The 57,671-nt window shown below is 40.6% G+C and carries 57 protein-coding genes and 1 pseudogene (2 of these 58 only partly in view); 27 read left to right on the plus strand and 31 right to left on the minus strand.

The window, feature by feature from the left end:
- From AA0X95_RS25315 to AA0X95_RS25345, 7 genes are all read right to left on the minus strand, one after another.
- Positions 1-401: the 5' end (the start) of a CaiB/BaiF CoA transferase family protein gene (locus AA0X95_RS25315; RefSeq protein ID WP_413303048.1), read on the minus strand. 694 nt of this gene lie to the left of the window's left edge; 401 of the gene's 1,095 nt are visible here — the first part of the coding sequence; the start codon lies at positions 399-401; its stop codon lies off the left edge, out of view.
- Positions 402-419: 18 nt separating this feature from the next.
- Positions 420-1,994, minus strand: a complete 1,575-nt coding sequence (locus AA0X95_RS25320; protein WP_413303051.1) for a fatty acid--CoA ligase — start codon at positions 1,992-1,994, stop codon at positions 420-422.
- Positions 1,995-2,388: 394 nt separating this feature from the next.
- Positions 2,389-3,546, minus strand: coding sequence for a thiolase family protein (locus tag AA0X95_RS25325; RefSeq protein ID WP_413303054.1), 1,158 nt, complete (start codon positions 3,544-3,546; stop codon positions 2,389-2,391).
- A gap of 20 nt (positions 3,547-3,566) precedes the next feature.
- On the minus strand, positions 3,567-4,712 hold the full coding sequence (locus tag AA0X95_RS25330) for an acyl-CoA dehydrogenase family protein (protein ID WP_413303057.1): 1,146 nt from the start codon (positions 4,710-4,712) through the stop codon (positions 3,567-3,569).
- A 199-nt stretch (positions 4,713-4,911) separates the two neighbouring features.
- Positions 4,912-6,441: an acyl-CoA synthetase gene (locus tag AA0X95_RS25335; RefSeq protein ID WP_413303060.1), complete on the minus strand. Its 1,530-nt coding sequence runs from the start codon at positions 6,439-6,441 to the stop codon at positions 4,912-4,914.
- A gap of 183 nt (positions 6,442-6,624) precedes the next feature.
- Positions 6,625-8,370, minus strand: coding sequence for a sigma 54-interacting transcriptional regulator (locus AA0X95_RS25340; RefSeq protein WP_413303062.1), 1,746 nt, complete (start codon positions 8,368-8,370; stop codon positions 6,625-6,627).
- Positions 8,371-8,476: 106 nt separating this feature from the next.
- Positions 8,477-9,244 (minus strand): 3-hydroxyacyl-CoA dehydrogenase, encoded by a 768-nt coding sequence (locus AA0X95_RS25345; protein ID WP_413303064.1) that lies wholly within the window; start codon positions 9,242-9,244, stop codon positions 8,477-8,479.
- Positions 9,245-9,530: 286 nt separating this feature from the next.
- On the opposite strand from AA0X95_RS25345, the gene AA0X95_RS25350 reads away from it, so the two are divergent.
- Positions 9,531-10,802: a GDSL-type esterase/lipase family protein gene (locus tag AA0X95_RS25350; RefSeq protein WP_413303067.1), complete on the plus strand. Its 1,272-nt coding sequence runs from the start codon at positions 9,531-9,533 to the stop codon at positions 10,800-10,802.
- A 23-nt stretch (positions 10,803-10,825) separates the two neighbouring features.
- Here the strand turns inward: AA0X95_RS25350 and AA0X95_RS25355 are convergent, their stop codons facing one another.
- Positions 10,826-12,037 carry an MFS transporter gene (locus tag AA0X95_RS25355; protein WP_413303069.1) on the minus strand — a complete coding sequence of 404 codons (1,212 nt, stop codon included), beginning with the start codon at positions 12,035-12,037 and terminating at the stop codon, positions 10,826-10,828.
- A 200-nt stretch (positions 12,038-12,237) separates the two neighbouring features.
- Between AA0X95_RS25355 and AA0X95_RS25360 the strand changes: the two genes are divergently transcribed.
- The 3 genes and pseudogenes from AA0X95_RS25360 to AA0X95_RS25370 all read left to right on the plus strand — a co-directional run.
- Entirely contained in the window at positions 12,238-13,200 is a 963-nt protein-coding gene (locus AA0X95_RS25360) for a D-2-hydroxyacid dehydrogenase (RefSeq protein WP_413303072.1), read from the plus strand.
- Between the two features lie 15 nt (positions 13,201-13,215).
- Positions 13,216-14,151 carry a glycerophosphodiester phosphodiesterase gene (locus tag AA0X95_RS25365; protein WP_413303074.1) on the plus strand — a complete coding sequence of 312 codons (936 nt, stop codon included), beginning with the start codon at positions 13,216-13,218 and terminating at the stop codon, positions 14,149-14,151.
- An 8-nt stretch (positions 14,152-14,159) separates the two neighbouring features.
- A pseudogene (locus AA0X95_RS25370) lies at positions 14,160-14,399 on the plus strand (hypothetical protein); the annotation flags it as partial.
- Between the two features lie 703 nt (positions 14,400-15,102).
- Here the strand turns inward: AA0X95_RS25370 and AA0X95_RS25375 are convergent.
- The 9 genes from AA0X95_RS25375 to AA0X95_RS25415 form a co-directional block, all read right to left on the minus strand.
- Entirely contained in the window at positions 15,103-15,795 is a 693-nt protein-coding gene (locus AA0X95_RS25375; protein WP_413303077.1) for an ABC transporter permease, read from the minus strand.
- A complete protein-coding gene (locus AA0X95_RS25380) occupies positions 15,788-16,711 on the minus strand; it encodes an ABC transporter ATP-binding protein (RefSeq protein ID WP_413303079.1) in 924 nt (307 codons plus the stop codon). Before AA0X95_RS25380 ends, AA0X95_RS25375 begins: the two co-directional genes overlap by 8 nt.
- Positions 16,712-16,839: 128 nt before the next feature.
- On the minus strand, positions 16,840-17,775 hold the full coding sequence (locus AA0X95_RS25385; protein ID WP_413303081.1) for a sensor histidine kinase: 936 nt from the start codon (positions 17,773-17,775) through the stop codon (positions 16,840-16,842).
- 2 nt (positions 17,776-17,777) lie between these two features.
- A complete protein-coding gene (locus AA0X95_RS25390; RefSeq protein ID WP_413303084.1) occupies positions 17,778-18,476 on the minus strand; it encodes a response regulator transcription factor in 699 nt (232 codons plus the stop codon).
- Positions 18,477-18,594: 118 nt separating this feature from the next.
- Complete coding sequence (locus AA0X95_RS25395; protein ID WP_413303086.1) at positions 18,595-19,821, minus strand: RtcB family protein; 1,227 nt, start codon at positions 19,819-19,821, stop codon at positions 18,595-18,597.
- Positions 19,822-19,923: 102 nt separating this feature from the next.
- Positions 19,924-20,151, minus strand: a complete 228-nt coding sequence (locus tag AA0X95_RS25400; protein WP_413303088.1) for a hypothetical protein — start codon at positions 20,149-20,151, stop codon at positions 19,924-19,926.
- A 56-nt stretch (positions 20,152-20,207) separates the two neighbouring features.
- Positions 20,208-20,924, minus strand: a complete 717-nt coding sequence (locus AA0X95_RS25405; protein WP_413303090.1) for an MBL fold metallo-hydrolase — start codon at positions 20,922-20,924, stop codon at positions 20,208-20,210.
- Positions 20,925-20,994: 70 nt separating this feature from the next.
- Positions 20,995-21,480, minus strand: coding sequence for a DUF3231 family protein (locus tag AA0X95_RS25410; protein ID WP_413303092.1), 486 nt, complete (start codon positions 21,478-21,480; stop codon positions 20,995-20,997).
- A gap of 78 nt (positions 21,481-21,558) precedes the next feature.
- Positions 21,559-24,315, minus strand: a complete 2,757-nt coding sequence (locus AA0X95_RS25415; RefSeq protein ID WP_413303095.1) for a GTPase domain-containing protein — start codon at positions 24,313-24,315, stop codon at positions 21,559-21,561.
- 279 nt (positions 24,316-24,594) lie between these two features.
- On the opposite strand from AA0X95_RS25415, the gene AA0X95_RS25420 reads away from it, so the two are divergent.
- On the plus strand, positions 24,595-25,104 hold the full coding sequence (locus AA0X95_RS25420; RefSeq protein ID WP_413303097.1) for a hypothetical protein: 510 nt from the start codon (positions 24,595-24,597) through the stop codon (positions 25,102-25,104).
- Between the two features lie 17 nt (positions 25,105-25,121).
- Complete coding sequence (locus AA0X95_RS25425; RefSeq protein ID WP_413303100.1) at positions 25,122-25,388, plus strand: zinc ribbon domain-containing protein; 267 nt, start codon at positions 25,122-25,124, stop codon at positions 25,386-25,388.
- Positions 25,389-25,428: 40 nt separating this feature from the next.
- On the opposite strand, the gene AA0X95_RS25430 is transcribed toward AA0X95_RS25425, so the two are convergent.
- The 3 genes from AA0X95_RS25430 to AA0X95_RS25440 all read right to left on the minus strand — a co-directional run bounded on the left by AA0X95_RS25430 (position 25,429) and on the right by AA0X95_RS25440 (position 27,736).
- A complete protein-coding gene (locus AA0X95_RS25430; RefSeq protein WP_413303102.1) occupies positions 25,429-26,151 on the minus strand; it encodes an amino acid ABC transporter ATP-binding protein in 723 nt (240 codons plus the stop codon).
- Positions 26,148-26,804 carry an amino acid ABC transporter permease gene (locus tag AA0X95_RS25435; RefSeq protein ID WP_413310256.1) on the minus strand — a complete coding sequence of 219 codons (657 nt, stop codon included), beginning with the start codon at positions 26,802-26,804 and terminating at the stop codon, positions 26,148-26,150. Before AA0X95_RS25435 ends, AA0X95_RS25430 begins: the two co-directional genes overlap by 4 nt.
- 128 nt (positions 26,805-26,932) lie before the next feature.
- Complete coding sequence (locus tag AA0X95_RS25440) at positions 26,933-27,736, minus strand: basic amino acid ABC transporter substrate-binding protein (protein WP_413303105.1); 804 nt, start codon at positions 27,734-27,736, stop codon at positions 26,933-26,935.
- A gap of 236 nt (positions 27,737-27,972) precedes the next feature.
- Between AA0X95_RS25440 and AA0X95_RS25445 the strand changes: the two genes are divergently transcribed.
- From AA0X95_RS25445 to leuD, 16 genes are all read left to right on the plus strand, one after another.
- Positions 27,973-28,329 carry a hypothetical protein gene (locus AA0X95_RS25445; protein ID WP_413303107.1) on the plus strand — a complete coding sequence of 119 codons (357 nt, stop codon included), beginning with the start codon at positions 27,973-27,975 and terminating at the stop codon, positions 28,327-28,329.
- A 191-nt stretch (positions 28,330-28,520) separates the two neighbouring features.
- On the plus strand, positions 28,521-28,658 hold the full coding sequence (locus tag AA0X95_RS25450; protein WP_308080990.1) for a hypothetical protein: 138 nt from the start codon (positions 28,521-28,523) through the stop codon (positions 28,656-28,658).
- Between the two features lie 20 nt (positions 28,659-28,678).
- A complete protein-coding gene (locus AA0X95_RS25455) occupies positions 28,679-28,846 on the plus strand; it encodes a hypothetical protein (protein ID WP_413303110.1) in 168 nt (55 codons plus the stop codon).
- Between the two features lie 145 nt (positions 28,847-28,991).
- Positions 28,992-29,318 carry a MerR family transcriptional regulator gene (locus AA0X95_RS25460; RefSeq protein WP_309866895.1) on the plus strand — a complete coding sequence of 109 codons (327 nt, stop codon included), beginning with the start codon at positions 28,992-28,994 and terminating at the stop codon, positions 29,316-29,318.
- 200 nt (positions 29,319-29,518) lie between these two features.
- Positions 29,519-30,781: an ammonium transporter gene (locus tag AA0X95_RS25465; protein ID WP_413303112.1), complete on the plus strand. Its 1,263-nt coding sequence runs from the start codon at positions 29,519-29,521 to the stop codon at positions 30,779-30,781.
- Positions 30,782-30,858: 77 nt separating this feature from the next.
- On the plus strand, positions 30,859-31,845 hold the full coding sequence (locus tag AA0X95_RS25470; protein ID WP_413303114.1) for a DUF294 nucleotidyltransferase-like domain-containing protein: 987 nt from the start codon (positions 30,859-30,861) through the stop codon (positions 31,843-31,845).
- Between the two features lies 1 nt (position 31,846).
- The gene (locus AA0X95_RS25475; RefSeq protein WP_413303116.1) at positions 31,847-32,566 is read left to right on the plus strand and encodes an exonuclease domain-containing protein; all 720 of its coding nucleotides are present in this window, start codon (positions 31,847-31,849) and stop codon (positions 32,564-32,566) included.
- A 501-nt stretch (positions 32,567-33,067) separates the two neighbouring features.
- Positions 33,068-33,976, plus strand: a complete 909-nt coding sequence (gene ilvE, locus AA0X95_RS25480) for a branched-chain-amino-acid transaminase (protein WP_413303119.1) — start codon at positions 33,068-33,070, stop codon at positions 33,974-33,976.
- Between the two features lie 11 nt (positions 33,977-33,987).
- Positions 33,988-35,658: a dihydroxy-acid dehydratase gene (gene ilvD / locus AA0X95_RS25485; RefSeq protein WP_413303122.1), complete on the plus strand. Its 1,671-nt coding sequence runs from the start codon at positions 33,988-33,990 to the stop codon at positions 35,656-35,658.
- Between the two features lie 520 nt (positions 35,659-36,178).
- Positions 36,179-37,906, plus strand: coding sequence for an acetolactate synthase large subunit (ilvB, locus tag AA0X95_RS25490; RefSeq protein ID WP_413303124.1), 1,728 nt, complete (start codon positions 36,179-36,181; stop codon positions 37,904-37,906).
- Positions 37,903-38,424: an acetolactate synthase small subunit gene (gene ilvN / locus AA0X95_RS25495; RefSeq protein WP_309866912.1), complete on the plus strand. Its 522-nt coding sequence runs from the start codon at positions 37,903-37,905 to the stop codon at positions 38,422-38,424. Before ilvB ends, ilvN begins: the two co-directional genes overlap by 4 nt.
- 27 nt (positions 38,425-38,451) lie before the next feature.
- Entirely contained in the window at positions 38,452-39,483 is a 1,032-nt protein-coding gene (ilvC, locus tag AA0X95_RS25500) for a ketol-acid reductoisomerase (protein ID WP_413303126.1), read from the plus strand.
- Complete coding sequence (locus AA0X95_RS25505; protein ID WP_413303129.1) at positions 39,470-41,014, plus strand: 2-isopropylmalate synthase; 1,545 nt, start codon at positions 39,470-39,472, stop codon at positions 41,012-41,014. The genes ilvC and AA0X95_RS25505 overlap by 14 nt, the downstream gene beginning before the upstream one ends.
- A gap of 55 nt (positions 41,015-41,069) precedes the next feature.
- Complete coding sequence (gene leuB / locus AA0X95_RS25510) at positions 41,070-42,176, plus strand: 3-isopropylmalate dehydrogenase (RefSeq protein ID WP_413303131.1); 1,107 nt, start codon at positions 41,070-41,072, stop codon at positions 42,174-42,176.
- Positions 42,177-42,278: 102 nt separating this feature from the next.
- Complete coding sequence (gene leuC, locus AA0X95_RS25515) at positions 42,279-43,697, plus strand: 3-isopropylmalate dehydratase large subunit (protein WP_413303134.1); 1,419 nt, start codon at positions 42,279-42,281, stop codon at positions 43,695-43,697.
- A gap of 3 nt (positions 43,698-43,700) precedes the next feature.
- Positions 43,701-44,282: a 3-isopropylmalate dehydratase small subunit gene (leuD, locus tag AA0X95_RS25520; protein WP_413303137.1), complete on the plus strand. Its 582-nt coding sequence runs from the start codon at positions 43,701-43,703 to the stop codon at positions 44,280-44,282.
- Between the two features lie 31 nt (positions 44,283-44,313).
- Here the strand turns inward: leuD and AA0X95_RS25525 are convergent, their stop codons facing one another.
- Positions 44,314-44,889 (minus strand): GNAT family N-acetyltransferase, encoded by a 576-nt coding sequence (locus tag AA0X95_RS25525; RefSeq protein ID WP_413303140.1) that lies wholly within the window; start codon positions 44,887-44,889, stop codon positions 44,314-44,316.
- A 29-nt stretch (positions 44,890-44,918) separates the two neighbouring features.
- Positions 44,919-45,233, minus strand: a complete 315-nt coding sequence (locus AA0X95_RS25530) for a DUF3892 domain-containing protein (protein WP_413303142.1) — start codon at positions 45,231-45,233, stop codon at positions 44,919-44,921.
- A 154-nt stretch (positions 45,234-45,387) separates the two neighbouring features.
- On the opposite strand from AA0X95_RS25530, the gene AA0X95_RS25535 reads away from it, so the two are divergent.
- From AA0X95_RS25535 to AA0X95_RS25545, 3 genes are all read left to right on the plus strand, one after another.
- The gene (locus AA0X95_RS25535; RefSeq protein WP_413303145.1) at positions 45,388-46,137 is read left to right on the plus strand and encodes an RDD family protein; all 750 of its coding nucleotides are present in this window, start codon (positions 45,388-45,390) and stop codon (positions 46,135-46,137) included.
- 206 nt (positions 46,138-46,343) lie between these two features.
- The gene (locus AA0X95_RS25540) at positions 46,344-47,846 is read left to right on the plus strand and encodes a glycosyl hydrolase family 28-related protein (protein WP_413303148.1); all 1,503 of its coding nucleotides are present in this window, start codon (positions 46,344-46,346) and stop codon (positions 47,844-47,846) included.
- A gap of 43 nt (positions 47,847-47,889) precedes the next feature.
- Positions 47,890-48,048: a hypothetical protein gene (locus AA0X95_RS25545; protein ID WP_413303151.1), complete on the plus strand. Its 159-nt coding sequence runs from the start codon at positions 47,890-47,892 to the stop codon at positions 48,046-48,048.
- 54 nt (positions 48,049-48,102) lie between these two features.
- Here the strand turns inward: AA0X95_RS25545 and AA0X95_RS25550 are convergent, their stop codons facing one another.
- On the minus strand, positions 48,103-48,687 hold the full coding sequence (locus AA0X95_RS25550) for a DUF1836 domain-containing protein (protein WP_413303153.1): 585 nt from the start codon (positions 48,685-48,687) through the stop codon (positions 48,103-48,105).
- Between the two features lie 132 nt (positions 48,688-48,819).
- On the opposite strand from AA0X95_RS25550, the gene trhA reads away from it, so the two are divergent.
- A complete protein-coding gene (gene trhA, locus AA0X95_RS25555) occupies positions 48,820-49,467 on the plus strand; it encodes a PAQR family membrane homeostasis protein TrhA (RefSeq protein ID WP_413303156.1) in 648 nt (215 codons plus the stop codon).
- A 73-nt stretch (positions 49,468-49,540) separates the two neighbouring features.
- On the opposite strand, the gene AA0X95_RS25560 is transcribed toward trhA, so the two are convergent.
- The 5 genes from AA0X95_RS25560 to AA0X95_RS25580 all read right to left on the minus strand — a co-directional run bounded on the left by AA0X95_RS25560 (position 49,541) and on the right by AA0X95_RS25580 (position 52,749).
- A complete protein-coding gene (locus AA0X95_RS25560) occupies positions 49,541-49,909 on the minus strand; it encodes a DUF488 domain-containing protein (protein ID WP_413303158.1) in 369 nt (122 codons plus the stop codon).
- Between the two features lie 105 nt (positions 49,910-50,014).
- Positions 50,015-50,245, minus strand: a complete 231-nt coding sequence (locus tag AA0X95_RS25565; protein ID WP_413303161.1) for an excisionase family DNA-binding protein — start codon at positions 50,243-50,245, stop codon at positions 50,015-50,017.
- Between the two features lie 5 nt (positions 50,246-50,250).
- A complete protein-coding gene (locus AA0X95_RS25570; RefSeq protein WP_413303163.1) occupies positions 50,251-51,279 on the minus strand; it encodes a P1 family peptidase in 1,029 nt (342 codons plus the stop codon).
- Positions 51,276-52,211, minus strand: a complete 936-nt coding sequence (locus tag AA0X95_RS25575) for a dipeptidase (protein ID WP_413303166.1) — start codon at positions 52,209-52,211, stop codon at positions 51,276-51,278. The genes AA0X95_RS25570 and AA0X95_RS25575 overlap by 4 nt, the downstream gene beginning before the upstream one ends.
- 79 nt (positions 52,212-52,290) lie before the next feature.
- A complete protein-coding gene (locus AA0X95_RS25580) occupies positions 52,291-52,749 on the minus strand; it encodes an SRPBCC family protein (protein WP_413303168.1) in 459 nt (152 codons plus the stop codon).
- A 225-nt stretch (positions 52,750-52,974) separates the two neighbouring features.
- Here AA0X95_RS25580 and ade point away from each other — a divergent pair, with 225 nt between their 5' ends.
- Complete coding sequence (gene ade / locus AA0X95_RS25585) at positions 52,975-54,720, plus strand: adenine deaminase (protein ID WP_413310259.1); 1,746 nt, start codon at positions 52,975-52,977, stop codon at positions 54,718-54,720.
- A gap of 127 nt (positions 54,721-54,847) precedes the next feature.
- On the opposite strand, the gene AA0X95_RS25590 is transcribed toward ade, so the two are convergent.
- The 3 genes from AA0X95_RS25590 to AA0X95_RS25600 all read right to left on the minus strand — a co-directional run.
- On the minus strand, positions 54,848-55,849 hold the full coding sequence (locus AA0X95_RS25590; protein WP_413303171.1) for an alpha/beta fold hydrolase: 1,002 nt from the start codon (positions 55,847-55,849) through the stop codon (positions 54,848-54,850).
- Between the two features lie 119 nt (positions 55,850-55,968).
- Entirely contained in the window at positions 55,969-56,493 is a 525-nt protein-coding gene (locus AA0X95_RS25595; RefSeq protein WP_413303173.1) for a PadR family transcriptional regulator, read from the minus strand.
- A 174-nt stretch (positions 56,494-56,667) separates the two neighbouring features.
- Positions 56,668-57,671 carry the 3' portion of a purine/pyrimidine permease gene (locus AA0X95_RS25600; protein ID WP_413303176.1) on the minus strand. 310 nt of this gene lie beyond the right edge of the window, so only the last 1,004 of its 1,314 coding nucleotides appear in the window; the start codon falls outside the window, past its right edge; it ends in the stop codon at positions 56,668-56,670.

A 57,671-nucleotide genomic window follows, 5' to 3' on the forward strand; every position in this document is an offset into this window, starting at 1 on the left:
TGGTTTCCGAGCTTACTCAGCAGACCGTTTTGCCCATAACCCGAAATGGAGCAATACACAATATCAGGCTTCACCTTTTGAACTGCCTCATAACCGAGGCCAAGTTTCTCCATCACACCCGGTCTAAAGCTTTCGAGAAGGACATCTGCATGGGCAATTAAATTTAGTGCCGTCTCTAAGTCGTCCTTCTCCTTCAAATTCAAAGTGATGCTTTTCTTTTGCCGGTTATTCGCAAGAAAAACAAGCCCTGTCCCCTGTTTGGATAGTCCAGTATTTCGCGCTGGATCTCCTTCCGGCGGCTCCACTTTGATGATTTCAGCACCTAGTTCGGCTAGCCGTAAAGTGGCATATGGCCCTGGTAGATAGTTAGTAAAATCAATGACTTTGATTCCTTCTAGCATAATTTGGACCCTTTCTTCTTACGAATTTTTCGAGCCTGGGGCAAATAGCTCCTCCAACTGCTTACGTAGCACAAATTTTTGAATTTTTCCGCTGGCATTACGTGGGAGTGCGTCACAAAATACGTATTTTCGTGGGCGCTTATAATTTGCAAGTTTATCACTGTTTTTACAATAGTCATCGAGTTCTTGGTCCGTTATGGCTGGGTCTTTTTTTACAACAAATGCTGTAACTGTTTCCCCCCAACGATCATCAGGCTGGCCAACAATTGCCACATCAAGAACACCGGCATGGGCATGCAGAAGATCTTCTACCTCCCGTGGATAGATATTCTCCCCTCCGCTGATGATCATATCGTCTACACGATCGTTCACCCAAAGATAGCCATCCTCATCTAAATAGCCGATATCCCCGGAATGGTACCAACCTTTAAACATAGCCTTTTCAGTTGCTTCCTCCCGATTGAAATAACCGGACATCATACACGGTCCTTGAACAATGATTTCCCCTGTTTCTCCTGCTGGGACTACATCATCCGGATCGGAAGGACCGTCTTCTCTAGTACGGACAATACGGATATCATGATTGAGACAAGCCTGTCCGGCAGAACCAGCTTTAGTCAGTTGGTCTGTTTCTGAAAGGAACGTAATGGCTGGACCCATTTCTGTCATCCCATAGGCTTGGACAAGGGCAATCCCCAAGCGGTCATGGCAAGCATGAACAAGGGACGGAGCCATTGGGGCGGCGCCATACAGACCTAGTTTTAGACTAGAAATATCATATTGAGTTAAGTCCTCCTGTAAAAGCATGTTCCACATGGTCGGTGCCGCGAAGAACTTTGTAATCTTTTCCTGTTCAATTAGCTCTAATACTTTCTTTGGATTGAATTGGTGCAAGACCACATTTCGGGATCCTACATGAATCCTTGGCAGGATGGCACAATGGAGCTCTGCGCAATGAAACATGGGTGCGGTCACAAGTCCCACATCTGTCGCTTCGTATTTTGTTGCACCGATGACTAGTAAGCTTTGTTCGACCATATTCCTGTGGCGGTGGAGGACACCCTTAGGCCGACCGGTTGTCCCACTTGTATACATAATGGCGTACAGGTCATTTTCATTTACTTCTCTGCGGATCTCTTGTGTTGAGCTATTGGTGAGTTTTTCTTGGTAGCTGGCTGCATAGGCAGGTGTGTCTTCATCAATAAACCAGAAGGCACTTTGTGGGAAGCGGTTTTCGATAGCGGCTATAACAGGTTCTAATGCTTTTTCAAAAAGAACAACTTTTGGGGTGGCATCTGATAAAATATACGCCACTTCTTCAGGCATTAACCGGAAGTTAATTGGATTGAACACTGCACCAATTTTTGCACAAGCGATAAACGTGGTTGCAAGTTCTTCGGTATTAAAAAGGAATGTGGAAACACGATCTCCCTTTTGCACTCCTTCGTTTATGAGTGCATTAGCTAGTCGGTTGACCTGTTCATTCCAGTCTTTGTAAGTGTAGCGAGTATTTTTCCTGACATCATAGATTGCTTCCTTATTTGGGAACTTTTTTACCGTCAAATCAAAGATTTTTCCGATTGTCGTACTCATTTAACCGCCTCCATTAATAGATTGGCAGGCAATCAGTGTGGACCGATTGCCTTTTTTATGTTTTTTGCAGGAATTTATATTTTCCAATGCTTCTTATTCGCGGATTTTTGGCTTTTATTCGCGAATCTTGAGATTTTATTCGCGAATTTTCGTATTTTATTCGCGAATGTAGCCACTTTATTCGCGAATCTATTTCATTTTGCATTCTATCGGCGAATCCTACCTGTCTATCAGCGAATTTCACACATCTATCGGCGAATCCTTTCATCGCGAAGGATTCAATGAGCGAATTTTATGAGAGTATGAGCGATTTTTTAGATTTATGAGCGAATCCTAATGTTATATGAGCGAATTTAACTAGTTTATGAGCGAATCCCAGATTCCTGCCAAATTTTTAATCCAATCTCTCAATAATCGTAGCGTTAGCCATGCCATGGCCTTCGCACATCGTTTGCAAGCCGTAACGGCCGCCGCTTCGCTCCAATTCGTGCATCATCGTAACCATCAAACGGGCACCGCTGCCGCCTAGTGGATGGCCGAGAGCAATCGCACCTCCATTTGGATTGAGCTTAGCAGGATCCGCACCCGTATCTCTCAACCATGCTAGTGGTACTGGAGCGAAGGCCTCATTAACCTCAAAAACATCAATATCATCAATTGATAAGCCCGATTTCTCAAGTGCTTTCTGTGTAGCCGGAATCGGTCCTGTCAGCATTAATGTTGGATCAGAGCCCACCACCACACGAGTGTGAACACGGAAGCGCGGCTTTAATCCCAACTCTTCCGCTTTTTCACGAGACATCAACAACAAAGCGGCTGCTCCATCACTAATTTGGCTTGAGTTCCCCGCATGGATGACGCCATCTTCTTTAAAAGAAGTCCGCAATCCTGCTAATGCATCCATTGAGGTCCCTTTTCGAGGACCAGAATCATCCTTGACCACTGTCGTCGTTCCATCCGGAAGAGTCACTTCAAGCGGAAAAATCTCTCTTGCAAAATATCCTTCCTCCTGTGCTTTTAATGCCTTTTGGTGGCTCTCAAGCGAGAATCGGTCGAGCTCCTCACGAGTAAATCCATATTGTTCAGCAATCCTCTCTGCCGATAACCCCTGATGGATCATTTCGTATTTAGAGCGTAACGTAGGACTAAACGGTTCCTCCGCCCCTTTATAGTTGGAGCCCATCGGAACCCGGGACATGCTTTCTACACCACCAGCAACCACCACATCCATATCACCGGCCAGGATAGCTTGAGCGGCAAAGTGGACAGCTTGCTGACTCGAACCACATTGACGGTCAATCGTTGTCCCTGGTACCTCGATTGGAAAGCCGGCAATCAACGCGGCAACTCTTGCAATATCTCCTGCCTGTTCCCCCGCCTGAGTCACACAGCCTAAAATGACATCATCAATTATCGCAGGGTCAATTCCTGCCCTGTTCACAAGCTCCTTCAATGTTAACCCCGCTAGGTCATCCGGACGAATATCCTTCAGTAGTCCATTTCTTCTTCCTACTGGCGTACGCACACCTTCTACAATCACAACTTCTCTCATATCTTTTTCTGCCTCGCTTTCTATAATCCTAGATTTTTTGCAATAATGGTTTTCATAATCTCATTCGTGCCGGCATAAATGCTGGACACTTGAATATCCCGGAACCTTCTTGCAATCTCGTATTCTTCCATATATCCATAGCCGCCATGCAGCTGCATACATTCCGAGGCAATCCGTTTCGCGATATCGGTAAGCTTCCATTTTGCCATCGACACCTTAGTCACGACGTTTTTTCCTTCAATATGCTCCGAAATTAATTGATCCAGGAAAGCTCTGCCCATCTCAATCTCTGTAGCCATTTCAACCATTTTAAACTGGGTATTTTGGAACTGGCTGACAGGTCTTCCGAAAGCTTCGCGGCTTTTTACATAGTCCATGGTCGTCTTTAGCATAACTTCCGATGCGGTTTGCGCTCCAATCGCAACAAGAAGACGTTCCTGTTGAAGTTTTTCCATAAGATAGAGGAATCCTTTGCCTTCCTCACCGATAAGGTTTTCCTTCGGTACACGGCAATCCTCAAAGATTAATTCCGCTGTATCCTGACAATGGAGGCCGACTTTATTTAACTTTCTTCCTCTTGTGAACCCCGGTGCATCCCGTTCAATCACAAGGAGGCTGACTCCTTTATGCTTTGGAACGGCCTGTGTATCCGTCTTCACAGCAACAACAACAAGGTCTGATTGGATCCCATTTGTAATGAACGTCTTTTGTCCATTGACAATATAGTGGTCCCCATCAAGCTTGGCAGTTGTTTTTATATTGGCTAGGTCTGACCCTGTTCCTGGCTCTGTCATCGCAATAGCGGTAATAATTTCGCCGGTGACACATTTAGGGAGCCAGCGCTGCTTTTGCTCCTCTGTACCATATGCCGTAATGTACGGAACCACGATATCGTTGTGGAGACCAATTCCAATTAACCCGGAGCCTACCCGTTCCAAATCTTCATTAATGACTACCGCAAAGCCCCAATCTACCTCACTGCCGCCATATTTCTCGTCAATATCTGGACAAAGAAACCCCTGCTCTCCCATCTTCTTCCAAAAGGAACGAGGAATCATCCGGTCTTCTTCCCATTGCTCATAAAAGGGATATGCTTCTTTTTCTAAAAACTTTCTTAATGATTGACGAAATATTTCATGATCATCGGTTAAATATGGATGTTTCATTTTAAAAACCTCACTTTCATTATGAGAACGCTTACCTTCATTTACACCATTCTTCGCTTTTCATTTATTTCTACACGTTTTTTGATTATATCTACACGTTTTTGAAGTTTATCTACACACTTTTATCATTTATCTACACAAAATCACTACTTATCTACACAAAATCACTACTTATCTACAAATTCCATCCCGCCTTACATTACTTCACATTACTCTCTGTCCGCATCTTTTGCCGAAGCTGGTATTTCAATACCTTTCCAGAGGCGTTTCTCGGCAACTGCTCTTCGATAAAAATCCGTCTAGGCACCTTATAGCCAGCGAGTTTTTGCCGGCAGAAGCTTCGTAATTCCTGCTCATCAACCACAGCCCCTTCTTTAGGGACAATAATTGCACATACCGCCTCACCCCAAACTTCATCCGGCAACCCGATTATCGCGGCATCAAGGATATCCGGATGTTCAAAGAGAACACTTTCCACTTCCACTGAATACACGTTCTCCCCGCCGGAGATTATCATGTCTTTCTTCCGGTCTACAAGTGTAATATAGCCTTCTTCGTCCATCGTTGCTAAATCCCCTGTATAAAGCCAGCCATCCTTCAGCGTGCTCTTCGTTTCCTCCGGCTTTTTATAATACTCCTTCATCACCATTGGACTCTTAACAATAAATTCCCCAATAACGCCAGGCAGTACATCGATCCCCTCTTCATTCACTACCCGTGTTTCCGTTAAGAAGATCGGCTTGCCACCCTTTCCAAGATGATTCTTGTGTCCCTCGGGATCAAGAAGAATGCCTCCAGGTCCAGCTTCCGTTAAACCGCACAAGTTGTAAAACTGATCTGTTTTAAATAGTTGCATACTTTTCTTAACCAACTCTGGTGCCATCGGTGCAGCACCATACCCGACTCTCTTAATTGAAGAAAGATCATAATCAACTGCGTTCGGCACTTGAAGAAGAAAGTTATACATAGCTGGTACGGCGAATAGATGGGTAATTTTATGCTCTTGAATGGCTTGTAGTGTTTTGACTGGATGGAAATCACGATGGATAATATGGGTTGCACCAAGTGCCACACCGGAAATAAGGAATAGGTTCAGCTGTGCTGAGTGAAACAGTGGTGCTAAATGTAGAATATGCTCATGCGGCCTGATCCCCATATTGATGACTACTGCAATGCCCACTTTAAAAATTTGGCTGTGATTAAACAATGCTCCCTTTGGACGGCCTGTTGTTCCTGAAGTATACAGAATTTCTAAATCGTCTTTTTCAGATACCTCAACCTTAGGTTCCTCTTTGTTAGCAGATCGAATTTTTTCATATGAGTAATAACCTGTTGTTTCTGGTTCACCAACGGTCACCACTAAGCGGACTGCCGAACCCTGCTTCGCCTCCGCAATGATGGATTCAAATTCCTTGTCACAAACAACAACTGCAGCATCCGATTGGTGCAAAATATATTGAACCTCGGTAGCCGTCAGTCGGAAGTTAACTGGAACGGCAACCGCACCAATTTTAGCAGCCGCGAAAAAAGTAAACACAAAGTGATCCGAATTCTTCATCATTAATGCAAGCTTGTCACCTTTTTTAACTCCCTCAGCCATTAAACCGTGTGCCAGTTGATTGACTTCCTCATTAAATTGACGGTACGTATAGCTTCTGCCTTCACATTCGATGGCTAACAATTCAGGATATTTGTTCGCATTTTGTGTTAATAGGCTGCCAATATTCATAATTGGGATCCTCCTTTTATAAAAAAGACTCACCGTTATACATGCAATTTTTATGCCAATATTTAGAAAACAAAAGATAGCTTATTGGGCAGTATTCTTCAATCCACCCATGTTTTACATACATACACAGACGACAAGTATCTGTCCAAAAATTGGACACAAAGGGCTGCCCCCCCTTATTGCCTACGTGGACAATTGATATTTTTTTATTTTTTCATATAAACCAGACCGGCTAATCCCTAGTAATCTCGCTGCCTTTACTTTATTTCCTTGAACTTGGACAAGTGCCTTTTTTATCGCTTCTAGCTCTGCATTTTCAACTAAGGAAACATTCCCTAATGGTTCGTAAATGGACACCTTCTTAGTCACATAATCAGGCAAGTCCTCATATTTAATTTTGCCGCTTTCAGCAAAGGTCATGGCCCGTTCCATTACGTTCCTTAATTCGCGTACATTCCCAGGCCAATCGTACCCTAACAGTGTCTCTCTTGCCTGGTCCTCCATCCCAGTTATACTGGTGCCCAAAATTTGATTGAATTCAATCATGAACTGTCCAATCAAATGATCGACATCATAGAGGCGGTCCCTTAATGGCGGGACAATCAATGAAATGACATTAAGTCGGTAATATAAATCCTCTCTAAACGTCCCTTCTTTAACCATTTCCTCGAGATTTCGGTTGGTTGCGGCAATAATTCTGACATCCACCTGAATTCTAGCTGTTCCGCCAACCCTATAAAACTCTCTCTCTTGAAGGACCCTTAATAGTTTTGCCTGGAGAGCTAATGACATATCGCCAATCTCATCGAGGAAAAGGGTGCCACCATTGGCCAAGTCGAACTTACCGAGCTTTCCTTTTTGCCTCGCTCCTGTAAAAGCCCCTTCTTCATATCCAAAAAACTCTGATTCTAGCAAATCCTCCGGAATAGCTGCACAATTCACGACAATGAACTTCTCTGAGCTTCTTGCACTGCTTTTGTGAATGGCATGAGCAAACAATTCTTTCCCTGTGCCACTTTCTCCGCGGATCAGAATCGTCGACCGTCCCTTGGCGGCTTTGGTAGCACTCTTTTTCAATTTATCCATATAAGGATCTACGGACAATAGATGGTCCCATGTGAACCTGGCTGATTCCGACTTTTGAAACTGCTGATGATAAAAACTCGCCTTATTCTCAGCTTTTTGCAGCTTCTTGAATAACTCACTTACTTCATTTAGTTGGCGGAATACCACCTTGCCAATAGCCCCGATTACTCTTCCATCCTCAACTATGGGAATGCGATGAACAATATATTTAATGCCATTTATCTCTAAAAATCCGCTCACTTCCGCTGTTTCTGATTTATAGACTTTTTCTAAGTGGAGCTGGGGTAAAACTTTTTCAGCTAGTTGGTGTAATACGGTTTCTACTTGAAGATTAAATAATTCTAAAAGGGGCGGACTGACCATTTGGATTTTTCTCTTCTCATCCGTCATGACAATCCCGTCAAATGCATGATCAATCGCTGTCTCTAATGTCCTTTTTAGCGTTTGAATCGTTTGTAATTCCTGCGAGGTTTGTAAAAGAGACATAACCATATCCGTTTTTGTTAAAATCCCGACCACACAGTCCCGTTCATCGATAACCACACCTGTACCAACCTGGCTGTTTTTTACAATCTTTTCAATCTGTTCATAGGGAGTGTTAATTTTTAATGTTTCTACCTGTTTTTTTATGTATTTTTTAATTGGAGTTGTAAGGGGTTTTTCTGCTACTACCATTTGGTATAAGCTACTTCTGGTGAAAACACCCAGTAATTTTCTGTCTGAGTTTGTTACAGGAAGCAGGTTCCATTTCTTTTCGTGCATTAAATCAAGGGCCTCTTTAAGTGTCGTCTCTTCGGTAATCATACAATCTACTGGTGTAATGATATCTTTAAATTCATCCATTTCGTCACCACCCTTTTTACATAGTTTTATTGTAACAAAAAAGAGAGAGATTTTTGAATTTTTAAACAATAAAAAAGAGAAGATCTCCTCTTCTCTTTTTCTTGCATTATTTCGGCTGCATCCTAATCGCTCCGTCCAGCCTAATCGTTTCACCATTTAGCATTGGATTTTCGATAATACTTTGGACTAGCTGGGCATACTCTGCCGGATAGCCAAGCCTCGGTGGGAACGGCACCATTTTACCAAGAGAATCTCTCGCTTCCTGTGGGAGAGTATCAAACATTGGTGTGTGGAACAGTCCCGGGGCAATCGTCATCACACGGATTCCGAACCTTGCTAGCTCTCTTGCAATCGGTAAGGTCATGCCGACAATCCCACCTTTTGAAGCACTATAGGCAGCCTGACCGATTTGACCGTCAAAGGCAGCAACAGAGGCGGTATTAATAATCACACCTCTCTCGTTTTGTTCATTTACTTTGTTACCGGACATTTTTTCAGCGGCAATCCGAATTACGTTAAAGGTCCCAATTAAATTAACGTTGATGACTCGAGAAAAAAGCGAGAGGTTATGGGCACCATTTCTGCCGATGACTTTCTCGGCAATCCCAATTCCCGCACAGTTTACAAGCGTATTTACTTCTCCTAAAAAGTCAGCTGCTTTATTTACTGCTTCATGGATGTCTTCTTCTTTCGTTACATCTACCTTTAAAAATAAAACCGCTTCACCTAATTCAGATTCAAGGCGCTTCCCCTTTTCCTCTGACTGGTCAAAAATAACTGCCTTTCCACCTTTCTCAAAAATGTTACGCACCGTTGCTTCACCTAAACCTGATGCTCCTCCTGTAACTATTGCCAAACTAGCCTTAACATTCAAATGACATACCTCCTGTATTGAATTTCTATTAATTTAATATGCAAGTATTATGCCAATGGAAATTCCTATACAAACTAACGAACGAGTATGCTTCTATTGTTATTCTGTTTTTTGTTTGGACAATTCATGAAGAATAGTGACCAATAATTGTACACACATGATGTGGGCACCCCATTTATCATAGGACTTTTCGCATAATTTGTAGATTAAAAGTTATTGAGTATTAAATAATTGCAGGAATATAATAGAATTTGGTTACAATTACTATATTTTAGGAGGAATTTTTTTGAGGTTTAAAAGATTATCCATTCTATTTACTCTAGTATTAGCTTTCAGTACATTCTTCTCATCTATTGCTTTTGCTAACGCTGTACCTGTCAAACCTAATTTGGTTTCATTAGGTGATTCCATTGCTTTTGGTTATAAGAGGGTAGATCCGCAACCATCGCGAGAAGCATTCCCTTATCTCATAGGCAATGGGAAATACACTGTTACCAAAAACATTAGTTATCCCGGCTGGAGGTCGGACCAATTATTAGCTAATGTAACGAAACCTGAAAATATTAATTTTATTAAAGAAGCAAATGTCTTTACATTGCAAATTGGTAATAATGATTTATTACAAGCTCCAGGTATAAAGGAAGTTTTGGAAAACCCTCCAGCTGCCGATTTACCACCTGAACAACTAAAATTACTTTTAGATAATGCTACTATTGCAGCAGGGAATGCAGCCGTACAAATTACTAATAACTTAACTCAGATCATACTTTATATTAGATCTCTTAACACGGATGCCCCTATTATTCTTTATAACATGTATAACCCTTTTGCTGCTGGTCCCATTCATGAACTTGGAGAAAAAATTATTCCAGGTATTAACGAGGGAGTAATAAAGAGCGTTGCTGCCCAATCTGGGTCTCTTTTAGCAGATGCCTATTCAGCTTTCAACGGAAATCAAACAACTTATATTTTACCAGATGATATACATCCAACATCTGCTGGTCACAAAGCATTAGCAATGGCAGGAGAAAAAGCCTTATCAGTGTTAACAACAAAACCAGTTTTAGTGCCATCAACTACAGAACAGACAACTGATCCAGTAACCATCAACGTCAACATCAGTGCCAAAAAGGTTCTTGTATTGAAATGGCTATCTGGTGAAAAGACAATAAATGATTTCTCTAATAACGGAATCGACATTGTAGATAATAAGTTCCAGGTTACCAAAAATGATACTTACACTGTTTATTTACTCGATGGATTAGGATTAGAGTCAGTCGCTACCATAAAAATCGATACCATTAAAGCGAAGGAAGAACCAGCTCCGAATCCAAATAACTCGGATAATCAGAATACAACACCACAACCAACACCAACACCAACACCAACACCAACACCTGCAACACCAATCCAAACTGCTCCTACATCTAGAGGTGGTTATACATTACCAAATACAGCATCACCCATTTACAACACTTTAGCCATTGGTCTTGGTTTGATTTTAGCAGGGTTCACTGTCATGAAAATCCAGCAAAATAGAAGAAAAACGAATGCATAACAAATAAAAAAGGTCAGGCCCCATTAATATGAGGCTCTGACCTTTTTCTTAGAAACTAAATTTTCCTGGGACGCAGCCCGTTTCTTTTTTTCCATAATAATCACTAAGGCAATAGCAACTAGTAAAAAAATACTAGCAATTCGGAAGATCGTGGCCGTATCCACAAATTGAGCAAGTGCCCCAAAAATCACGCCGCTCAGCCCGATCCCTAAATCAATGGACGAAAAAATCATTCCATTAGCTACACCACGACGATTCGTCGGCGTCATTAATAATGCCCAAGACTGAAGAGTCGGGATCAAGCAGCCAAAGCCTAAACCAAAAAACACTCCTGCAATTGCAATGAAAAGACTTGAATGAGCATAAGAGAGTACCCACATGCCAATAAATGTTAGCGCGGTACAGAAAAGTACCAGTCCGAATGGGCCCTTTTCATCAAACCATTTCCCAGCAATCGGTCTCGCTACCGTAGCCATCAGCGCATTAAAAATATAAAATAAAAAGATTTGTTCAATGCCTCTTTCCTGACCAAAGATGACAATAAACGTGACGATGGAGCCGTAGCCAAGATTAATGATAATCGTAATAAACGCAGGGAACCGGCTTGTTTTTTCCACTAACGACCCTACATAGGAAAACTTTAAATCTTCTTTTTTCGTATTTAGGACTGCTTCAGGAGTTTGATAGCGAACGATCATAAGTAAAACAATCGCAATAACCCCTAACAGTGCTGAGATATAAATGAGATTGGTAAATGAAGTAATTTTATATAAAAAGATTCCTAGACTTGGCGCAATAATCATCCCAATCGTAATCGACAGGCCGTAATAGCCCATCCCCTCCCCAAGCCGTGAATTGGGTATGACATCAACTGCTGCCGTCCCGTTAACCGTAGTTGACCAACCCCAAGCTAACCCATGGACTAAGCGGAATAATAGAAAAATCAGCACTATTTGTGAAATCGGATAAAGAATCGTAATCAGTAAGAGCATAATTGCACCCGAAATCACCAGTGTTTTTCTCGGTTTATATTCAAGCATAAAGCCGATAAAAGGCCGGCTAATGACAGCACCTATCGAAAACAATGCCGTTACTAACCCAATCTCTAACCCAGATGCTCCAATTGACTTTATATATGGCGGGAGAGTCGGAATAAGCATTTGGAAAGACATAAACACAAACAAGTTCCCTACCATGAGCATAATAAATGACTTCGTCCATAAACGCTCCTTCAAACCATCCACACCCTTTCATTACAATAAAAAAAAATCCTCAATCAGAGAATCCGTATTTCCTTCAATTTATTTCGTATCGCTAAATAATAGCACAGAAGCTGGAAAAAGGAAACCAGAAAGATTATTCAAAACAAGTTAATATTTCTGCCTATTTACGTTATCATTAAATCAGTTAAACATCATACGAACGGAGGATTCATATGCAAAAGAAGAAGCTAGTAATCACCCATAATTTAGATCAAGACCATATCAATCTACTGGAAAATATCTTACCTGACTGGGAGTTACTCATTGGTAAAGATAAAGAAGTTTGGCAGGAACATTTGCAGGAGGCCGAAATTATTGCTGGCTGGAAAAAGGGACTTGAGGATGAAATCCTTGCCCCTGAATCAAAACTTAAGTGGCTGCAAACCTGGAGTGCTGGAGTGAATAACTTACCACTTGATGAACTAAATCAGAGAAACATCACGGTAACCAGTGCCAATGGTGTTCATGCCTACCCTATTTCTGAAACGATTTTTGCCTTAATGCTTGGCTTAACACGCAAACTGCATACATATGTCAAAAACCAGCAAGCAAAGACCTGGCACCATGCCCATATGGGACTAGAAATGCATGAAAAAACAGTCGGCATCATTGGGGTTGGAGAGATCGGAAAAGAAACAGCTAAAATTGCAAAGGCATTTGGGATGACCGTCCTTGGTGTCAGGCACTCAGGCCAACCAGCAGATTATGTCGATGAGATGTACAAACCTGAACAGTTAGAGGTACTGCTTCCAAAGTGCGATTATGTGGTAGTGACTTTACCTCTTACGAAAGAAACTTACCGTTTATTTGGTGCAGAACAATTTATGCAGATGAAGTCTTCTGCCTTTTTCATTAATATCGGCCGTGGTGAAATTGTGGTGGAAACCGATCTCATTCAAGCATTACAGGATGGCATTATTGCCGGTGCTGGATTAGATGTATTTGAAAAAGAACCGCTCAGCGCGGAAAGCCCATTATGGGAAATGGAGAATGTCATCATTACGCCTCACACCTCTGGTTCTACAGAGCACTATAATAAGCGGGTTATCGAAAATATCCTTATCCCTAACTTAAAGGAATATCTAACAGGAAACATCCCGTCCATTAATCGGGTTAATTTTACAAAGGGATATTAACAAAGGAGCAACAGCATGCAGCAAGTTATACTCGATAAAACAACGATAAAGAAAAAGCGCCTTGTAAAAGCGTTAAAATATATTGTTCCAGCCATCCTTATTTTTCTGTTGGCTGTTAATTTCATACCTGTTAATCAAATAAGTCAAAAGAGCTTTTTCAAAAATAACCGGCCGTTAGTCATTGCTCATCAAGGAGGTGAACTTCTTGCCCCATCTAATACGATGGCAGCATTTACGAACGCGGCAAATATGGGGGTGGATGTGATTGAGACCGATCTTCACATTACAAAAGATGGGTACTTGGTTGCTATCCACGACCCGACCGTCGATCGGACAACGGATGGACATGGCAAGGTTGCAGACATGACATTGAAGGAAATCCAAAAGCTTGATGCGGGGTACCAGTTTAAAGACCTAAAGGGCAACTATAGCTACCGTGGCAAAGGAGTCTATATACCCACCGCCGAAGAAATGTTTCAGACATTTGGTGATTTGAGAATCGAAATGGAGATTAAGGACGACAATCCGTCTGAACGAACCGAAGAAATGGCCGCTAAACTATGGGCACTTATTGAGAAATATCACATGGAGGATAAAATTCTGGTGGCTTCTTTTGACCAAGATATTCTAGATACTTTTAACAAGTATGCGAAAGACCGGGTAGCGACTTGTGGCGGGAAACAAGAGGTAACGAAATTCGTTGTCTTCCATAAATTCTTCCTACGGAACCTTTATCAACCAGAAACTGATTCCTTTCAAATCCCCACCACAGATAGCGGATTTGATTTAACCGATCAAAAGTTGATTAACGGGGCACACCGACGTGGACAAGGCATAAGCTATTGGACCATCGATGATCCAAAAGAGATGAAAAAACTCTTAGATGCAGGTGCAGATGGAATCTTAACCAATCGACCAGATTTACTATTAAAAATAGTAGCTGAAAAATAAGGAAATGGGTGGCAGCTCACTCTGAATTGCAACAATCTGAATTTGACAGCGAGCAATACGGCTAAACTGCAACTCGTCACCCACGTGAGGTTGTTACAGGGTACTTTGATCAGGTATCGATGGTGATTTCAGGTGAAACATCTTCTACAACGGCGTTGAAGGGATCTACTGATGAAGAGCAGTTTACTGGAAGAAATAAGATGTGGTTTAGGCCGTGTGGCATGTGGTATGTGGCATGGCTTGGATGAAACCCTTCTCTCCTTTCTTAAGAGGAAGGGTTTTTATTGTTTTTATATAGAGATAGGCTGGTGTTTTCATTGTTATTTAGAGATGAAAGACAAAATGTAGTAGATTCAGATGAAAATTGTCTTTCATCGGGTGGATGAAGGACAAAATGTAGTAGATTCAGATGAAAATCGTCCTTCATCGGGTGAATGAAGGACAAAATGTGATAGATGCAGATGAAAATTGTCCTTCATCAGTGGTATGAAGGACAAAATGTAGTAGAATCAGATGAAAATTGTCTTTCATCGGGTGGATGAAGGACAAAATGTAGTAGATTCAGATGAAAATCGTCCTTCATCGGGTGAATGAAGGACAAAATGTGATAGATGCAGATGAAAATTGTCCTTCATCAGTGGTATGAAGGACAAAATGTAGTAGGTTCAGATGAAAATTGTCTTTCATCGGGTGGATGAAGGACAAAATGTAGTAGATTCAGATGAAAATCGTCCTTCATCGGGTGGATGAAGGACAAAATGTGATAGATGCAGATGAAAATTGTCCTTCATCAGTGGTATGAAGGACAAAATGTAGTAGATTCAGATGAAAATTGTCTTTCATCGGGTGGATGAAGGACAAAATGTAATAGATGAAGATGAAAATTGTCCTTCATCGGGTGGATGAAGGACAAAATGTCTGCACCTCTAAAGGACAGCCCTTTCCTTTTTGTTAATTGATATCCACCTTTTCAATATTTCTAAAGGATAAATAAGCGATTACGCAGCCTGCAAGAGCAAGGGCAATGGGGACGAAAATGAATGAAAAAATATTTACATTATCAGCGGAAGAGCTAGTGATTGAAACCAAAACAATCGCAGATACAATTGTTGCTGGAACTGACTTCTTCCTCATTCCAAAATACAGAGGAATTAAGGCCATTCCCGCTGAGGCTATCGCGCCAAGAGTCATGCTAAGCAATCCATTAACTAATACATCAGAAGTTAAAGCCTTAGGTACAAAATGGAAATACGAATCTGCTAAATAAAACATTGTACCAACAAAGAGGTTCGACAAGAAAATTGTTAGGAACGTGAAGCATGCGACTATAATTAACTTAGCAATGATGATTTTCTTCCGATTAATCGGATACATAAACATTAAGGAAATAGAATTACTTTTATATTCATCAATAATGAGCCTAGAGATCAGTACGGCAGCAAAGATAATAAAGATACTTCTAATAAGACTGCCAAATGCCCCGAAGGCCATATCATAGCTAGGAAAAGGAATATTTCCATCACTTTTTTCAGCAAAATACAGCAAACAAAGTACACCCATTACAACCACATTGACAATTAACACATTCTTTATATAAGAGAATAGTTTATACTTCTTTATTTCAAGACCGATTAATTTACGCACTTATACCGCCTCCATTAATAATTGTTAAGAAATAATCTTCTAGTGAATGGTTCTTCTTACTGAGTTCTTCAATCATAACTCCATTTAGAATAAGCGTTTTAGAGATTTCCGCTTGAGAGATTCCTGCTTCATAGATCCGGAAACGCCCCTCTTCTACTACTTTAAAATTCGTAAACTTCAGAACCTCCTCCAATACATAAAGGGCCTTTTTCACATCATGAACAGCAAGCTCAAGATATTCTGTATTTTGTTCCTGAATTTCAGACATTGGGACCTCTTTTATTAACTTCCCGTCACTAATAACTCCAATTGTATCGGCAATCTGTTCAATTTCACCGAGAATGTGTGAAGAAATTAAAAGAGTCATGCCATATTCACGGCAGAGCATTTGAAAAAGATTACGCAGTTCTTTTATGCCAACGGGATCCATCCCGTTAATAGGTTCATCTAAGATTAACAATTCTGGTTTGGTAATGATTGCACGAGCAATGCCGAGTCGCTGTTTCATACCTAAAGAGAAATCCTTTACAGGTTTATCCTCGATATTCGTTAATTTGACTAAATCTAATGCTTGATCAATCGCCTTTTTATCGTAGTAGCCCATATATTCGCAATGAAGTTCCAGGTTCTCTCTTGCTGTTAATCGATCATAGAAAACAGGATATTCAATAATGCTGCCCAGCCGCTTCAGTAGTTCATAAGACGTGTTGGTAAGTTTCTCACCAAAGATTTCAATCTCACCGCTTGTCGGCTTCACTAGATTGGTAAGCATCTTCATAATCGTCGTTTTACCAGCACCATTGGGTCCGAGGAATCCGTAGATTTCTCCTTTTTTTACTTTCATATTGACGTTTGTGACAACTTCTTTGCCCATATATGATTTTGTTAGTTGATTCGTTTTAATGATGTAGCTCATTTCTTTCAGCTCCCCTTCGTCTTTAACTACTTTTATTCTAGTCAGTAGAGTTTTCTTTTTTATTAATCAAATCTTACGAAATTCTTAAGAAAGAAAAGGATGACCCGAAATCGAGACACCCTTGATGTTTAGTATGTTATTCGATTGAGCTTGACAGTAAATGTAGTCTTTTCATATGGTTTGCTGTTAAGTAAAATTTCTCCGTCCATTTTTTCTACCAGCCTCTTTGTGATTGTTAGACCGAGGCCGCTTCCTTGATATGATTTATTTCGTGAATCTTCTAGAGTGTACATTCTTTCAAACACCAAATCTTTATGAAGCGCACTAATGCCCTTTCCTTTATCCCATACGTCTACATAAACAGAATGTTCATCCGTTCGAAGTGTCAGACCAAGCACTTTCCCCTCACTTCCATATTGGATGGCATTTGATATCAAATTATTCAAGATTCTATCGAGTTCCTCTTCGTTCCCAAGAGCATAAAGATTTTCTTCAGGGAGTTCGATAGCTACGTCAAATCCCTTCGAGGTGAGAACCTCATAAAAGCCTAATATATTTTTCCTGCAAATCTCATTCATGTTCACTCTTGTTAATGGGATGTCTTTATCCCCTGACTCAAGCTTTGCCAAATCAAAGAACCTCTTAATAAGTTCTAGAACTTCCACTGTTTTCCCATGGACCTTTTGCAAAAGTTCATCCGTTTCTTTCTGACTTCTATTTTGGTCATTTAACATAATCTCAATGTACCCTAGTACAACGGTCAGTGGTGTTTTTAAATCATGTGAGATATTCGAAAGCATTTTTCGCATGGATATTTCCGTCTTATTGTAGCTGGCCATGATTTTCTGGTTGTGTTCTAAGAGACGATTGATTTGGATTAATAGCTGTTTCATATCTTCACGATCTGTATGTAGTAGCAGTTTTTCATCGGTTTGTTCGTTGATGATGCGCTGCAGCTTTTTGTAGAGATACGTTAAATTAGACTGGTCACTTTTATTTGATCGATATTGCAAAAAGTTTAGTGCAGCTAATCCAATTATGATAAAGAGTAAAAAGGTGACCATAATTAAAACTCCCCGAGCTTGTAACCAATTCCCCATAAGGTTTTGATGTAATTTGGTGAAGAAGGTTCATCCTCAATTTTTTCTCGTAGTCTTCTCATATGGACGTTGATTACATTTTCATCCCCGAAGTACTCATCTTCCCAAACTAAACTATAGATTTGTGCCTTTGTATAAACGCGGCTTGGATGTGAAGCAAACAATTTCAAGATATGAAACTCCTTTGCCGTTAACTTAATTTCGCTGCCGTTCTTGTGGACGGAGAAATTCTCCAAATCCAGCGTTAAGTCACCAACAGTCAGCAACTTTTTCTCTTGCTTTTGTTCGGTACGAGAATAGTGTGTCGCTCTTCTGATGGCTGCCTTCACCCTAGCCGTCAGCTCAATCATCGAAAACGGCTTAGCAATATAATCATCTGCCCCAAATCCTAATCCTAATGCTTTGTCTAAATCTCCATCCTTAGCCGACATGATTAATACAGGGATCATGCTTTTCTCCCTGATGATTTTCAGAAATTCCATTCCATCAAGCTTAGGCAGCATTAAGTCCAGCAAAATCAAATCAAATGTGTCACGTGAAAATACCTCAAGGGCTTGTTCCCCGTCAAATGCAGGTACCACCTCGTAGCCTTCTTTTGTGAATTGGCCCTTTACCATATCACTGATGGCCGAATCGTCTTCAACTAACAATATTTTGTGTTTCACTTTTTCCTCACCCCGTTTATTCCTATATAGTATATTTCCATATTTTGCATTGAAATTCCTTCAATCGGCCTATAAAAGGAAAAAGAGAGACGGAACTGCCTCTCTTTACCCGCCTATATTATTTCTTATACCGATTAGGTGTGAACTTCTCACTTGCCTTGAAGTTATATACTGGTTTAATGAATCCAGCGATTTCCACGCTTTCATCTATTTTTTCTAAAATTTCCTGCATTGGCTTATAGGCCATTGGTGCTTCGTCTAAGGTTTCTTCGGATACGGACGTCGTCCAAATCCCCTCCATCGTCTGATGAAAATCAGCCATGTTTAAGGTTTTCATTGCTTTTGTTCGGCTTAAGACACGTCCTGCTCCATGTGGTGCTGAATAATTCCACTCTTCATTCCCTTTTCCAACTGCTAATATAGAGCCGTCTCTCATATTGATTGGGATAATAAGTCGCTCTCCTTTTTGTGCAGACACGGCCCCTTTTCGTAAAATCATATTTTCCGTATCAATATAATTGTGGACAGTATCAAAGCGGTCAACCATTTCAAATCTCATGTTTTCCGTAATCGCTCGTGCAATTTCTTCACGGTTAGCTTTTGCAAATGCTTGCGCCAGCTTCATGTCATGCATATAATTATGAAAATCTTCACCTTCCAAATATGCTAAATCATTCGGAATGATTGGATTTTTATCTTTATAGCTTTCAATTGCTGATTGAATCTCGTTTTGTCTACCTTCAGTTTTTAATTGTTCAATGATCTCCGATAAATCATGTTTGCGAAGTTTAGAAATCGCCACTTTTTGATAATGAGTAGCAATTTTCGCCCCAACATAACGGCTACCGGTATGAATTGTTAGGTAATGGTAGCCCTCAGAATCAACAGATACCTCAATAAAGTGGTTTCCTCCACCAAGTGTTCCTAAGCTATACCGACTTCTGTTTTCACTTAAGATCTGCTCCGCTTTAAATTCATGAATGGTAGGAAAACTCGTGTTAATAAATCCGACTGTTTCATCAGAATGGAGTTCCTGCCCGCTTGGTACGTACGTGCGAATGACGTGATCAAGCTTATTAAAATCGACTTTTTTGTCCTGAAGTTTGACCGTAAGCACGCCGCAGCCAACATCCACGCCCACAAGATTCGGCACAACTTTATCCTTCAACTGGATGGTTGTTCCGATGACACATCCTTTTCCCGCGTGATAGTCTGGCATAATACTAATCTTTGTGTCTTTTAAAAATGATTGATTACAAAGTTCTTGAATTTGCTCAATAGCCGTTTCCTGAGGATAATTTGAAAATACTCTCGCTTCTGTTTGTGACCCCGTTATTTTAATCACTCGTTTTCCCTCCTTCAAAAGCAGATTACCAATAGGCTACCATTTATGGAGGATTTGGGCAATGGATTTTTAGTTGATAAAAAAAAGACCTAGTCTATTCAACTAGATCCGCTTTTGAACATCTTCCTTAATTAACTCCACCATATCTTCTGATAAATTAGCCGGAAGCGACGTACCATCTTTAAATACCCAGGCATTCACTACTTCCAGGTCTGCCTTTTTAAACGTAATACTGTAGTCATGATTTTGATAAGAAAAGTCCGCTGTTACATATTCTTCATTATAAAAGTCATCATCAATAATCATATTACTAATTTCAAATGGCTTCACAGTTAGCTCCTTTTTGTCGGTCATTTATGTACTTAGAGTTAACCTTTTCCTCTTGTTTATTCAATTATTTGAGCGGTCTCCAATAATTTTTCTCCCGTCTTCAATAACTCTACAATAAACTCTTTTATATCACCTGTCAGGACTCCACCATGACCCGAACACATTGCCTCAGGGTCAAAGGTAGACAGGATTTCTAACCCATTAAGAAACGGAGGAAGATGTTTGTCTGACACTCCACCATTTCGTAAATACTTCAACCATTTCTCGCGAAGCTCTGTTCCTACCGAGACCAAATCATCTGGTGATAAAGGGTCGCCGAAAAAGCATAAAAAATCTCCCGTAAACAAAATCTTAGACGGTTTATGATAAAAAACAACTGAGCCTGGGGTATGATAGCCAACCAACTGACAATCAAACTCTCCATAACCTCCATTACTAGGCAATTCATATAAAAATTGTTCAGGTTCAGGACTTTCTATCGTCTCTCTCTCATTTGGATGAATCACTTTTTTTGCATGTTTAAAAATAGAGGCAGCTTGTACATGATCCTCATGCCCATGTGTGGCCAAGCAAAGAACCACATCATCGACTGACTTTCCAATGCTGTTTAATGCCTGCTCTATGAACACAGCGTGCTGTTGTTTCCCCGAATCAATCACCGTAACCGACTGTTCTTCTACTATAAAATAACAGTTATTATACGAGCCCCAGCTCTCATCCCAAACAGCTAGCACATATACGTTATCTTTTACCGTTTTAAAAATATTCTCCACCTTTTATCCTCCTAAAAATTCCTCCCTATTCTGTCTTTATATATATTCCATAAACCTTTTCTATTTCCTTTTATTCCTTTGCCAGATCCCTTCGATTGGCAGCTATTGGAGGCTGCTCTAACCACCCATTTGCAATCATAATATTTGCTCCATCCTCCGAATACTTTAAAATCTCAGCATTTAAACGGGAATAGTCAATTACCATATCACTTCTTTGACTTTCAGCAATAGAGACTCCATAGTTGCCTATCCCCACATAAATCATCAGGTTAAAATGAAACATCATTAATTTATCGGAGAAGGGTGATTCAATAGATTCCGTTACCTCCTGGTCATAAGACATAGGAGCAGGAAGGGAATCCATCTCCAAATAACTGCTAAAAACTTTAATGTGCTTTAATAAATTGGCAGTGTTAAATTTGGATGTTGATTTCCGCTCCAGGCACTTCGCTTTCCGCGGGCATGCCGGGGAGCCTCCTCGTCGCTTTGCTCCTGCGGGGTCTCCCCTGCCCCGTACTCCCGCAGGAGTCTTCGTGCCTTCCGCTCCAATCAACATTGTCTATACAAACAACATTAGCATTTAACACAGCCATAATGTAAAAGAGGAGATGCCCGTAGACATCTCCCTGAATGATTAGTAGATCGTTTGCATCCCTTTTCCTGCTACGGTCATCCATTCGAATTGACGAAGTCTTGCTTCGAATAACGTCAATGGATCGCGGAACATTTCGGGATTCGTATTCAATTTGTTCAGCATTTCTTTGTTTGTCTGAATTTCAGTATGTGTCTCATCCACTGAACGATTTAAGATGGTCGCCGGGCTTTTGAAGAACAACGTGACATCTCGTTCTAAGGATTTTTCAAACAACTCAAAGGACTGGAAGAACTGCTGATTAATAGCAGAAATTGCTTCTGAATAATCCTCATTTTCTACAAAGGATTTATATTTATTGTAGAGTAATGCTTTATTTTGAGAGATGGCTCCTAGTAGCTTCCCAGCACTTTTTAAAAGAAATTGTGATGGAGTCCGGCGGAGCAGAATATTAACGGTTTCGAGCTGGAATCGACTTGTCATACGATCCGTATCGCGACGCCAATCATCCAGTACCTTAAAATCACACTCCAGCTTGAGTCGTTCTTCCCCATACATTTGGTTAAAGCCTTCACACATTTCATTTAAATATTCCTGACTTAGATTGAACTCCTCATGACAAGTCTCAATCCAATCCTGGAAGGAGAGGTAGAAATTCGGCATCACCGTTTGTTCTAAATACTCTTGAATCCGTCGATTCATTTCTTCATTAAGGTCAACATGAATTTTACTAAAATTACTATCTTCCTTAATCAAAGAAGAACATTCCTGGAGCATCTTCGGAACAGTTGCCGAAATATCCTGCTGAATGGTTTCCTTTATCGCACGATAGGAACTCACAATAGCCTTCGTTTTTTGAACTTCTGTGTCCTTCAGCTGATTTACGGCTCCATTTAACTTAATTAACATTTCTTCATTCCAGCGGATGGATTCTACTAGCTGATTCTCCACATCAATCCTTTTTTGTAAAAGACTAGAGATCGTGGTACGGATATAGTACAACAGCTTAGCCAAACGCTTATCTTCTATATTTCTTGTATATTTAATAGACTGAATAAATTTGGTTAAGTCCTGCAACTGTTGTTTTCGATCATATTGAGAAGAAAAAGCAAAAACTTTTGCATCAGGTAAAAATGAATGAATCAACGAGCTGGTCTCATCAAAAATTTGAATAGCTTCCTGCTCATTTTCTATCGTATCCATCTTACTTAAAAGAAAATGAACCGGAATGTCTGGTGCTAACTCTTGTATTTGACTAAGTACCATTCGTTCCTTCTCCGAAAACCGCGAATTAGCATCAAGTACAAAAAGAATTCTGTCTGCTACATGCAGGTTCCTTAATACTTCTAACTGTTCATATTGGTTCCCTTTTAATCCAGGGGTATCAATGAAAGCTATTTTATTCTCTTGTAAAAATTGGTTAGGTTGCCTAAATTCGATAATCGCTTCTAAAGCATTTCGGCGTCGATCCATCCGTTCTTGGAAATCAGAAAAATCAGGTAAGATTGTGAAGGTATTATCCGTAATTTCCAGAATTTCTTCTTCCTCTGCATCAGTAAACATCACCACAGTAGAGGTCGAACCATCCTGTAGCTCTTCTCCCATTACGGTGTTAATGAAAGTCGATTTTCCGCTACCAGTTAATCCTGCTATGAATATATGCTGGGTGTCAAAATCACTTAACTGTTCAACGAGCCATTTCACTCGATTATTTTCACCCATGTCATGTGCAACAGCCCAACTTAAGATGCTATTAAGCAGTGATAGACACTCATCTTGCTCATCAAAATGTAATTCGGTTGTACTTAATAAATTTTCTGCTTCACTCACAATTGACCTGCTGATGCTTTCCGGAAAAAGTTCATTCCACGAAAGAACTGCTGCAGATGAAATGACCACAGTTGATTGATCGGCAAGTCTGAACCAATTCGTTAAAAGGTCTGGGATAAATCCTTGCAGCATTTTAATGAAATATCTTCCCTCAATTAAGCTTAAATAAGTTTCCTTATGAAGTTGAGAAAGGATAGTCCAGTTACTGCCTCGATCAATATCAAGATTTAATAACAAGTGATTGATTTCTGAAATCCACGTAAAATATGATTCTTCATTCAGGTAACTCTCCCAAAGAGAAGCAATGAGCCGTTCAAACCTCTCATGATCATGTGCAAACAAGAGAATTAACGCTTGTGAAAAATAACTTGGCTGTTGATGTTTTGTTACACCTTTATCGACATACGTATTTAGCACATCAAACCATTCTAACGATTCTGTGCGTTTCGCTTCATTTACTGCTAATTCAATCGCATTGTTCCAATCCTGCTGTTCTTCAAAAAATACGCGGGCAATTTCCGTCACGTTTGGATAATCTGGATTGGACGCAACGGTCTTTTTAATAGTAGAAACGGCTGCGTCTATTTTGTTTCGCTCAATATATAGTGTAAATAAATGCAAAGCCACTTCTGTATTTAATGTGAGATCATCAGATTGTATAGCTGTATAAAAATCTTCTGCTGTTGATAACAGCCCCAATTGATAATAGGCATCTGCTGTATTTTTCTTTGCCCATGGCTCGAGTTCATCAGTGATATTTTCCCATTTAAAAATGGCTGCCTCGTAATCTTTGTGTTGAAAATACACTTCCCCCTGAGCAAAGCGAATCGATGATAAATCAGGTACATCCTTTTGTGCTTCCTCTTGAAATGCGTCACCAAGCACCTGAATCGGGTGAATATCCTCATGTTCATTAATGAACATTTTATAATAGGTCTTTTCTTTTAATTGCTTTTCTAACGTCATCATATTTCCCTCCAATTGCAACCACTCTATGTCATTCATATGGAAAAGAGGCACAATTATTCCATATAGTATTCGATGTAAGTTCAGAATATAAGTCCCAATTATTAAGATTCTATCAGAGGTATTTTTTAAAAAGATGTCAGTTGTATGTCAATTTGGAGTCAAATGTAACTGAACATAAGAAGAATAGAAGAATTGATTAATAAGACAGATGGGACCTTCTTCCCTTTTATACCACGAGAGACGTATAATAAAACCAAAGAATAGAAGGAGAAGTTCACTTTGGACAAGGAACAAGCGATCGTTTTATCTAATTGTATTGAAAATGCAAATCTCTTTACTTTTGAAATAAAGAAGCTTGAAACAGTTGGCGGTGTTTTACCGAAGTTCCATCAATGGACTAACGGAAAATATACATTAGCTGGATATGAAGTAAACCGGCTAGATAGTGATACAGGCTATTATTTTTTATTCATTGATTGGCATCGCAATGAAAACTACTATTTAGTAATTTATGCACATGACAAGTCCACCACCTGTGCCGAGATTCGGCAAATTCAAGAGATTGGTGGAGCTCCTCATTTTGTTTGGATGTATAAGCCGTTTAAACGCGACGGGAAAAACGACCAAAGAAAAGCCTTTTTTAAACAAATGTTTGGCTCGACAACGGTTCAAATCAAACTCCCTTCCTCTCCGCATGAGATGGATGACTTTTTGAGCCAATTGTTTAAGCTCTGTCAAAACCGGATCAAAGCCGACAAGATTGTTGATGTATTTGACTTTGAAAAATAAGAAAAGGAATGTGAAAAATGACGACCTATAAAAACTGTCAAAGCTGTGGAATGCCCTTAGCAAAAGATGAACTTGGAGGCGGTACGGAAAAAGACGGGAACAAAAGCACCAAGTATTGCAGCCATTGCTATATGAATGGAGAATTCACTTTGCCGGATATCACAGTCGTAGAAATGAAGGAACGAGTAAAACAGAAGATTGTTGAATTTGGAATGCCCAAGTTTATTGCTGGAATGTTTACGAGAAATATACATAAGCTCCAAAGATGGAATCAAAGTAAATAAGCAGAAAAGGAGGCCGTCTTGGCCTCCTTTTTTGTGATAGTTATAACACCTTACTTAAAAATGCTTTTGTGCGTTCTTCCTTTGGATGATCGAATAACTCAATTGGGACATTTTCTTCGACAACTAAGCCACCGTCCATGAAGATTACCCGATCGCCCACTTCTTTAGCAAAGCCCATTTCATGGGTAACCACAACCATGGTCATGCCTTCTTTTGCCAGCTGCTTCATAACCTCTAGTACCTCACCAACCATTTCTGGATCAAGTGCAGATGTCGGTTCATCAAACAGCATGATTTTCGGTTCCATTGCGAGCGCCCTGGCAATTGCTACCCGTTGCTTTTGCCCACCGGATAAAGAATCAGGATAGGCCTCGGCCTTGTCTTCTAATCCTACTTTCCGCAAAAGCTCTAATCCTTTTGCCCTTGCCTTTTCTGCCGGTACATTCCTTACCTTCATAGGGGCAAGCATTATATTTTCAATCACCTTTTTATGCGGAAAAAGATTGAACTGCTGGAACACCATGCCCACTTCAGTCCGGACTTTATTGATATCTGTCTGCTTATCTGTCAAGTCCACTCCTTCAATATAAACGTGGCCACCTGTAATCGTCTCAAGCATGTTAAGGCAGCGCAGAAAAGTGGATTTTCCAGAACCTGATGGTCCAATGACAACTACCACCTCTTGGGGCTTGACCGTAACATTGATATCCTTAAGAACTTCATTACTTCCAAATGACTTTTTCAAATTTCTTACTTCAATCATTCTGTTGCCAACCTCCTTTCAAGACGGGATAACAAGAAGCTTAGTGAGAGAGTTAACACCAGATAAATAACTGCAGCCGTTATATATGGCTCCCAAACCCGGAAATACTGTCCTTGCATAGCTCGTCCCCAATACATTAATTCTGGGGCTGCAATTAGAGCGGCTAGTGACGACTCTTTAACGAGGACAATAAATTCATTTCCTAATGGCGGAATCATTCGTTTAAATGCCTGCGGTAAAATAATATTCCACATAGATTGAACGTGAGTCATCCCTAATGAACGGGCCGCTTCCATTTGCCCTCGATCAATGGACTGAATGCCAGCTCGGAAAATCTCTGCTATATAGGCAGCAGCATTTAACGACAGAGTTAGAATGGCAGCAGCGATAGCGTTTGTACTCCCAGTGAATAAAGGTACCACTGCAAAGTGAATTAGTAGAATTTGCACGAGTAATGGAGTACCACGAAAAAAGGTGATATAAATACTAAAAGGTAAAGCTAAGAGCTTGTTCCTCATCATTTTTCCTAAACCGATTAATAACCCCAGTACCGTTCCAATTATTATACTGGCGATTGAAAGACCAATAGTTAGTAACGTCCCCTTTAGAAAAAAAGGAGCGTACTCAGCTAAAATATCCCAACGAAAATCCATCATTTGATCCCCCTATACAGACATGATGCTCCCTATGCATCGAGTGCGGTTGTTAGACAGTGTTGCAAAAATAACCAAAAATTGCGTAACTGCTGTTTTGAAGAGTTACGCAATTTTTTCAGTACTTATTATTGTTGGTCTTTTAGAATTTGTGTATCTGGCTCTACCTTAAACCATTTTTTGTAAATCTTAGCGTATGTTCCGTTATCAATTACTTCCTTAATTGCTTTATCAAGGTCTGCCTTAAGCTTGCTTCCTTTCGGCATCATTAGCCCATAAAATTCTTTTGCAAAGGCACCTGAATCTTCAATAACGACGAATTTATCTTTCGGGTTATTTTTCACATATTCTTCAACAACGGTATTATCCGCAACAACTGCGTCTGCCCCGCCGCTCTTTAATTCAAGAATTGCTAGATTATTATTTTCGAATTTTTTAATTTTCTCATTGTTTTTACCTAATAAGCCTTCAACAGCTTCTTGTCCAGTCGTTGCGTTTTGAACAGCAACTGTTTTACCATTCTTTAAATCTGCTGCACTCTTAATATCGCTGCCTTCTGGTACGAGAATTTTATTAGTTGATAAAAAGTACGGCACGGTAAAGTCGTATGATTGCTTCCGCTCATCGTTAATCGTGATGGCAGAGATTCCAAGATCAGCAGTTTTCTTGTCCAGTTCCACAAATAATGGATCCCAACCTACATGTTCCACCTTTACTTTAACTCCTGCTTCCTTAGCAACTGCGTTAATGAAATCAATATCAAAACCTACAACTTCTCCTTTGTCCTGATATTCAAATGGCGCATATGCAGCATCGGTAACGACTCTTAATGTTTTTCCTCCATCGCCTCCTGTTTTACTTGTCCCACAGGCTGATAGAATTAAGAGAAATGCCACCATGAAAACGGTTGAAACTAATTTTAATTTCTTCATTTCTAGACCTCCATTATTTTTTTATAAAAACAATTTTACCAAATCTTAATAATATTTTGAATATAAATGATTATAACTTTTTTTGTGTTTATATTCAATCGTTAAAATTTTCTCACTATAGTAATACACTAATAGACTACCGTAATAAAGTCTTTTTTAAATTGGGCATTCGCCGTTACCCACCGAAAGTCCCGGCATAATTTATAGGGTATATATCATGTTAGGAGAGATGCCCAATGAACCCTTATGGTTATTATCAACATCCACAAATGCCGATTGAATATCATAGCTATGTTCCAGCTGAACAAATGAATTCTTATGTAACACACGATCCTTATGTAACTCAAGACCTTTATGCAACACACGACCCTTATGCAACACAAATCCAACATGACCCAAATCGCCAGCCTCAACAGCTAGAGCGTCGAGTCAATCAACTAGAAAGACAAAATGAACGCCAGGAAAGAGAAATCAACCAACTTCAAAGAGATGTGAATCAGCTTCAACGCCGCCTCCAACGAGTTAACCAACGTGTTCGCGTTCTTGAAAGAAGATTTAACGTTCCATTCACACCGTTTGATGGAGAGTATTAATAGTCATTTAAGAAGAACCAGGCGCGTACTGTCTGGTTCTTTTTTTATATAAATCTTACATAGTTATGAGCGTTTCTCCCATTGATTTTCGCCATCTGGAAAAATCCTGTTACCTTTTCTTACACAGTTACTGACAAAGGGTACAAATTCAGATAAGTTTTTCAATATAAACACAGAGAGGAAGATTATATATGTATCAAAGACAAGAGATTCAATTAGCAGAAAAGATTCTTCAGTTAGATAGGTTACGAGATGAATTGTACGAGGAACTAATGAAGGTCATGGGTTCCCAGGCAAACGACCTTTTAAGAAAACTACAAAATTATTAGAATCATGAGGAGGGAAAAATTTGGCCACTCATTTACGTAAAGGCCTCGAACGGCTAAAACAATTTTATATAAAAAAATTAATGGAATCGGAACAACAAAGCGGCGGTACATCCGCCAGCGAGCTTCATACCCTTACCATCAGAGAACTCGCAAATCTTTATAAAAAAACATACCCCGCTAATAAGTAATATCACTTCTACTCAAATAACCTTTTCAAAAAAATTATGCATGATAGTACCAAAATCCAGTCCGATGTGAGAAAATCTAACGTATAATGTAATGTATATTGTGAATTTTCCAACTAAAACACGAACGGGTGTGGTGAGAGTTTAAATGGGGAAAGATTTATCATATAAAGATAAGAAGGTAATCACAATTGGAATCGTTAGAGATCTTACGGGTCTTTCAGAAAGACAAATAAGATATTACGAAGAGCGGAAACTTATTTTTCCTGAAAGATCAGCAGGAGGCAGCCGAAAATTCTCTTTTTCCGATGTTGAATTGTTAATGGAAATCGCCAATAAAATCGAAGACGGTATTCAAACACATGAAATTAGAAAAGAAATGCTTCGCGAGCAAAAGAAAATCAACCAGGATGCTATTCGCCGGAAGATGATCCAAGGACAGCTGAATGCTCAATTTGGCATTCGAAAAAATTAAATCCCTATTTATTGCCTTGACTCCTTGTTAGGAGCAAGGTTTTTTTATGCTAAAATCCCCTATCAACCTCAAAAATAGCTCATCCTTCAAAAACCATGTTAGATAACCTTACAAACTTATAGATTCAACCACTTATTCATGTAAAAATACAACTACACTAAATGTTAAAAAAATTAACATTATTCTAAAGGGGGAGAAAAATGGATACTTTATTTTTAATGAACAGTTTATGGGTAATGGTTAGTGCTGTACTCGTTATTTTAATGATCGGAGGGTTTATCCTTCTTGAAACCGGATCAACAAGAATGAAGAATGCAGGACATATTGCTGGGAAAACCATCCTAACCTTTGGAATAAGCTCCATTGTGTTTTGGGCAGTAGGATATGGGTTGATCTTTGGGAAAGGAAATTCCATCATCGGTTTTTCCAACTTCTTATATTCCGGGTATGATATCAAAGGCTTATCATTATCTGGATCGGTTTTCTTTTTATTTCAATTAGCATTTGCAGGGATTTCATTAACGATTGCATTTGGCGGATTTGCAGAACGAGCTAAATTGAGTGCCTACCTTGTCTTCGCCGTACTTTTCTCGGTCATCGTCTATCCGCCGATCGCTCACTGGATTTGGGGAGGCGGCTGGTTAGCGGAACATGGAAAACAAGATTTTGCAGGTTCAACGGTTGTTCACTTAACAGGGGCAATGGCAGCTCTTGCTGCTACTATTCTCTTAAAACCTCGGATTGGGAAGTTTAATAAAGATGGTTCAGCCAATAACCTTTCCGGCCATAACCAAGTCTTCACTGCGTTAAGCGTATTACTTTTATGGGTAGGATGGTTTGGATTTAATGCTGGTAGTACCCTATCGGTTGACAAAGGATTTTTCGGATTCGTGGCCATTAATACAAATCTTGCGGCTGCAGCTGGAACGGTTGCTGCAATGATTATTTCTTGGATGGTTTTGGGTAAAGCTGATGTGCCTATGATGTTAAACGGCGCGTTAGCTGGTTTAGTTGCCATTACAGCCTCTTGTGCATTTGTTGAAACATGGGCCGCTGTTCTAATCGGCTTTATTTCCGGCATCTTAGTTTTTTATAGCATTCGTTTCTTTGAAAGCAGAGGAATTGATGATCCGATAGCCGCTTTGTCTGTGCACGGAACCGCTGGTGTATGGGGAACACTATCCACTGGATTCTTTGCAACTAAAGAATTAGCTACAGTCGGAAAGCCAGGGTTATTTTACGGAGGAGGGTTCCACCAGCTGGGCGTTCAAGCACTTGGCGTATTCACTTGTGCAGCCTTCGCCTTCATTGTTTCGTTTATCTTACTGGCCTTAATGAAAAAGTTTATGAATGGGCTGCGTGTAACAGAGGAAGAGGAAATCATCGGCCTCGATATGAGCGAGCATGGGAGCTATGGATACCCAGAATTGCTAACAACTGAGCAAAAAGTAAAAGCTCAATAATAATGATCGGCGAGACTGACTCTCATTCATGTGGGTCAGCCTCTGCCTTTTTCATTTTTTGATAGGAGGTGGTAAGGATGGATTCTACAACATACGAAAACATAGGAAATTATAGAAAGGCTCATATACTAAAAGTCTCACATGATCATTTTCAATTAAACCAACTACATCATCAAATATTGACTAAAGTTTTAGAAGCTGCTATTAATCATGTTTCCGTTCGCTTTGGTCCCCCGCCTTCACCCTTCTCCTTCTTTGTTATGGGAAGTGCCGGCCGGCAAGAGCAATCGATTTGGAGCGACCAGGATCATGGGATCGTTTATCAACATCTAAGTGAGGAGGGAAGGTCCTACTTTTTGACACTTGGAAAGGAAATCTCAAAAGGGCTATATCAAGCTGGATATCCTTATTGTGACGGGGGAATCATGGCTGGTAATCCTTTTTGGTGTAAATCCATAAACGAATGGCAGGAACAACTTGCGAACTGGACATTAGAAGCCTCCTGGGAGTCTATCAGGTATCTGCTAATCTTTCTTGATGCTCGGTCAGTTTATGGTGAAGGTGAGTATGTGAATGTCTTAAAAAACCAAATCTATCAAACCATTAATAAAAATCATCTTCATACAAAATTACTCAACAATACTTTGCATCTAAAAAAAGGAATTAACGTGTTAGGCCAGCTTTTAGTAGAGACACATGGCTCCCATACAGGTTCATTAAACCTAAAAGAACTCGGCTTTTTACCTTATGTGAATGCCGTACGGTTGGCAGCTATTAAAGAGAACGTGTTGGAAACAGCTACTCTTTCGCGGTTAGAAAAAATACCTGCGACATGGTTGTCAACGAAAGAAAGAGAGTACTATATCGATCAATTTACAAGGTTGCTCAACTACCGGCTATTATTTTGTCATTCAAGCGATTATGATTCGGGGCATTATCTGCCTATCAACCGTTTATCCAAAGAGCAAACGAAAGAGATAAAAGAAATCATTAAAAGTGGAGCCTCCCTCTATCACACCGTTAGAAAGTTACTAGAGAAGGAAGATTATTATGGGGATGAATGAGATGATCCAATTTTTTAAACAAATATCGGGTAAGCTGAGTCCTACTATTTATGCAGGTGTTCAAGGGCAATCGACTCCACAGCAAATCGCTTTTCTTAGACAGTTACAAAGAGAAATGAAACAAAAAAGCACCTTAGACTCTCCTCTTAACGAGTTAAAAGTAGTCGTGTTTGACATAGAAACGACTGGATTTTATCCCGAAAAGGGGGATCAAGTGATTTCCATAGGGGCCGTGAAGATGGTGGGTTGCCAAATCTTGGAGACAGAAACATTTTATTCTTTAGTTAAATCAGACCTTCCACTTACAGAGGAAATTTCTACACTTACTAATATCCAAGATTCCGAGTTGCAGATGGCACCTCCTGGATCGGATGTTTTAATCCAATTTATCCAATTTATTAATAGTGATATTTTGATCGCACATCATGCAAATCATGAGCAATCCTTTATGCAGAAAATGACTTGGGACCTATTACGAACAAAATTTAATCACCGAATTATAGATACCTCGTTCTTAATTCGACTTTTTAACCCTTCAATCAAATCTTTACCCCTTGAAGAGGTTTGTACTCAATGTGGAATTGAAGTGAAAAATCGGCATCACGCCCTCGGAGATGCGTTGATGACCGCACAGATCTGGAGCCACTTTTTACAGCTGGCGCAATTAAGAGGATTTACCAATTTGCAGGAGGTATATGAATACCTTGCTAAAATAGGTTAATAGAAAACACTATCCTAAAAGTGTTTTCTTCTATCATTCTCTTTATTATTAGTAATCATTTCAATCGCGACCCTCTTATCTTTTTTTCGCCCCCCTCTCTATTTAAAAAATTTTTTTGAAATTTTTTTCCCTCCTTTTTCCTATAAGAACAAGAATGTAAACGCTACCAATTATTTTGACTGTTTTGAATTGTCAGATTTTTATGTTGACCATGTTATCGTTTGGTTGTATGATTATCGAAAATAATCATCCATCATTAACACAGCCTTTGCACATCACTTTTTCTACGATGGGCAAGGGAAGTATTTTTAAAAAAATATTTAATCATTTAAAGCGGTTTATCCCGCATTAACGGGCAGTAAATTTTCATTATAATAATAAAACCAAGAAGCATAGATGAAGTAACTGCCCGTAAATGCCCGATTGGTTCAACTAACAATCATTGGGAAAAAGCCCCCAATGATTGAAGTTTCACGTTATCACTAAAGAGGAGTGGTTAGGTTGGGAAGTCAATGGATATTCCTTGGCGGCGAGTTCGTCAAGAAAGAGGATGCTGTTATTTCAGTATATGATCACGGTTTTTTATATGGAGATGGAGTATTTGAAGGCATTCGTGTATACAGCGGAAACGTCTTTAGACTCGACGCTCACCTGAAAAGACTGTACGAATCAGCTCAATCCATTATGCTGAATATTCCATATACACAGGAGGAAATGACGCAATTAGTTGTTGAGACAATTAGAAAAAATCAGCTGGACAGCGCCTATATTCGTGTCGTTGTTTCACGTGGTAGAGGAAATTTAGGCCTGGACCCTTCATCCTGCTCCAATCCAAACGTAATCATTATTGCTGAGGAACTAAGCATGTATCCAAAGGAATTTTACGAAAATGGAATTAAAATAGCTTCCGTAGCTAGCAGAAGGAATCGCCCAGACGTATTAAGTCCACAGGTTAAATCACTTAATTACTTAAATAATATTCTTGTAAAAATGGAAGCCAATCAAGTGGGGGTTCAGGAAGCCCTCATGCTGAATGACCAAGGTTATGTGACTGAAGGTTCAGCTGACAATATCTTCATTGTAAAGAATGGTGTCATTTACACCCCTCCTGTTTACTTAGGAGCATTAGAAGGAATTACTCGGAACGCCATCATTGATGTGGCAAGAGCCAAAGGGTACGAGGTGAGAGAATTACCGTTTACCAGACATGATGTGTATGTGGCCGATGAGGTGTTCTTAACCGGAACAGCAGTAGAAGTCATTGCCGTTATTGAAGTCGATCAACGGGTCATCAAAAACGGGAAACCTGGTGAAGTTACAAATGAACTACTTAAAGAATTTAGACGAATTGTCACAACAGACGGAGTGGCTTGTTACCCTGAAGGTGCAAACCATGCCATTGTCAGTTAGGAGATAGATACATGCGAAGCGATATGATTAAAAAGGGAATTGACCGTGCCCCCCACCGCAGCCTTTTATATGCAACTGGGGTAAAAACGAGTGATTTAGAAAAACCGTTTATCGGGGTATGTAACTCGTTTATTGAAATTATTCCCGGACATAAACACCTTAATCATTTCGGTGAGATTGTAAAAGAGGCCATCCGCGAAGCTGGTGGAATTCCTTTTGAATTTAATACAATTGGCGTTGATGACGGAATAGCAATGGGACATATCGGCATGCGCTATTCCCTCCCAAGCCGTGAGATTATTGCCGACAGTGCCGAAACAGTTATTAATGCCCATTGGTTTGATGGTGTGTTTTACATTCCAAACTGTGACAAAATCACACCTGGAATGCTGATGGCTGCCGCAAGAACGAATGTCCCCTCTGTTTTTGTTTCAGGTGGTCCAATGGAAGCAGGTGTATCTCCTTCCACAGGGAAAAACCTTTCCCTCACTTCTGTATTTGAGGGTGTGGGTGCTTACCATAACGGCACCATTAGTCAGCAGCAGCTTCTTGAAATTGAAACTGAAGCCTGCCCAACTTGTGGTTCTTGTTCTGGAATGTTTACAGCCAACTCCATGAACTGCCTCATGGAAGTGTTAGGAATGACGGTGCCTGGAAACGGAACGATCGTGGCTACTTCTGAAGAAAGACACGAATTAATTCGTCAGGCAGCTAGACATTTAATTGACCTGGTGAAAAAAGATATTCGTCCACGTGACATTATAACGAGAGAAGCCATTGATAATGCTTTTGCTTTAGATATGGCAATGGGTGGCTCAACGAACACTGTTTTACACACATTAGCTATTGCCCATGAAGCCGGTATCGATTACGATCTTCGCGAGATTAATAAAATTGCTGAAAGAGTTCCTTATCTTTCTAAGATTATGCCAGCATCTGATTATTCGATGGATGATGTTCACCGGGCCGGCGGGGTTAGCGCGATTATCAACGAGCTTTATAAAGTCGAAGGTGCGCTACATAAAGACTGCTTAACGATTACCGGAAACACGCTTGAAGAAAATGTGAAAGATGCAACAATCACCAATGAAATGGTTATTCGTACGAAAGATAATCCATATAGTCCTGTAGGGGGCCTTTCCATCCTTTATGGAAACATTGCTCCAGATGGTGGCGTCATTAAGGTTGGTGCTGTTGATCCTTCGATTAAAACATTCCTAGGAGACGCAATCGTATTTGAATCCCAGGATGAAGCATTAGAAAGCATTCATAACGGAACGGTTAAAGCCGGTCATGTAGTGGTCATCCGCTACGAAGGTCCAAAAGGTGGTCCAGGAATGCCGGAAATGTTAGCTCCTACCTCCGCTATTATGGGCAGGGGCTTAGGAAAAGAAGTTGCCCTAATCACAGATGGCCGTTTCTCAGGTGCAAGCCGCGGAATTTCCATTGGTCATATCTCCCCTGAAGCAGCAGAAGGCGGACCGATTGGCCTTGTTGAAAATGGCGACAAAATCTTAATTGATTTAGAAGCGCGTTCAATAGAACTACTCGTTGATGAAGAAGTGTTAACAGCTAGACTTGCTGCATGGGTAAAGCCAGAACCAAAAATCAAATCTGGCTACCTAGCAAAATATGCAAAGCTTGTTACCTCTGCTAATACAGGCGGGGTTATGAAAATATAATATTTCGCAAAGTTAATAGATAAAAGGGATCCACTAGTGCCCCTCCCCTTCCACAGAGAAGTAAAGGTACTAGACCATTCGTTCCATCCTTGACAACCAAATACGATAAATCGATGACGGGAAAAAAGGAATAAGAATATGCATTTTCAGAGAGCTGGGGTTGCTGGAAGCCCAGTAATGCACCTTATTCCGACATCATCCCTGAGTATTGGGCTGAACGGTTTCACTTAGTAGGCTCAATCAGGTGTTGTTTCTTAACACCTGTTACCAAAAGAAGCGTTATTCTATTTGTTGTCGCTTCATAAGGCAGTATTCGTAAGAATGCTGTAAAAACCGGGTGGTACCGAGAAAAAGAAAGGCCTTTTCTCCCCGATTATTCTGCTATTGATGTACTTCACTGCAGTCTATTCGAGGAAAATAGGGCCTTTTTTACTATTTTTGGGGACCAATATTTTATCAAAACCACAGCTTTACGCTGAGTTTTTCTAATATTCAAATATCCACAAGGAGGGATTACGACGTGAAAGTAGAAGCAAAAAAGCTGGAATTCCAAACCAGTACTGAACCCAAAACTGGTGCTGACCTTCTAATCGACTTATTGAAACAAGAAGGTGTTGATACATTATTTGGGTATCCAGGAGGTGCAGTCCTTCCAATTTATGATGCTATCTATCGGGCACAAGGAACCATCAACCACATCCTTTTCCGCCACGAGCAAGGTATGATCCATGCTGCTGAAGGATATGCCCGGATTACTGGAAGACCTGGAGTAGTCATTGCCACTTCGGGACCAGGAGCTACTAATCTGGTAACTGGAATTACAGATGCCATGATGGATTCCCTGCCGCTCGTAGTATTCACAGGGCAGGTTGCACGAAGTGTCATCGGAACAGATGCCTTCCAGGAAGCTGATGTGATGGCTATTACAACACCCATCACCAAACATAACTTCCAAGTGCAATCCATATCCGATTTGCCAAGAATCGTGAAGGAAGCTTTCCATATTGCTTCTACCGGCAGGCCAGGCCCAGTCTTAGTCGACATTCCAAAAGATATTTCGGCAGGAGCATTAACCGAAGAACCCAATGATGGGTTTATTGATTTACCAGGCTACCAGCCAACAACCAAACCGAATCCACTGCAAATAAAAAAACTGGCAGATTCTATTTCTAAAGCGAAGAAGCCTGTTGTACTTGCTGGAGCAGGCGTTCTTCACGGAAAAGCTTCAGCTGAACTGACTGCTTTTGCCGAAAAATACGATCTTCCTGTAGTCACCACACTACTCGGATTAGGCACCTTTCCTGCTGATAGCCCTCTCTCCTTAGGAATGGGTGGAATGCATGGAACGTATGCCGCAAACATGGCTTTGCATGATTGTGATTTACTTATCAATTTTGGTGCACGCTTCGATGACCGATTAACAGGCAATCTTAAACACTTTGCCCCATATGCGAAGGTCGCTCATATCGACATTGACCCTGCTGAAATCGGCAAAAATGTGCCAACACAAATTCCGATTGTTTCTGATACACGTGAAGCGTTAAAGGAATTAGCCCAACATGAAGTAGAACCACCTGAACACCAAGTATGGCTCGAAACCCTCCAACAGTATAAACAGGAATATCCGCTTTGGTATAAGCATGATCCAAACGGAATGTGTCCGCAGTGGGTAATTGAAGCAGTGCATAAGGTAACAAATGGAAACGCCATTGTTGCAACCGACGTAGGGCAGCATCAAATGTGGGCAGCACAGTTCTACACCTTTAAACAGCCACATCGCTGGATCACATCAGGCGGACTTGGAACCATGGGCTTTGGCTTCCCTGCAGCCATTGGGGCACAAATTGCCTCACCAGAAAGCACAGTTGTAGCAATTGTTGGAGACGGTGGTTTCCAAATGACACTTCAGGAATTATCGGTCATCTATGAAAGAAACCTTCCTGTAAAAATTATTATCGTCAACAATGGAGCACTCGGAATGGTTCGCCAATGGCAGGAACTATTGCATGGAAACCGCATTTCTGAGTCCATCCTTCATACACAGCCTGATTTCGTCAAACTGGCTGAAAGCTACTCGATTCGCGGTGTGAAAGTAAACACTCAGGAAGAACTCATTACCGTCTTACCAGAAGTTTTTGCACACAATGGCCCAGTTCTTGTTGATTGCCGCGTGCTTCAACAGGAAAAAGTTTTTCCAATGATTGCACCAGGCAAAGGAATCCATGAAATGATTGGGGTGAAACCATGAAACGGATTATAACAGCCACTGTTCAAGACCGAAGCGGTGTACTAAACCGGGTCACTGGCCTCCTTCAAAGACGTCAATTCAATATTTCAAGCATCTCTGTTGGGCCGACTGAAACCGAAGGCGTCTCCAAAATGACCTTAGTAGTCGAAGTAGAAGACGACCAACGTCTTGAACAGGTTACTAAACAATTAAACAAGCAAATTGATGTTCTAAAAGTGTCCGATATTACGGATAAAGCCATTGTTGCAAGAGAGCTCGCCCTCATCAAGGTAGCTAGCAGCAGCCAGCTCCGAAGCGAAATCAACGGAATTATTGATCCGTTCCGTGCCTTAATTATCGATGTCAGCAAAGATAGTTTAGCAGTCCAAATCACAGGCCGTCCTGATAAAATCGATGCCTTGATTGAGCTGCTCCGTCCATACGGCATTAAAGAAATTGCCAGAACGGGATTGACTGCCCTCCAACGAGGTCATCAGCCGCAAGTAAACGAACTAGCTACTTACTCACTATTAAAATAAAAACTATTCCTGAAAGGATGATTCATAATGGTAAAAGTACTTTATAACGGAGATATTCAAGAGGCAGTTTTACAAGGGAAAAAGATTGCAGTAATCGGATATGGTTCACAAGGTCATGCACATGCCTTGAACTTAAAAGAAAGCGGCTTTGATGTAGTGGTTGGTCTAAGAGCCGGTAAATCATGGGATAAGGCAGTTGAAGATGGTGTGGATGTTCGATCGGTTGCTGAGGCAACAGCGGTTGCCGATGTGGTCATGGTCCTCCTTCCAGACGAAATGCAGCCTAAAGTGTACGAGGAAAGTATCAAACCGAATCTTGAAGCAGGTAATGCTCTTGTTTTTGCCCACGGCTTTAACGTTCATTTTAGCCAAATCGTTCCGCCGGCGGATGTCGATGTATTCCTAGTTGCACCTAAAGGACCAGGACATTTAGTACGACGCACATACACTGAAGGCGCTGGTGTTCCTGCCCTTTATGCTGTTTACCAAGACTACACTGGTCAAGCGCGTGACGTAGCTCTTGCTTATGCAAAAGGAATTGGTTCCGCTCGTGCAGGCGTGTTAGAAACGACTTTCCAAGAAGAAACAGAAACAGATCTATTCGGAGAACAGGCTGTCCTTTGTGGCGGTACTACCGCTCTAATCAAAGCGGGCTTCGAAACTTTAGTAGAAGCTGGCTATCAGCCTGAGGTTGCGTACTTCGAGTGTTTACATGAATTGAAATTAATCGTGGACCTTTTATATGAAGGTGGTTTAGAAAACATGCGTTACTCGATCTCTGACACAGCACAATGGGGAGATTTTGTTTCAGGACCTCGTGTGGTAAATGAAGATACAAAAGCCCGTATGAAGGAAGTATTAAAGGATATTCAAACTGGTGTGTTTGCAAAAGGCTGGATCTTAGAAAACCAAGCAAATCGCCCACAATTCAACGCCATCAACCGCGCTGAAAACAATCATCAAATCGAGACTGTTGGCAGAGAGCTTCGTGCATTAATGCCTTTCATTAAAAAGCCAGTAAATGCAAAGAAGGAAGTGGTGGTAAATGGTTCACGTTAACATCTTTGATACAACCTTACGCGATGGTGAGCAGTCCCCAGGTGTGAATTTAAACCAGCTCGAAAAGTTAGAAATTGCGAGACAGCTTGAACGATTTGGTGTAGATATTATGGAGGCCGGCTTCCCGGCTTCCTCACAAGGAGATTTTGAAGCAGTACGAGCGATTGCCCAAACAATTAAAAACGCATCCGTCACAGGCTTGGCACGCGCGACAAAATCAGACATTGACATTGCGTGGGATGCCTTAAAAGATGCAGCTGAACCAAGATTGCATGTGTTTCTTGCTACCTCCCCTATCCATATGAAATATAAGTTAATGAAAACACCGGAACAAGTCACACAAACGGCGGTCGATATGGTCGCTTATGCGCGCCAACGATTCCCGCATGTGGAATGGTCTGCAGAGGATGCTTCCCGATCTGACCTTGATTTTCTCGTTCAGATTATTACAAAGGTGATTGATGCAGGAGCAACCGTCATCAACCTTCCAGATACAGTTGGTTATACCACACCGGAAGAATATGGCCGCATGTTCCGCTACATTAGAGAAAACGTACCTAATATTCATAAAGTAGCCCTATCCTGTCACTGTCACGATGACCTAGGTATGGCGGTAGCTAATAGCCTTGCTGCCATAGAAAATGGAGTGACCCAAGTTGAGGGCACGATTAACGGAATTGGTGAACGGGCTGGCAACGCTTCTCTAGAGGAGATTGCTGTCGCCTTAAACATCCGAAAAGATAAATATCCTTACACAACGAATCTAGTATTAAAAGAAATCAAACGTACGAGCGATCTTGTCAGCCGTTTTACAGGCATGTTGGTTCCCCCTAACAAAGCGGTTGTTGGAAAAAATGCCTTTGCCCATGAGTCAGGCATTCATCAGGATGGTGTCTTAAAAAACACGTTAACCTATGAAATTATCACCCCTGAATTAGTTGGGGTTAAATCTAATGATTTGGTCCTTGGAAAACATTCTGGCAGACATGCATTCAAAGATAAAATTGAGCAAATGGGTTATACCCTATCACCTGAAAAACTAGGTGAAGCTTTCACTGCATTTAAGCAATTAACTGATCGCAAAAAAGAAGTAACGGACGAGGATTTATTTACGATTTTAACCGATATTCAAACGACAGCAGTCGATGTGAAAAAATATGAGCTTGTTGCTTTCCAAGTACAATACGGTTCAGCAAACCTCCCAACTGCGACGGTAGCGTTAACTACTCCAGAAGGAATCCGTGTAGAAACCGCGCGTACAGGATCAGGAAGTGTTGAGGCGCTAATGAACACATTAGAAGCACTCATTAAAGAAGAAATTCATTTAACTGATTTTAGATTGAGTTCAGTTGGCCAAGGCCGCGATGCCCTTGCAGAAGTTCACGTAAAAATGACCGTTAACGGCACTAAAGTCAGCGGCCGCGGCTCAGCACAGGATGTCTTAGAAGCATCAGCTAAGTCATTCTTAAACGCAGTCAATCGAGTATTTTATACCCAAAAAGCATTAGTGAAAGAAACAGCTATTTCTTAAATATTAGGGCGTTTACTAGCGCCCTTATCTTACAAAAAATGAGGAGGTTGCTCTAATGAAAAAACATATTGTCTTACTTCCTGGTGACGGAATCGGTAAGGAAGTCATTCATTCAGCAAGAGAAGTATTAAGTGCCGTAGCAGAAGAATATAATCATTCTTTCAGCTTTGAGACCCATGAAATCGGAGGAGCAGCCATTGATCAATACGGCACTCCCCTTCCAGAATCAACCGTTGATGCCTGTAAACAGGCAGATGCAGTATTACTTGGAGCAGTAGGCGGACCAAAATGGGATCAGAACCCTTCCCATTTACGTCCAGAACGTGGCTTGCTTGGCATTCGTAAGGCACTTGATTTATATGCAAACTTAAGACCAATCAAGGGATTTAAAAATCTCCTCCATGCATCACCATTAAAGGAAGAAGTGGTATCTGGCAGCGACCTCCTTATTGTACGTGAATTAACAGGCGGCCTTTACTTCGGGACACCAAGTGAACGCCGTGACAACGGAAACGCGGTAGTAGACACACTGGCTTACACACGTAAAGAGATTGAAAGAATTGTAGATAAAGGCTTCCAAGCTGCACAGCAGCGGCGTGGTCATTTAACCTCTGTTGACAAAGCAAATGTGCTTGAGTCCAGTAAACTATGGCGCGAAATAGTTGAGGAGAAAAAGGCTCAATATCCCGATGTGGCCGTTGAACATGTGTTAGTAGATGCAGCAGCAATGAAATTGATTACGAACCCGACTCACTTTGACGTCATCGTTACTGAGAATCTTTTTGGCGACATCTTAAGCGACGAGGCATCTGTACTAACCGGTTCACTTGGCATGCTTCCATCTGCCAGCTTACGTGAAGATGGGCTTGGTCTTTATGAACCTGTTCATGGCTCTGCTCCTGATATCGCAGGAAAAGGAGTGGCTAATCCAGTTGCAATGATTTTATCCGCTGCTCTTATGCTGCGTTATTCCTTCCAATTAGATGATGAAGCGAAGGTTATTGAAGAAGCCGTCCAATCTGTACTCGATGCCGGCTTCCATACGGGGGATCTCCAAGTGACGGATGGGCGCCTTGTAGGAACAGTAGAAATGACAAAACTAATTGTAGATTACATTAAATCGCAAAACGCATCCAAGTGTATCGCCAGCTGTTATTTTTAATAGGTGAAGCAGAATCCGTCAGGCTTGTTCTTTAACGATTGCCTGGCGGATTTCCTGCAAATTTTTCAACAGCAAAAATCTATGAACGTGAGGAAGGAAGCTATGCAAACACCAAAAAATATTATCCAAAAAATTTGGGAACAGCATGTGGTACATCAAGAAGAAGGAAAACCCGATTTATTATATATTGATTTACACCTCGTACATGAAGTGACCTCACCTCAAGCATTTGAGGGCTTACGAATAAATGGACGCAAAGTCCGTCGTCCGGATCTTACTTACGCAACAATGGATCATAATGTTCCTACCCGACAACGTCTTGTCATTAATGACCCAATCTCTAAAAAGCAAATCGATACCTTACAGGAAAACTGTCAGGAATTCGGTATTATACTTGCTGACATTCATCATCCCGATAATGGTATTGTCCATGTCATTGGTCCTGAGCTAGGCCTCACCCAGCCTGGGAAAACCATTGTCTGTGGAGATAGTCACACCTCTACACATGGTGCATTCGGAGCCCTTGCCTTTGGAATCGGTACAAGTGAAGTGGAACATGTACTTGCCACCCAAACGCTTTGGCAGGCACCACCAAAAACACTTAATGTAAAAGTAAACGGCAAACTTGGGGTTGGTGTAACAGCCAAGGACCTCATTCTAGCCATCATCGGCAAGTTCGGCGTCCAATTTGGAACTGGTTATGTGATGGAATACACAGGTGAAGCGATCCGATCCTTGTCCATGGAAGAGCGAATGACTGTCTGCAATATGTCGATTGAGGCTGGTGCGAGAGCGGGTTTGATCACTCCTGATGAAACAACCTTTGAATATTTAAGAGGACGCCGTCATGTGCCACAAGGAGAAGCCTTCGATGAAGCTGTGGCTCAGTGGAAAGCACTGGCTACCGACGAAGGTGCAACCTATGATGCAGTGGTTGAAATTGATGCTGCAGAAGTCGAGCCACAGGTTACTTGGGGAACAAATCCTGGTATGTGCATTCCTGTTACAGCCAATGTTCCAAGCCCAGATGATGTTGATAGACCAAGCGAACGGGACGAAATTAACCGAGCTCTTGAATATATGGGACTTACGGCTGGAGAACCTATCTCCAACGTTAAGGTTGATCATGTTTTCATTGGTTCTTGTACAAACTCCAGGTTAAGCGACTTACGAAAAGCGGCTGAAGTCGTGCGCGGCAGAAAGGTTAGCCCTTCTGTTACTGCTATCGTGGTGCCCGGTTCGTTTAGTGTAAAATTATCCGCTGAAAAAGAAGGCTTAGATGTCATCTTTAAAGAGGCAGGCTTTGAATGGCGAGAGGCTGGTTGCAGTATGTGTTTAGCAATGAATGATGATATCGTTCCTGCAGGCGAGCGCTGTGCATCCACTTCTAACCGGAACTTTGAAGGACGTCAAGGTAATGGCGCACGGACGCATCTCGTCAGTCCAGAAATGGCTGCAGCTGCTGCAGTTGCAGGTCATTTTGTTGATGTCCGTCAATTCACTGCTCAGGAGGTTATATAGCATATGGAACCACTACGCATTCACCAAGGACTTGTTTGTCCATTAAACAGGCCAAATGTAGATACAGATCAAATTATTCCGAAGCAATTTTTGAAGCGAATTGAACGAAGCGGCTTTGGTCAATACCTCTTTTATCATTGGCGCTTTGATGATGCTGGCAATCTACGGCCTGATTTCCCTTTGAATCTGCCAAAATACCAGGGTGCCTCCATCTTGGTTGCTGGTGAGAACTTTGGCTGTGGCTCATCCCGTGAGCATGCTCCATGGGCCGTACAGGATTTTGGCTTTAAGGTGATCATCGCACCAAGCTACGCCGATATATTTAAAAATAACTGTGTAAAAAATGGAATTCTTGCTATTCAAGCTAGTGAAGCACAGGTACAAACCATTATGAAAAACGCTGATGCAGAGGGCTATACTCTAACGGTCAATCTTGAGGAGCAAAGAGTATTTGATAACTCTGGTTTCGAGATGACATTCGATATCGCTCCCTATCCTAAACAAATGCTGCTTAACGGTTGGGATGAGATTGGGGTTACCTTAACCTATGAAGATAAAATCAAGCAATATGAATTAGCACGTTAATTTGAATGAGCCTGGGATTCCAGGCTCATTTTTAGATATGGTCTAAAATATTCTTATTATCCGATTCTTCATCAAAGGAAAGTACATCTTCCACCGGCTGATAGGACTCACCATAAAAGTGTTTATCCTTATAGGTGTGGATCATATCGTATGTCTTTTTCATCGCCTCAAAAACCAGTTCCTCAGATTCATCATTTGGTGCCCAGTAAAGGATTTCCATCCTGTTAATTTCATTCGTTGCCAAAGACCTTCTCTCATAACCAATCGACGTAGCATGCTCGAATTTTTCCCGCTTGTAAAAATGCAGTCTTTTTTCAGTATCGCTATCCTCATAATTAACTGGCTCTACTTCAAGGATGATTGGCTTTCCCTTTTTTTTCAACTTATCCAATAGTTTATGCCCTAAACCCTCACCGCGGGCATTTTTTGAAACAAATAAATAATCGATAAAAATAAAGTTATCTAGTTCAACATACATCAAAACATGATTAGGCCCTTCATCTTTATGATAAATTTCTGAGCGTTCTTTCAGCAGGGTTTCCATGTGCTCTCGTGATTTCATCTCTTCGACAGGAAAATATTGATTCAATTTTTCATACCAATGCATGGGATTCCCCTTTCATACTCTCATTTACTCTAAAATTCAGGTAACTGATCGAGATTGTTTTCCTTGATACCATCGGGTTCACTTCGGATAATATCTCTACCATATTTATGAAAGACATCAATGTGCGCCACATTTCCAGCCTTCGCTTCATCCAAGGCTGTTACATAGTCCAATTCGCGTCCTGTGCTTGTTTTAAAGGCAATAATATCTCCATCCTCATTTTTTCTAACGGCAACAATCGCTTCTTTACCATCAGAGTTATTCTGATTTGCCTCTAGGCTTGTTTCTTGTTCACTTTGCTGTTTATATTCTTGATAAATTTTTTCAAAATCCTGTTGTTCCATTCATTCCACCTCCGAACATTTGTTAGTATTTTTCCTTTACGAAAAATTATCCCCCGTCCTGAAATTGTCAAAAACTGTTCATACTTGTATTCCCCTAATAAATTTCACCTCAAACCTCACGTGGTATAATTTACCTGATTGGGGGTGATAAAAAATGGAACCGTCAGAAGGAAATGCATGGTTTTACATTCAAGATCATCAACAACAGGGACCTATAGGTATATTTGAATTAAGAAAATTGCTGGAACAAGGTATTTTAACAGCTGAAACATTTTTATGGACAAAGGACTTAGAAGACTGGCAAATGGTGAAAAGCCTTAATCTATTCCCTGACTCTATGGTGAATCATGGAATGGAGGAAGAAACTCCGATCAACTTGGCCGGTAACTGGGAGGAAGTCAAAAAAGACACTTATCCAAATGGAAGACCGATTGTCCGTTATCTAGCACGATTTTTTGATCTTTCCTTGTTTTCATTGTTTCTCATTACATTGGTATCCGTCTTCTCTCCAAAATTTATCGTTGAATCATCAGGCATCGCCATTTTTATGTTCAGTCTGGTTCTCTATATTTTAGTAGAGGCCTCTATTCTCTCTATTTTTGGTAATACCTTAGGTAAGGCCCTCCTTAATGCAAGGCTGAGAATGGTCAATGGTGATCCTATTAAATTTTTTACGGCCCTTAAGAGGAGTATCTTTGTAACTGCAGCAGGAATGGGATTTGGCATCCCCATTATTAATTTCATTTGTTTTTATTTTTCCTTTTTCGATCTTAAAAAAAACGGAAGGTCCACATGGGACAATCAGATAGGTACCGTCATTTTATACGGAAAGGTAAGTTTTGCACGGATAATATTCGTTAGTCTGTTCCCTATTTCGCTCTTAGTCGCTGGACTTATCATCTAAAGTAAATAACTTTGTGAATGTTTGCACAAAAAAATTCAAGTCATCATACAATCAAAAACAAGAGCCCTCCATAATTACGAATGGAAGGGCTTTAATTTTTTCTTGAGAAAATAATTCTCTTCAATCCCCAACCTAAACCTATTAGCGTGATTGCCCTTGCTCAAAGGGTATACTAGTTAATAAGGATTTTTTTAGGAGTGAGAGGTATGATTTCCCTAGATAAATCGCACGACCCTCGAAATAATGCTGAGATGCTTACACAAATCACAGGTGTACAGCTGGATATTAGGCAAGCGGTCAGCGAAACAGAAGAATTATTTAATCAGCGTTTAAATGAAGCGGTTGAACCTACAGCTGGTAAGAAACCTTCCCAGCCGTCATCTTTTTTAAAAAAAGTAACGGAAGGCTTATTTCGTCTACTTTCAAAACCTTCACATCTTTTGAAACCCACGAGGATCATTGTTGATGATGAAGAAATGGTGGTTCCGGATTGGAAGGATACGCTTGATACAGAGTATATGCAATTGAAAAAGCAGATTATCCGTGAAGTAAATGTAATGGATTTTGGTGCGGTTGGAGACGGTATCACAGATTGCAGTGCTGCTTTTAAAAAAGCAATTGGTAATGGACGGGTAAAAGTCATTGTCCCACCTGGAGTTTTTTTGACAAAAGGGATCAAGCTGCCCTCCTGGACATGGATTGAGGGTTCCGGTAAAGGGGTTACTACGATTAAGCTTAACCAACAGGCTTCAAAAGGTACAAGATTAGTAACCAACGCAAACCATTGGCGGGGCAACCATCATCTTTTCATTAAGGGATTAAGTTTAGATTGGAATGTTGAAAGGCTCGGGGAAGCAACAAAAACAAGTACATGGGGGAACCATTCCAGCTGCTTAACATACGCTAATGTGACGTATGGTTGGGTTAAGGATGTAGAAGGAATCAACCCTGGGCTTCATTGCTTTGATATCTCCTCCACCCTTTACAATTACGCCGGTGATGGATACCGTGCACGTGGTGGCAGTAAGTACGTTTGGCTGGACAATCTTACCGGCTATGGCTTTGGTGATGACGGAATCACCACTCACCATAGTGATTATGTTTGGATTTCTCATTCGCATATGTGCGATCCTAGTGGACGAGCCCACAAAAAAGGCTATTCTAATTCAAATGGAATCGAAGTGGATGACGGATCAAGAAATGTGCTGTTGGTGAATAATTCATCTGCTAGATGCTTTGGCGGGGTAGAAATTAAAGCCCATCAAAATTCCTCGGCAGCCTCAAATGTAGTAATCGTGGGGCATATTTCTGTCAACGATAACCGTTCTTTTAACTTCCGGCATATCGGGCACCATAAAGCATCCGAAGTAGAATCACAAACTGCTTTTAACATTTTGGCTATGAATCTTGCTGCTATCGCACCTGTTTTTTCCAATTTATATAAGGATTCCACCCCCCGCGGCATGGTGATTTCTGCTTATAAAAATGTGGTGATCAATCATTTTACTTTAATCGGAGATCCATATTACGACTATCAAGGAAATCCGGTAATTGCTGTTCAATACCGTGCTCGAAATGTGCTTCTAAACAACATTTCATTTAAAGATTTTAATCATGCTGGAGAAAATATTAAAGTTTATGGTGGCGACAATCGTGCTGATTCTATCAAGCTCGGAAATATCAAAGTTTTTCAACCTTTGAATAATTAAACAAATAATAAGCATTCTAAGATGTGTTTAGGAGGTGAAAATTTTGTCACATCAATCGAATGAAAATGAGAAGCAACAAGCTAAAAATAATCGTCAAGGCTCCGGATCAGAATATCACAGAGAGCATGCGGGTAATGTTGAAGGCTACGGCCAGCCGCACCCAGTTAATGGTGAAGATACCATGACCAATAACAAGGAATAATCTATTTATCAGTGAAAGAGATTTAATAAATAAAATGACGTGTGCCTTCACACGTCATTTCTTATGCCTTTTATCAACCTCTAATTCATCGACAAGCTTCTCCGCCACTCTTCGGTATAAATTACTCATATGAACAAGCGAAGAAATCATCAACACTTGTTCAAGATAAGGAGAATCCTCGCTCAGTAAGGACGTTATTTCTCCTTTTACTTCCCTCACTCTTTGCTCGATGTCCTCTTTAAAATCAACCGCGTTTTGGCTGGTTAAATGAAGATAGCTGGTATAAAAAGAATCAACATCCAACTCTTCTTTTACAATCATCCTATTAATCCCATCAAGAGTTACTTTAATGTCATTGATCGAAAGTGCCCCTTTTAACTGGTAAATCAGACTAATTAAAATCAGATGGTCTTTGGAATATTTCTTATTTTGAATTGGAAAAATTAACTTCCCTTTTGCATAGTTATTGATCATTGTTTTGGTGAGAATCTTTTCGTCCTCATTCCGTTTTGTTTCGTTAAATTTACTTTCAAATAATTGAATAACCTGGTCCATATATAAATCAATCTTTGGAATCTCTTCCAAAGTTAAGTTCGTCTCCAGGCCAAGCTGATTAATAATTTGGTTAATATGTTCCATTCCGTAAACCCCGCTCATCTTCATTATATTTTTCATTATACCTAAAGAATTAGTTGTTGACTAGGTGAAGTTACATAAGTATCATTATAAGTAGTTATTAAAACTACATGTCGTGTTAGGAGGAATTTAAATATGAACAATTATATTCGTGAACCCATTAATGGACTGACTCACTTAGCTGGAGCAGTTTTGGCCTTTGTTGGGCTCCTCGCAATGGTCATTAAAACCGCAATGACGGATCCCTCCCCACTGGCTATTACAGCAGTCATAATCTTCGGGGTTAGTATGATCCTGCTTTATGCCGCTTCGGCCACCTATCATATGGTTATTGCACATGACAAAGTAATTGCCTTTTTAAGACGGCTCGACCACTCAATGATATTTGTACTCATTGCTGGAACATATACCCCTTTCTGTTTTATCAGTTTGAACGGAAAAACTGGCGCCATTCTATTCTCTATTATCTCGAGTGTTGCAATTAGTGGGGTTGTTTTTAAAATGGTGTGGTTTACTTGCCCACGCTGGATTTCTACTGCATTGTATATTGCAATGGGCTGGATGATTGTTTTTGTTTTTTCTCCGTTAACAGGAAGCTTAAACCCAATGGGCTTAGTATTATTAATACTCGGGGGGATTTTTTATACAGTTGGCGGGGTAATATACGGGGCAAAGCCGAAGTTCTTAGAAACAAAATACCTAGGATTTCATGAGATTTTTCATATTTTTATTTTACTAGGAAGCCTGGCACATTTTTTCTCTGTGTTTTTGTATGTAATATAATGAAAAAGAATAAAAAGGCTGACCATTTTATATGTGTCAGCCACATTTCACTAATGCTTTCAATTTTTCATTTCTAGTGATTTACAATCCTCTTTAGTTCTTCGTACAAAACTACTCCATGATTATAAACAGGGTCCTTTGCTCCATACAAAAGTGTAACCCTATCTTTAGTACTCAAATCAATAATTTGCTCAATCATCTGTTGCTTTTGTTCATCGCTACACAGTTCATTTATGTATTGCTTGTGAAACTCTTCAAACAGTTCTGGCTTATGACAGAACCATTTTCTCAGCTCATTACTTGGGGCGATCTCCTTAAACCAATACGACAATCTCGCCGCTTCTTTAGATATCCCCCTCGGCCACAGCCGGTCAATTAATATCCGACATCCATCCGTATCATCATACGGTTCATAAACCCTCTTAAGAAAAATATTACTCATCCTATCACCTCACCATAGTCTCATGGACAAAACTGTCCTTTCCAGACGGACATTGTCCACGGATGGTGCCTGATACCACTAATGACACCAAAAAAGACACCAATATTAATCCTCGTCCTTGACGTCGATGCTTTCCGGTATGGGCTCATTTAGGATTTCTTCAATCAGTTCTTTGTATTTTTCCAGTTGTTTTAGATGAGTACTGAATTGGTCCCTGTTGATTAGGTACTGTTCCCCATCAAAAACGGCGCGTATTTTCTTTTGTTGAATGAGGCCTTTAACGTTTGCCTCTGGCATTTCTAGATATTCTGCTGTTTCCTTTATAGTAAGATACAAAGTTACTACTCCTCTATTGAAAAATTAACCTGATTGACCACTCGTCCCAATCTCCCTTTTGTAGTGAAAGCTTGAGACAGTGAATTTAAGATAGCTTCCTCTGCAGCTTCGGCAGCAGCCATAAATAGCTGATTCATAATTGAATGATCCTCTCGAAGCTGGACTCGGGTTTCCATCCTATCCTCTGAAAAATGAGCGATCTTTTGTGCAGTTGAAAAAGCAATAACAATATCACCACTGCCGTGACTAAAATGACTACCAGTCCTCCCAAGCCCAATACCACAGCGTTTCGCCAACCGTTGTAATTGTCTGTCACTTAACGGAGCATCAGTGGCCAAAACAATGATAATGGACCCATCCGAGGTTTCAGATAACCCTTCTCCCCCTGCATAGCGATACCTTTGCAACTCCTCTTTTTTTCCGAAGTTACTTAGAACAAGACAGCCGACCGTGTACTCTTCCACCATACGGGAAGATGAACCAATCCCGCCTTTATAGCCAAAGCACATCATGCCCTTCCCTGCTCCAACAGCTCCTTCTACTACCTGGTCAATAGTTGCATTCTTGATTGCCTCAATTGCATGCACCGGCTTCACTGGGAAAAGCCTAACAGAATTTAGGTAGCTGTCATTGCATTCACCCACTACTATGTTGATTGTCCCAGTGGTATCTCCAATTTCCGGATTTTCTTGAAGCATGTACTCCAAAACACCTTGCGTAACTGCTGGTACTGCAAAGGTATTTGTTAACATAATAGGCGATTCGAGTAAGCCTAATTCATTCACCTGCACAAGACCGGTGGTTTTTCCAAATCCATTGAGCACATAACTTGCTGCAGTGACCTTTTCCCTAAACAAATCGCCGCTATGCGGTAAAATGGCTGTTACTCCCGTACAGGCATACTCCTTTCCACTCTCTTCAAGTGGAAAATCCAACGTCACATGGCCAACCAAGACCCCAGCGACATCCGTGATACAGTTCTTTCCACCCGTTGGCAGCCTGCCAATGAGTATTCCTGCATCCCTTGCCTTCATCGCTTAATCCCTGGGCGATAGTTAAGGAAGTTTTCATAAGCAAAGCCTTTTACTTCTTCCTCTTTAAAATGCTTTAATAGTTCGTTGATTAGATTTTGGCTCTTAGAGGCGTCTTCCAGGTCGGTAATAAACGTGGAAATCCCATCAAAATCGGAACCTAATCCAATTTGCTTCACACCGCCCAACGAGCAAAAATGATCGATATGCTTCACCAGGTCAGTAATTTTCACCTCTCCAGATTCTTTTACAAATGGTGGATGGTACACAACGTGAATATGTCCACCATTGGCAAACATTGCTTTCGCCTGTTCATCGGTTAAGTTACGTGGGTGATGGCAAAGTGCTCTTGCATTAGAATGGCTAGCAATTGGATACTTGGCCAGCTCAATGACCTCCCAGATCCCCTTATCACTTAAGTGGGAAACATCTGTAAGGATCTGATGCTCGTTATTAAACTCAACGATCTCTTTTCCAAAAAGAGTCAGTCCTGCTCCGCGGGGTTCTCCTGCTCCATCTGCAGCCAGGTTTGCCTGATTCCAGGTCAGCCCTACTGACCGGACCCCTAACCTGTAAAGAATATGCAGTTTAGCTAAATCGTTGCCAATGGCGTCTACCCCTTCGAGTGTCAGCATTGCCCCAATTTGGCCAATTTTTAAGCGGTCAAAATCAGACCATTCCTTGATATGTACCATGTCCGGATTTCTTCCGAGCACTTCTTTGTAAAAATAATCAATTTGTTCAAGTGCCACTTGAAATTTATGGTCTCCTTTAATTTCGGGTTCGATAAAAATAGCAAAGCACTGAACCTTTATTTGTCCTTGCTGTAATCGATTTTTATTGGTTTGTAAATCCGGTGCATCTGCAAATCTTAGTACTCCTTTTGCTTCTTGGAGCTTTAGCAGCGCATCACAATGTAAGTCGATGATATTCATATTAAGTGATCTCCTTTTTTATGAAAATTTTACCATAATAAATAGAGCCAGGTAGAGAGGTACCTAGCTCAAATAAAATTTAGTTTGCTTGCTCCGCCATCTCTTTAACCTTTGGCAGCACCTTGTCCCAAATGTCAGCACTCATATCTCGGTACTTCTCTCCATCGGTCATTGCTGAGAAGTCACCTTGTAAAATATGTAGGGTAGTCTTCCCATTTTCCTCAAGCAGTTGGAAGGTGATTCCGTCTTCCTCTGTCACCGCATGCCTCTCCGCACTTCGAACGTCAAATACGGTAAAGCGAATAATTTTGTTTTTCTCAACAGCCGTAACGTTACCTTCAACAATCACTGTACCATCCTGGCCTTTCCAAAGCACTGGACTTCCCAGCTCCCAAGTAGACTCAAGATGGAACTGCGGACCGCCGCTTGAAAATTCCTTTGCCCAATCGGCATTATACTCACTAATAGTAAGTACATCCCATACTTTAGTTGCAGGAGCATTAATTGTAATCGATTTGTCGACAAAAAGTTTACTCATAGTTTCCTCCATATTGGCATCATTGTTATTCCTATTATACGACACAAATTTTTAAATAAATACTGCGATGCCGTTCAATTTTGGACATATATTCTTACAAAGAACCACTGAGAAAGTCTGTTAAATAACCTCCCAGCATTAAAGAATTGATCCAACGGTTATAGAATAATGTAACTTAAGTTAGAAAAAATAAAATACAAATCTAACAAAAAAGGATTGTTAATGATGGAGAGAAACCAATTATCAAGAAGAATCTCGGTTGCATCCGGAAAAGAACCTGCAGATACAGTTATTAAAAATGGAAAAATCATCGATGTGTTTAATGGTGAAATCATTAAGGGAGATATCGCCATTGTTGATGGTTATTTTGCGGGCATCGGGGAATACGAAGGCAAACAGATAATCGATGCAAAAGGCTGCTATGTTTCACCGGCTTTCATCGACGGGCATGTTCATATTGAGTCATCTATGGTGACTGCCAGTGAATTTGCCAAAGTTCTCCTTCAGCACGGTGTAACCACCGTAATTGCCGATCCTCATGAAATCGCCAATGTGTGCGGTGCAGCAGGAATACAATATATGCTAGATTCCTCCGAAAACCTCCCTTTTGACTTTTACTTTATGCTTCCATCTTGTGTTCCCGCCACCGCTTTTGAACACTCTGGAGCTATCCTTAAAGCAGCGGATCTAAGGCCTTTTTATCTGCACCCGCGTGTCCTCGGTTTAGCGGAGGTAATGAATTTCCCTGCTGTCTTACATGCAGAACAAGACATGTTCGATAAGATAGTGGACAGCAAGAAATTTGGTAAAAAGATCGATGGCCATGCCGCAGGGCTCAGTGCGAATGATTTGAATGTCTATATGTCTGCAGGCATACGAACAGATCATGAAAGCACCACGGCTGCCGAAGCAAAAGAACGCCTCCAACGAGGAATGTACCTGATGATCCGCGAGGGTACCGTGGCAAAGGATTTACTGCAATTAATTCCGGTCGTTACCAGTTACAACTCACGTCGCTGTCTGTTTGTTACAGATGATAAACATTTAGATGACTTGATTAGTGAAGGCAGCATCGATCACAATGTACGACTGGCCATTTCCTCAGGTCTTTCTCCCATCACTGCAATTCAAATGGCGACGATCAATGCAGCGGAGTGCTTTGGAATATCAGAAAAAGGGGCTATTGCACCTGGATATAAAGCGGATTTCATCCTTATGGATGACCTTGAAATAGTAAAGATTGTTGACGTTTATAAGGATGGAAAGCCCGTATGGAAGAATGGGCTTTTAATGTTAGTTTATGGGTCAGAAAAGAAAATCACAGAAACAGGATGCCTACAGAATTCCGTTCGTTTTCACGAGGTGTTAGTGCATACTTTTGAAATCCCTCTAAAAGGCAATAAAGCAAATATCATTGAAATCATCCCCAATAGTCTCGTAACTAAACATATTATGGAGGAAGTAGTAATTTCCGAAAGTGGTATATTTCAAACTTCTATTACAAGAGATCAATTGAAATTGGCCGTTATTGAGCGCCATCATATGACGGGGGAGGTTGGACTAGGGATTGTGAAAGGGTTAGGGCTAAAATCAGGTGCGATTGCCACCACTATCGCCCATGATTCACATAATCTAATTATCGCTGGTACGAACGACCATGATATGCTTTTTGCAGCCCATACGCTTAAGGAAATGCAAGGAGGAATGGTGGTTGTTAATCAAGGTGAAGTGCTTGCCTCATTAGAGCTTTCCATCGCAGGATTAATGTCTGACCGTCCCTTCCAGGAGGTTAATGATAAGCTGAATGAGATTAACAAAGCGCTTAGAGAAATAGGATCTAGCGGTGAATTTAATCCATTTCTGACTCTGTCCTTCTTGGCACTTCCTGTAATTCCCGAACTAAAACTGACTGACCAGGGATTGTTCAAGGTTTCTAAATTTAAACATATTAGCATTGATGCATCTATATAAAAAAGCCAGTTTCATTCGACTGGCTTTTCTTGTGTTCTAGTGCCACTGGATCGGTTTTTTCTTCTTTCACCGGCCCTAGTCACCTCGACCAGTTACCGTCCACCCGTTTTTTCTCCCTTCACCAGCACTAGTCCCTTCTCTTTAATACCCTTAACAACTGCTCTTGATATTTTTCCGTTTCTTCGTATTGTGGCATATGCCCTGATTGCTCAAACCAAACGATTTCTTTCTTTGGTGCCTCCAAATTCAGCATATACTGTTCTGCCAATTCCGATGGTAAGGAGTAATCATATCTCCCCAGAAAGAAATAAACAGGAATCCCTACTTTCTTCACAAGCTCACGCAAATCTGTTTGAAGTAGCTCCTGATGCATATGCTTTACACTAAACAAGGCCCCTTTAAAGAAATTAATCTTATCCACCAAGCTATATTCTGGCGCAGAAAAAATGTATTTAAAAATTTTCCTTCCAGGCTTACTATGTGTTTTCCCTCCGAACTTCTCTAACCATACTGAATACTTCCATAGTCCTTTTGAAAACTGGTTAAATGGCGGCCTTCCAATCGATTTAAGATCTTCTAGTGCTTTTTGATTCCCTAACTCTTCTGCTTTTTTCATAACATAGTCATAGGAAACCAGTAAGTCCTCAAGTAATCCCGTTGCTTGAGCTACCCCCACATAGCTATGAAAATATTGCGGGTAACGGTCCACCATTAACATACCAAGTATGGTACCAAACGAATGTCCATGTAGATAAAACTTTTCTTCGCGCTTATTTAGGCGCTTTTGTAAAAATTGAAGTAACTCCTCCGCATCTAAAAGAAACTGCTCTAAATTCATTGAATCTGCCTTCACCGCTTTTGAAAAGGATTTCGCTGCCCCACGTTGGTCCCAGTTAACAATTGTAAAATGCTTTTCCAGCGGCCCATTTAACAAGTGGGATAAATAGATTTCACTTTGACCTGGACCACCATGAATCATTAGCAACACAGGATTATCAACATTTTCACCACGAATTAGAACATGCTGTTCCACCCCGCCAAGTAGTACTTTTTCCAATACCGTGATACTTCCTTCTTTCACATTACCCTTTTGATCCAAAATCGGTCTTTCTTTTACAAAAATATTCATATTAATCGCTCCTTTAATATACTTAATGTTGTTTATCCAATATTGGATATTTGGATAAATTTTTTTCATCATCACTAGTCTATGTTTATTATCCAACGTTGGATATTCTAATAAAAAAATCACTTAATCATATCAATAACCTTTTTAACCATCTGGATATCTGCATCAATATGTTGAAGGGTATTCTCGAAAGCAAGTTCCATGATTGGATGATATCCCCCACTAACCGATTTATTTGCCTGCCCTAGGTGCCATTCTGTCTTTGTCGCTTCAAGGATATGCAAGTTTTCTTGTAAAATACTTAGTGTCTCTTCTTTTGGAAGCTGACCTACCATCGCCAGTGACAACATAAAATCGGATTTTAACGAATGCGGCTGTGAGCGTAAATAATCTTTTAATAAAACAAAGTATTCCGCTTCCCCTTTTTCGGTAATCCCATAAATCTTTCGAATCCGTGCTCCAGTTCTCTCTTCTTTAACTGTTTCAATAATGCCTTCGTCTTCCATCTTGTTCAGTGCATAATAAATCGAACCTGATAAAACATTTGCCCACTGATCCATTCTGCTTTCTTGAATAATTGTTTGAATCTCATAACCGTGCATGGGTTTGTTTTTAAGTAGACCCAGAATAATTAATTTAGACATTTTTTAACCTCCTTGCTTGGATACTCAACCTTGGATATCTATACTTTAATACAATATATTTCCAATGTCAACAACTGGTAAACGTAATTAATAAATTTTTTTAACAGGTACTCTTCAATAAAAACACCCCTCACCAATCAATGGGCAAGGGGAATCTGTAAAGATGAATTAATATTAATTTGTTCTCTCATCAACCTTCTTTTCCCTAAACAGCACATGTTCAAACAACAGACAGGACATCAATCCAACAAGTAAACCATTAGCGATAATATTCCTCAGCCATGGCTCGACACTTTCGAATGCTACTGGTGGCATGAACATCATCCCGATCCCTACCATCAATGAAAGGCCGATAACTAGTAAATTTCGGGAGGATGGCTCCTGGCCCATTAAATCCCGAATGCCAAAACCCATCATCTGCGAGAATGGAATGAACAAGGACGCATAAGCTACCTCCAGTGGCAAAGTCGATAGAAACTCGCCTATATAAGGGAAAAATCCAATTAAAATGATTAAAACAGCTCCAATTAAAAGAGGGCGTTTTGCTCTAATCCCTGTTGTTGTGATAAAACCTGCTGAAACAGACAAAGGAACAACGCCGACAACCGAAAATATTCCCGAAACAAGCAAGTTCACTCCGTTACCGAAAATTCCCTTTTGATACTGCTTTGGCTGGATTTCTTTTTCAAGAGCAATCCCCACTACTAAAATACTCGCAATTACATTCGAGATTAACACAACGGAAGTAATAACGGAGGTCAATACGATCCCTAAATCAAACTTGGGAGCTCCCCAGCTGAAAAGTTCCGGCAGCGCAAACCAACTACTTGGTTTATAGATTTGCCCCTGATGTATGAATCCGAATAGATGGAACAAGGTCCAGCCAACCATGATACCGACAAGAGGCCCCATGCTTTTCCAAATACCTTTTGCTTTTAATGAAAAAAGTAAAATAATAATAATTTCAATCAAGCAAATCAATGTAATTTTTCCATTGAGCTGATTCGTAGCTGTAATCCCAAGAATACTCTTGAAAAAAGAGCCGCTAAGTTGGCTGACAAGTAGGATTAAATAAACCCCAGTGACAATAGGTGTGAATAATAAACGGATTTTTTCAATAATCGGCAGAAAGCTTACTATCGCTAAGAATAACCCCGCAATGATAAGACCCATTTCTA

The sequence above is a fragment of the Neobacillus phoenicis genome, assembly GCF_047302305.1.
In the GTDB taxonomy this organism is placed as follows: Bacteria; Bacillota; Bacilli; order Bacillales; family Cytobacillaceae; genus Neobacillus.

Excerpts from the sequence above, each read along its gene's own strand:
- AA0X95_RS25320 (WP_413303051.1), bottom strand. The coding sequence starts at position 1,994 with ATGAGTACGACAATCGGAAAAATCTTTGATTTGACGGTAAAAAAGTTC.
- AA0X95_RS25325 (WP_413303054.1), bottom strand. The coding sequence starts at position 3,546 with ATGAGAGAAGTTGTGATTGTAGAAGGTGTGCGTACGCCAGTAGGAAGA.
- AA0X95_RS25330 (WP_413303057.1), bottom strand. The coding sequence starts at position 4,712 with ATGAAACATCCATATTTAACCGATGATCATGAAATATTTCGTCAATCA.
- AA0X95_RS25335 (WP_413303060.1), bottom strand. The coding sequence starts at position 6,441 with ATGAATATTGGCAGCCTATTAACACAAAATGCGAACAAATATCCTGAA.
- AA0X95_RS25340 (WP_413303062.1), bottom strand. The coding sequence starts at position 8,370 with ATGGATGAATTTAAAGATATCATTACACCAGTAGATTGTATGATTACC.
- AA0X95_RS25360 (WP_413303072.1), top strand. The coding sequence starts at position 12,238 with ATGCAAAAGAAGAAGCTAGTAATCACCCATAATTTAGATCAAGACCAT.
- AA0X95_RS25365 (WP_413303074.1), top strand. The coding sequence starts at position 13,216 with ATGCAGCAAGTTATACTCGATAAAACAACGATAAAGAAAAAGCGCCTT.
- AA0X95_RS25380 (WP_413303079.1), bottom strand. The coding sequence starts at position 16,711 with ATGAGCTACATCATTAAAACGAATCAACTAACAAAATCATATATGGGC.
- AA0X95_RS25385 (WP_413303081.1), bottom strand. The coding sequence starts at position 17,775 with ATGGTCACCTTTTTACTCTTTATCATAATTGGATTAGCTGCACTAAAC.
- AA0X95_RS25410 (WP_413303092.1), bottom strand. The coding sequence starts at position 21,480 with ATGTTGATTGGAGCGGAAGGCACGAAGACTCCTGCGGGAGTACGGGGC.
- AA0X95_RS25415 (WP_413303095.1), bottom strand. The coding sequence starts at position 24,315 with ATGATGACGTTAGAAAAGCAATTAAAAGAAAAGACCTATTATAAAATG.
- AA0X95_RS25425 (WP_413303100.1), top strand. The coding sequence starts at position 25,122 with ATGACGACCTATAAAAACTGTCAAAGCTGTGGAATGCCCTTAGCAAAA.
- AA0X95_RS25430 (WP_413303102.1), bottom strand. The coding sequence starts at position 26,151 with ATGATTGAAGTAAGAAATTTGAAAAAGTCATTTGGAAGTAATGAAGTT.
- AA0X95_RS25435 (WP_413310256.1), bottom strand. The coding sequence starts at position 26,804 with ATGGATTTTCGTTGGGATATTTTAGCTGAGTACGCTCCTTTTTTTCTA.
- AA0X95_RS25440 (WP_413303105.1), bottom strand. The coding sequence starts at position 27,736 with ATGAAGAAATTAAAATTAGTTTCAACCGTTTTCATGGTGGCATTTCTC.
- AA0X95_RS25445 (WP_413303107.1), top strand. The coding sequence starts at position 27,973 with ATGAACCCTTATGGTTATTATCAACATCCACAAATGCCGATTGAATAT.
- AA0X95_RS25450 (WP_308080990.1), top strand. The coding sequence starts at position 28,521 with ATGTATCAAAGACAAGAGATTCAATTAGCAGAAAAGATTCTTCAGTTA.
- AA0X95_RS25460 (WP_309866895.1), top strand. The coding sequence starts at position 28,992 with ATGGGGAAAGATTTATCATATAAAGATAAGAAGGTAATCACAATTGGA.
- AA0X95_RS25465 (WP_413303112.1), top strand. The coding sequence starts at position 29,519 with ATGGATACTTTATTTTTAATGAACAGTTTATGGGTAATGGTTAGTGCT.
- AA0X95_RS25470 (WP_413303114.1), top strand. The coding sequence starts at position 30,859 with ATGGATTCTACAACATACGAAAACATAGGAAATTATAGAAAGGCTCAT.
- AA0X95_RS25475 (WP_413303116.1), top strand. The coding sequence starts at position 31,847 with ATGATCCAATTTTTTAAACAAATATCGGGTAAGCTGAGTCCTACTATT.
- ilvD (WP_413303122.1), top strand. The coding sequence starts at position 33,988 with ATGCGAAGCGATATGATTAAAAAGGGAATTGACCGTGCCCCCCACCGC.
- ilvN (WP_309866912.1), top strand. The coding sequence starts at position 37,903 with ATGAAACGGATTATAACAGCCACTGTTCAAGACCGAAGCGGTGTACTA.
- ilvC (WP_413303126.1), top strand. The coding sequence starts at position 38,452 with ATGGTAAAAGTACTTTATAACGGAGATATTCAAGAGGCAGTTTTACAA.
- AA0X95_RS25505 (WP_413303129.1), top strand. The coding sequence starts at position 39,470 with ATGGTTCACGTTAACATCTTTGATACAACCTTACGCGATGGTGAGCAG.
- leuB (WP_413303131.1), top strand. The coding sequence starts at position 41,070 with ATGAAAAAACATATTGTCTTACTTCCTGGTGACGGAATCGGTAAGGAA.
- leuC (WP_413303134.1), top strand. The coding sequence starts at position 42,279 with ATGCAAACACCAAAAAATATTATCCAAAAAATTTGGGAACAGCATGTG.
- leuD (WP_413303137.1), top strand. The coding sequence starts at position 43,701 with ATGGAACCACTACGCATTCACCAAGGACTTGTTTGTCCATTAAACAGG.
- AA0X95_RS25525 (WP_413303140.1), bottom strand. The coding sequence starts at position 44,889 with ATGCATTGGTATGAAAAATTGAATCAATATTTTCCTGTCGAAGAGATG.
- AA0X95_RS25530 (WP_413303142.1), bottom strand. The coding sequence starts at position 45,233 with ATGGAACAACAGGATTTTGAAAAAATTTATCAAGAATATAAACAGCAA.
- AA0X95_RS25535 (WP_413303145.1), top strand. The coding sequence starts at position 45,388 with ATGGAACCGTCAGAAGGAAATGCATGGTTTTACATTCAAGATCATCAA.
- AA0X95_RS25540 (WP_413303148.1), top strand. The coding sequence starts at position 46,344 with ATGATTTCCCTAGATAAATCGCACGACCCTCGAAATAATGCTGAGATG.
- AA0X95_RS25550 (WP_413303153.1), bottom strand. The coding sequence starts at position 48,687 with ATGGAACATATTAACCAAATTATTAATCAGCTTGGCCTGGAGACGAAC.
- trhA (WP_413303156.1), top strand. The coding sequence starts at position 48,820 with ATGAACAATTATATTCGTGAACCCATTAATGGACTGACTCACTTAGCT.
- AA0X95_RS25560 (WP_413303158.1), bottom strand. The coding sequence starts at position 49,909 with ATGAGTAATATTTTTCTTAAGAGGGTTTATGAACCGTATGATGATACG.
- AA0X95_RS25570 (WP_413303163.1), bottom strand. The coding sequence starts at position 51,279 with ATGAAGGCAAGGGATGCAGGAATACTCATTGGCAGGCTGCCAACGGGT.
- AA0X95_RS25575 (WP_413303166.1), bottom strand. The coding sequence starts at position 52,211 with ATGAATATCATCGACTTACATTGTGATGCGCTGCTAAAGCTCCAAGAA.
- AA0X95_RS25580 (WP_413303168.1), bottom strand. The coding sequence starts at position 52,749 with ATGAGTAAACTTTTTGTCGACAAATCGATTACAATTAATGCTCCTGCA.
- ade (WP_413310259.1), top strand. The coding sequence starts at position 52,975 with ATGGAGAGAAACCAATTATCAAGAAGAATCTCGGTTGCATCCGGAAAA.
- AA0X95_RS25590 (WP_413303171.1), bottom strand. The coding sequence starts at position 55,849 with ATGAATATTTTTGTAAAAGAAAGACCGATTTTGGATCAAAAGGGTAAT.
- AA0X95_RS25595 (WP_413303173.1), bottom strand. The coding sequence starts at position 56,493 with ATGTCTAAATTAATTATTCTGGGTCTACTTAAAAACAAACCCATGCAC.